A 57,671-nucleotide genomic window follows, 5' to 3' on the forward strand; every position below is an offset into this window, starting at 1 on the left:
GCGTGGCCCTGCGCGCCGCGAAGGAGCAGGCACGCGCGCGTGGGGACGCGGCCCAGCAGAAGAAGCAGGCCCGCAGGGGCGGGCTGCGTTCCGGCGCGCGGGCGGACGGACGCGATCCGATGGCGCTCGGGGCGGCGATCAACCGGCTCATCAACGAGCGCGGGTGGGAGACCCCGGCCGCGGTGGGCGGCGTCATGGGGCGCTGGCCGGAGATCGTCGGCGACGACCTGGCCAAGCACTGTGTGCCCGAGAGGTACGACGAGGACGAGCGGATCCTGACGGTCCGCTGCGATTCGACGGCGTGGGCGACGAACCTGCGTCTGCTGGCTCCGCAGCTGGTCGCGCGGCTGAACCAGGATCTCGGGCACGGCTCCGTGCGGGTGATCAAGGTGCAGGGTCCCGCCGGTCCCACCAGGCGTTTCGGCCCTCTGCGAGCCCCGGGGAGCACCGGTCCGGGTGACACCTACGGGTGAGGTGACTCCCCGGTAGCAACGGGTTGACACCTCGAAGCGCTGAGTGCCGCTGTGAGCCTCTTGGAGCCCCTTTCCGTATATGGGGAGTCGGGTGAGTCCGGTTCAGGGCGGCACATGCGGACTCAGGTACCGGCAAACCCCCATCACTGTCGGCGCTACCGGTAGACTGAGCGAGAATCCCGCCCCGTTCGCGGGGACCACCGGGAAAATGGTGTGCACCGCTGACTAAGGCTTACCTACGCAACACGCCGCAGCCGCTCCGGCCACAGCCTGGAGACCGGCTTGTGCTGTGCCAGAAAGGGCGCTTCGTGGCCGATTCCGGCAACCCCAACGAGAACATCCCGTCCACCGACGCAGGCGTCGACGCCGAGGCCCCTACCTCGAACGGCGAGGTCACGGGCACGGCATACGACGCCAGCGCCATCACAGTCCTCGAGGGTCTGGACGCGGTCCGCAAGCGACCCGGTATGTACATCGGCTCGACCGGTGAGCGCGGCCTGCACCACCTGGTGCAGGAGGTCGTCGACAACTCCGTCGACGAGGCGCTGGCCGGCCACGCCGACACGATCGACGTCACGATCCTCGCCGACGGCGGCGTACGGGTCGTGGACAACGGTCGCGGCATCCCGGTGGGCATCGTCCCCTCCGAGGGGAAGCCGGCCGTCGAGGTCGTGCTGACCGTGCTGCACGCGGGCGGCAAGTTCGGCGGCGGCGGCTACGCGGTCTCCGGAGGTCTGCACGGCGTGGGTGTCTCCGTCGTGAACGCGCTGTCCTCGAAGGTCTCGGTCGAGGTCAGGACCGACGGCCACCGCTGGACGCAGGACTACAAGCTGGGCGTTCCGACGGCCCCGCTCGCCCGGCACGAGGAGACCGAGGAGACCGGCACGTCGGTCACCTTCTGGGCCGACGGCGACATCTTCGAGACCACCGAGTACTCCTTCGAGACGCTGTCGCGGCGCTTCCAGGAGATGGCGTTCCTCAACAAGGGTTTGACGATCAGACTCACTGACGAGCGCGAGGTGGCGAAGGCCACCATCGGGGCCGACGAGGCGGGTGCGGACGAGAAGGACGAGGCCAGGACGGTCACGTACCACTACGAGGGCGGCATCCTCGACTACGTGCGCTACCTCAACTCCCGCAAGGGAGAGGTCGTCCACCCCACCGTGATCGACCTCGAGGCCGAGGACAAGGAGCGCATGCTCTCCCTCGAAGTCGCCATGCAGTGGAACAGCGGTTACAGCGAGGGCGTCTACTCCTTCGCCAACATCATCCACACGCACGAGGGCGGTACGCACGAGGAGGGCTTCCGTGCGGCGCTGACCTCGCTGATCAACAAGTACGCGCGCGACAAGAAGCTGCTGCGGGAGAAGGACGACAACCTCACGGGTGACGACATCCGCGAGGGTCTGACCGCGATCATCTCGATCAAGCTGAGCGAGCCGCAGTTCGAGGGGCAGACGAAGACCAAGCTGGGCAACACGGAGGCGAAGACCTTCGTGCAGAAGGCGGTCTACGAGCACCTCAACGACTGGCTGGACCGCAACCCGAACGAGGCCGCGGACATCATCCGCAAGTCGATCCAGGCGGCCACCGCGCGCGTGGCGGCCCGCAAGGCCCGCGACCTCACCCGCCGCAAGGGTCTGCTCGAATCGGCGTCCCTGCCGGGCAAGCTCTCCGACTGCCAGTCGAACGACCCCACCAAGTGCGAGATCTTCATCGTCGAGGGTGACTCCGCCGGCGGTTCGGCCAAGTCCGGCCGCAACCCGCAGTACCAGGCGATCCTCCCGATCCGAGGCAAGATCCTCAACGTCGAGAAGGCGCGGATCGACAAGATCCTGCAGAACCAGGAGATCCAGGCGCTGATCTCGGCCTTCGGCACCGGGGTCCACGAGGACTTCGACATCGAGAAGCTCCGCTATCACAAGATCATCCTGATGGCGGACGCCGACGTCGACGGCCAGCACATCAACACCCTGCTGCTGACGTTCCTGTTCCGCTTCATGCGGCCGCTCGTCGAGTCCGGTCACGTCTTCCTCTCCCGCCCCCCGCTGTACAAGATCAAGTGGGGCCGGGACGACTTCGAGTACGCCTACTCGGACCGTGAGCGGGACGCGCTGATCGAGCTCGGTCGGCAGAACGGCAAGCGGATCCGCGACGACTCGGTCCAGCGCTTCAAGGGCCTCGGCGAGATGAACGCCGAGGAGCTGCGCATCACCACCATGGACCAGGAGCACCGCGTCCTCGGCCAGGTCACCCTCGACGACGCCGCCCAGGCCGACGACCTCTTCTCGGTCCTGATGGGCGAGGACGTCGAGGCACGCCGCGCGTTCATCCAGCGCAACGCCAAGGACGTCCGCTTCCTCGACATCTGAGTCGGTCTCAGCTGACCGCACCGGAAAGGATCCTCACCAGCAATGGCCGACGACAACTCCACCAGCACACCTGAAGAAGAGGGCGGCATCAGCCTGCGCGTCGAGCCCGTCGGGCTCGAGACGGAGATGCAGCGCTCGTACCTCGACTACGCGATGTCCGTCATCGTGTCCCGCGCGCTGCCCGACGTCCGGGACGGTCTCAAGCCCGTCCACCGCCGCGTCCTGTACGCCATGTACGACGGCGGCTACCGGCCCGAGAAGGGCTTCTACAAGTGCGCCCGCGTCGTCGGCGATGTCATGGGCAACTACCACCCCCACGGCGACTCCTCGATCTACGACGCCCTGGTGCGCCTGGCGCAGTCGTGGTCGATGCGGATGCCGCTGGTCGACTCCAACGGCAACTTCGGCTCTCCCGGCAACGACCCGGCGGCCGCCATGCGGTACACCGAGTGCAAGATGATGCCGCTGTCCATGGAGATGGTCCGCGACATCGACGAGGAGACCGTCGACTTCCAGGACAACTACGACGGCCGCTCCCAGGAGCCGACCGTCCTGCCGGCCCGCTTCCCGAACCTGCTGATCAACGGTTCCGCCGGTATCGCGGTCGGTATGGCGACCAACATCCCGCCGCACAACCTCCGTGAGGTCGCGTCCGGCGCCCAGTGGTACCTGGAGAACCCGGAAGCCTCCCACGAGGAGCTCCTGGACGCCCTCATCGAGCGGATCAAGGGCCCCGACTTCCCGACGGGCGCCCTCGTGGTGGGCCGCAAGGGCATCGAGGAGGCGTACCGCACGGGCCGCGGCTCCATCACGATGCGCGCGGTCGTCGAGGTCGAGGAGATCCAGAACCGCCAGTGCCTGGTGGTCACCGAGCTGCCCTACCAGGTCAACCCGGACAACCTCGCGCAGAAGATCGCCGACCTGGTGAAGGACGGCAGGATCGGCGGCATCGCCGACGTCCGTGACGAGACCTCCTCCCGTACGGGCCAGCGGCTCGTGATCGTGCTCAAGAGGGACGCGGTCGCCAAGGTCGTCCTCAACAACCTCTACAAGCACACAGACCTCCAGACGAACTTCGGCGCCAACATGCTGGCGCTCGTCGACGGCGTGCCCCGCACCCTCTCGCTGGACGCCTTCATCCGGCACTGGGTGGCACACCAGATCGAGGTCATCGTCCGGCGGACGAAGTTCCGGCTGCGCAAGGCCGAGGAGCGCGCGCACATCCTGCGCGGCCTCCTGAAGGCCCTGGACGCCATCGACGAGGTCATCGCGCTGATCCGGCGCAGCGACACCGTCGACATCGCCCGTGAAGGCCTGATGGGCCTCCTGGAGATCGACGAGATCCAGGCCAACGCCATCCTCGAGATGCAGCTGCGCCGGCTCGCCGCTCTGGAGCGACAGAAGATCATCCAGGAGCACGACGAGCTCCAGGCGAAGATCACCGAGTACAACGCGATCCTCGCCTCGCCGGTGCGCCAGCGCGGCATCATCAGCGAGGAGCTCACCGCGATCGTCGAGAAGTACGGCGACGACCGGCGCTCCAAGCTGGTGCCCTTCGACGGGGACATGTCCATCGAGGACCTGATCGCCGAAGAGGACATCGTCGTCACCATCACGCGCGGCGGCTACATCAAGCGCACCAAGACCGAGGACTACCGCTCCCAGAAGCGCGGCGGCAAGGGCGTACGCGGCACCAAGCTGAAGCAGGACGACATCGTCGACCACTTCTTCGTGTCGACGACCCACCACTGGCTGCTGTTCTTCACCAACAAGGGCCGCGTCTACCGCGCCAAGGCGTACGAACTGCCGGACGCCGGCCGTGAGGCGCGTGGCCAGCACGTCGCCAACCTGCTGGCCTTCCAGCCCGACGAGGCGATCGCCCAGATCCTCGCGATCCGTGACTACGAGGCGGCGCCCTACCTGGTGCTGGGCACCAAGGGCGGTCTGGTCAAGAAGACGTCCCTCAAGGACTACGACTCCCCGCGTTCCGGCGGTGTCATCGCGATCAACCTCCGCGAGACGGAGGACGGCTCGGACGACGAGCTGATCGGTGCCGAGCTGGTGTCCGCCGAGGACGATCTGCTGCTCATCAGCAAGAAGGCGCAGTCGATCAGGTTCACCGCCACGGACGACGCGCTGCGCCCGATGGGGCGTGCGACGTCGGGTGTGAAGGGCATGAGTTTCCGTGGGGGAGACCAGCTGCTCTCGATGAATGTTGTTCGACCCGGTACGTTCGTGTTCACTGCCACAGACGGCGGGTACGCGAAGCGGACCGCTGTCGACGAGTACCGCGTCCAGGGCCGCGGCGGCCTCGGCATCAAGGCTGCCAAGATCGTCGAGGACCGCGGGGAACTCGTCGGCGCGCTGGTGGTCGAGGAGACCGACGAAATCCTCGCCATCACGCTGTCCGGCGGTGTGATTCGTACGCGAGTCAACGAGGTCAGGGAGACGGGCCGTGACACCATGGGCGTCCAACTGATCAATCTGGGCAAGCGCGATGCCGTGGTCGGTATCGCTCGTAACGCCGAGGCCGGCCGTGAGGCGGAGGAAGTCGACGGCGACGAGGCCGTCGACGAGACCGCCGAGGGCGTGGAGGCCGTCGGCACGGAAGAGGGCGAGCAGTCCTCGGCCGAGTAGCGCGAGGAGTGAGTCATCGTGAGTGGAGCCACGGGCGCCGGAGCGTCCGGTACCTCGAAAGGTACCGAGAAGGACGGCGGCCGTGGCCCCGCCATGGACAGAGCTGACTCCCATGACTCTCATGGATCCCAGGGGGGAACTGTGACCGACACCCGAGGCCCGCAGGCCCAGCAGTACGCGGGCGGACCGGGCCCGGCTGCCTCGGCCGGAGCCGCTCCGGCCGCACAGCCGGCCGGCTCCGCGCTGCCGGGGGAGCGGCAGCCGCAGCAGCCGGCCGGGCCGTACCACCCGCCGCAGGCCTACCAGGCCGCCCCGTCGGGCGGCATCCGCAGGCCGCGTACCGGGGCGCGTACGACACCGCGCACGCGCAAGGCGCGACTGCGGGTGGCCAAGGCCGACCCGTGGTCGGTCATGAAGGTCAGCTTCCTGCTGTCCATCGCGCTCGGCATCTGCACGATCGTGGCGGCGGCGGTGCTGTGGATGGTCATGGACGCGATGGGTGTCTTCTCCACGGTCGGCGGCACGATCTCCGAGGCCACCGGCTCGAACGAGTCCAACGGCTTCGACCTGCAGTCGTTCCTGTCGCTGCCGAACGTCCTGCTGTTCACCACGGTCATCGCGGTCATCGACGTCATCCTCGCCACGGCGCTCGCGACCCTCGGCGCGTTCATCTACAACCTCTCGGCGGGCTTCGTCGGCGGCGTCGAGCTGACGCTCGCTGAGGACGAGTAAACGTTGTGGGAGGCCCCGACGCGGGGCTTCTGACACGCATGCCGGTCCGGCCCGTTCCCCGTTCCAGGGGACCGGGCCCGCCACGCGGGCACCCCGGAACCATCGATTTTGGGACTGGCCGCGTCGTGCGCTAATCTTCAGGGGTCAGCGCGCGGGACACACACCGCAGAGCGCGGCGGGGCTATAGCTCAGTTGGTTAGAGCGCATCCCTGATAAGGATGAGGCCACAGGTTCAAATCCTGTTAGCCCCACATGCGAGAAGACCCCCGGACCATCGGTCCGGGGGTCTTTTGACACCACCAGGTGACACCAACGGCGGCGAACGACAGCGGTCAGCCGGTGAGCGGGTCCTCCAGCAACTCATCGCCCGTATGGACAGGGCTCAGAGCAGTAAGGGGGAGAGCCGTGCAGCGCGCGGTGCATTGGTGGGACCTATGGGTGCCCGCCTCGGTGATCATCCTGAGCGTCCCCCTCAGCCGGGTGACCCGTCGGCGGCACAGGCGGCAGACAGCCAGTGAGGCGGGGTTCACGGACTCACGGGGAATGGCTGCCCTTCATGTTCAGGCTGGCCGCAGCGCTCAGAGAACTCTCGTTCCTTCTTGACCTGCCCGATCCCTGGACCACGATCATTGATGTGAGTGCCCGTGCGCTCGCCCTCACCACGGTGCTCATGGCCGTCCGGACAGTCTTCATCCTGTTCATGCGCGGCGCTCGGCGGGTGTACCGACGCCGAGGAGCGGATGCCGGGCGGCAAGGGTGATCTAGGGTGTGGCGATGCAGCCCTCTCCCTCGCCGCATATACCGGCGAACGAGCTCAGGCCCGGTCGTCACTGGTATGCGACGGCGGCCGCGATCACCGTCGTGCTGATCGTGCTGGGTACAGCCATCGGCGTGTACCAGTTCAAAGAAGCGATCAACGCGGTGGACACGGACCACCAGTTCGCCAACGGTGACACCGTCACTCTGCGGCTCGCACCGGAACACGAGAGGGCGATCTGGATCAAGGAGCGAGGTCCGTCTCCAGCCCAGGCGTGCGACATCACCGGCCCGGGCGACCCCGGTCTCACCAGTCCGGGAATCGACGTGTTCCTCACCCGGCACGAGACCTGGAACCCGCTCTACACCATCGACGTGCCGCGGGCAGGCGACTACCAGGTCACCTGCACCTCCGAAGGGCCGTCCCGGTACGCGATCGGGGACCCCGGGGGCCTTGTCACGTTCGGAGGCTGGCTGTTGTCGGCCATCCTTCTCCCGGTGCTCGGAATCGTCGGCGGCGCCGTCATCGTCCTCGTCACCGCCTTCCGCCGGAGAAGCCATCGCAGGCGGCTGCTCGCCGAGCGCCACGGCACGGCTCCGGTGGCAGCCGTCGCCCACAGCGCGCGCTGAGCCCCGGTTCCTGTGCCGGCCGGCCTGTCTGATCATCGCCGCGGCACACGCGAAGACCCCCAGCCACTTGTGGCTGGGGGTCTTCGGCGTCTGCGCTCCTTCGAGCACCGGGTTTCTTCCTGGGTGGCTTCGTACGCAAGTTCGCCGCTACGTCAGGAGGGTTGGGCGGTCTGTCGGTGGTACGGGGTCAGCGCGTCCGGGGACGCGGCCGTCGCCGGCGGAGGGGCGGGCGGGGCGCGCGAGGGAGCGGCCGACGTCGAAGAGGCGCCGTGGGGACGACGAGGGTCTTCGACAGGTGCTGGAGGTGCTGGAGGTTCTGAGGGTGCCCATGGTGCGGTGGTGCCTCGCCGGTGGGCGGCCGTGTGGCGGCCTCGGCCGGGGTCGAGCCGGCTGGTACCGAGCGAGCCGGTATCGAGACAGGCCGGGCGGTGTCGAACGGGCCGGTGTCGAGCGGGCCGGGTGCGGTGCCGGGCGTCTTCGCCGGTGGCGCACCTGAGGGGGCGTATCGAGGCGGGAAGGCCTCTGGTGGTGGCGCTTCGGCCCCCGTCAGTGCCGGAGCGGGGCCTCGCAGCCGGGGCCGGTCTCCTGCGCGGCCCGGGCGGACGCTTCCTCGGCGGTGACCTGGTCGTCCGCGTCCGTGCCGTCCTCCCTCTGTGGCCGGAGGCGACAGCTGGGAGAGGAACCGTGTGCCTCGGCGTGGATCCGTTGCTTCATCGTGGGGGGCAGGGAATGGCTGTAGGCCACGGTCCAGTGGGCCATCGAAGGAACGGTCACCTGCGGCGCGCTGTTGCGCGACGGTCCGTCCTGCGGTACCGCGCCGGCCGCGGCGGTGGTGATGAGTCCGAGCGCCGTGCACAGCGCCAGGAAGGCGGTGACGACCGCTGTCCACAGCTTCATGACCTTGTTCTGGGTCATGGCCCCTCACTTTCGGGTCAGGCGATTTGCGTACTTTCCTCATGATGTGTATGCGGGCCGCGAAGTGGTGGACCAACGCCCGTGGCGCGTCGATGTTCAGATGAACACCACTCGGATGGACGCAGGAGGTCCCGATAGTTCCCAAAGGGAGGGGACAGCGGTGAAAAGTCACAGTGTGTGGAGGTGTGATCACCCAGCGATCGGAACGCCGTTGTCCACTTCTACTGCTGTCCCGGTCGCGGGAGTTGGGTACCGACGCAGGTCACTGATCGGTATCGGCCGGTGTGTATAGTCGGGCGCCAGAGGTCCCCTACGTCAACGAAGGACGAGGTCGCGCGGTGAAGAAGCTTCTCCTGGTCGCACTGGCCGCCATCGGCGGGCTCCTCGTGTACCGCCAGATCCAGGCGGATCGCGCCGAGCAGGATCTGTGGACGGAGGCGACTGACTCCGTGCCCACGGGTTCGTGAGTATCGACACCAGTCTCAGAGCAGACCCCGGTCGCTTCGGCGGCCGGGGTTCTGTGTTCTCCGGGGCCGCCGTTCCCGGCGCGGCGACGGGATTCCCCGGCTCGCTCGCCGCACCCCGGCACGGCAGACGGTTGCACTGGCAAACTCGCCGCTCCTGTGGGCGGTGTTTCGGACGCACGTTCCGATTGCGCGGATAGCGTGCCGCCCGACCGGGCAGGATGGGCCACGGTCCGGGACGATCAGCCCGGCAACGGCCAGGTTCGGGGGTGGCGCCTGATGGGGTGGCGCGGAGTGCGGCGCGGTGGGCAGGCGGTGCGCCGCCGGGGAACAGCGGTCGCGGGAGCGACGCTGGGCGCTCTGTACGTGGTGGCGGTGCTCCCCGGCCACGCGGCAGCGGCCGTCGCCCCAGGGGCGGTTGACGCTCCCGCGCCGGCGTTCGCGGCCGGTGCAGGGCCTGTTGCGGCTGCCCCGGCCCCATCCGGCGCTAGAACGCGGGCTGTCGGAGCGGCGCCGGGAGTCTCGCGGGCTTCCGCACGGTCCGCCGACGGTGCCACGCCTGCCGGTCCGCGCGCACGAGCGGTCGAGGGGGATGCGCCGACGCCGTACGCCTTCGCCGAGGACGCCAGGACCGTCGAGGGAGCGACGGGGACGTCGAGCGCGGTGCGTCTCGATCCCGGGAAGACCTACCGGAGTTCCATCGAGCCCGGGGCCAAGCTCTACTACCGCCTCGACCTCGACGAGACGGCGAGCGCGTACGTGTCCGCCACCGCCGTTCCCCCGCCGGGGGCGACGGTGTCCTCCTCGGACGGCGTCAAGGTGTCCGTACAGGACGCCAACGGCCATGTGTGCTCCGGCGAGGCCTCACACTTCGGCGCGACCCGCAGTCCGCACCCCATCGCCGCCTGGGCGGCGCGTGAGGCGGGCCGGGACGAGTTCCTGTGCCGGGACGCCGGGACGTACTACGCGGTCGTCGAGCGCACCAGTGCGCCCCCGTCCTCGCAGGACGACTGGGACCTGGAACTCGGCCACGTCTCGGAGCCGCCCGTCCGGAAGGCAGGATCGACGAGCCCGCCGGAGACGTGGGACTCCGCTTCCCCCGACCCGCTCCCCGGTGAGGCGAAGCCCCGGGAGGGCGGTACGGGTTTCAGCGCCGCGACGCCCCTGGGGCAGGGCGTCTGGCGGGACGGGATCCGCGCCGGGCAGACGCTCTTCTACGCGGTGCCGGTCGACTGGGGGCAGCAGGTCTACGCCTCGGCCGAGCTGGAGGGCTCCGACGGCGGCAGCGGCTATGTCGGGACCGCCTTCGCCATGGCCCTCTACAACCCCGCGCGCGGCTTCGTCGACGACATCGGCTCCGGCTACGACGGCAGGCAGCGCACGGCCGCCCTCAAGCCCCTGCCGCCCGTCGACTTCGACAACCGCTACGCGACCGGTGACCGCGTGAGCGGGATGCGGTTCGCCGGTTCCTACTACCTCGTGGTGCACCTCGCGTCCCAGGTCGCGGAGAAGTTCGGGGACGGCCCGCTCGGACTCACGCTGAGCGTGCGGGTCAGCGGCTCCGCGAAGCCAGGTCCCGGATACGTGGGCCAGGCCGCGCCCCGTGACGCGTTCGACGTCGGCTCCGCGACGCGCGAGGGAACCGACGACGGTCCGTCCGCCGAGGCGAGCACGGGCGCCGGCACACGCTCCCCCGGCAGCGGCCGTGAGGAGGGCGCCGAAAGGACGTGGGAGGGCGACGACACCGCGATGAAGGTCGTCGCTGCGAGCGGGATCGGCACGGGGAGCGCGCTGGTGCTGCTGCTCGTGGCGTGGACGGCGATCGCGCGAGGGCGGGCCCGGAAGCGGGCCCGGACGGCGCCGGAGAGCGCGGACACGGCCACCGCGGCCCCGGCGGCGGTCCCGGCCGAGCACGGCGGGACGCCGCGCGGCCGGTAGCCCGGCCGGGGCCGCGCGCGCAGGCGTCGGTCCCGGCACGCAAGCCTCCCGGTGCCCGGGCTCGCGCTCGGGCGGGGACCTCGGACCGGGCTCAGATCCGGGTCAGAGCCCAGAAGCCCACGGCGAAGCATCCCAGGGCCAGAAGAAGGACGGGGACGACCACCTTCGCCGGTGGACCGGGGCGCCGCCTCGCGCGCCGCCGGCCGCCCGGCTGCGAGCGGTCCTGCGGGGCACTGGGAGCGGACGCCGGCTGCCGGACCACGGGTACCGCCGGGGACGCCGCTTCGGGGACGGGGACGTACGTGGGCTCGAAGGGCGGGGCGTGGAAGGGAGCCGGCGGGAGCGCGACCGGTTTCGGGGGAGTGGCCGGCTGCACGGGCCGGTGCGGGGGAAAGCGGGGAGCGGGCAGCTGCCCGGACCCGCGCGGCGCGGAGGGCGGCGGGGACTGCGGCTGCCGCTCGGGCCGCGGGGTGGCGAGCTGCGGCGGCGGGAGATGGAAGCTGCCGGTGTCCGACATGGTGGAGGGCCCTGACGCCGCGCCGCCGGAGGCGCCGTGGAGGGCGCCGTGGGACGGCGTGGAGGCAGGGGCGGACGCGCTGAACATGTCACCGGTGGCGGGCATCCCGCTGGGCTTCGGAGGCACGTTGCCCACCAGCGGCACCGGGCGTACGTGACCGGCGGCGACCTCCTGCGAGAACGTACCCGGACCCGGCTGCCGTCGCGCCGGGCCGTGACCGGAGCCGGACGCGGAGTCGGCGTCAGCACTGGAGCCGGTGGCGTGGCCGGGTATCTCCCCGGAAGCCGGGTGCGACCCGGACCGTAAGGCGCCTGTGCTCAGCCCCGGTGCCGTCCTGAGCGGCCCCTTCGGTGCGAAACCGGGCGGCAGAGGCCCGATCTGGTCGAAGACCTCGACCAGTTCGTCGTCCGGGCCGGGCTCGGGCAGCAGTTCGGCGGCCGAGGCGAGCGCCTTGCGTGCCCCCGTGGCGGTGCGGAACCGCGCGTGCGGGTCCGGCTGCAGCAGCGTGGCCACCACCTGCCAGAGGGGCTCGGGTATGCCGCGTGGTGCTCCAGGGGTGCCGCTCGCGGCGAAGTGCTCGACCAGCGCCTTCGTGTCGGGCTTGGCGCCCTCCAGCAGATACAGGGCGACCAGCCCCACGGCGAACAGGTCGGCGGGGAAATCCGGATCGGATCCCATCATCTGCTCCGGTGCGAAGTAACCGGGCGTCCCCACCACGTAGTTGGTCTCGGTCAGCCGCGGCTCGCCCAGCCGCATCGCGATCCCGAAGTCGGACAGGCGCAGACGCGGCCGGGCCGTACCGGTCGCTTCGAGGAGCACGTTGGCGGGCTTGATGTCGCGGTGGACGACCCCCTCGGCGTGCACTGCGGCGAGCCCCGCGAGCAACTGGTCGAGGAGCGTGCAGACGAAGGCGGGCGGCAGCGGTCCGTAGTCCCCGACGAGGTGGACCAGCGAGCCACCGGTCACCAGGTCCATGGTGAACAGGACCTTGTCGTCGTCGGCGGCCCAGCTGGCCGGCGCGAGCACATGGGGGTGATCGATCCGCAGCGCCTGCTCACGCACGAAGCGCAGCAGCGAGTGCGCGTCGCTCTGCTGCAGGACCTTGGCGGCGACGTACCGGCGCCTGCGGTGGTCCCAGGCGCGCCAGACCGCGCCGACTCCCCCGCGTCCGATCGGGTCGGCCAGTTCGTACCGGCCTGCGAAGACCTCACCCATGGTCGTGCGTCGCTCCCCCTTCGGCGGTCGGTCCGGCGGTCGCTGCCGGGGCCCGGGTACCCGGACCCCTCTCTCCGAGGCCCTGGGCGGCGGACCGGGCCCCGGACCGCCGGCATGTCCCGGACCCGCCTACGGCGTCCGGCTGCCGGGGCCCGGTGTGCGGCGGCCCGACTGCCGGGTCCGGCGGCTGGAAGGGCGCGACCGTAACGGCCTTCCAGCGGCGGGATGTTCGACGGCCGGGCCTTCGGCGGATCAGCTCTGGTGCGCCTGGTAGTGCGTGACCGCGTCGGAGGTGCGGCCCGCGCCGTACACCCGGAGGAACTCTGCCAGCTCGGGGTGGGTGGGGGCGAGGGTGTCGGCGGCATCGATGATGTCACCGGCGGCCGAGACGGAACGCAGCAGCGACTGGATCTCGCGGACGACGCGCTTCACGGTGGGGGCGCCCGAACTGCTCGTGGCCTGGGAGGTGTTGCTGAGTACGGAGCCGCCCTGCGACTTCTTGATCTCGTCCATGCGCTCGGTCGCCTCGGCCGCGCTCACACTGCCGTCGGCGACCTGCCCCGCCAGGTCCTGCAGCAGCTGCACCCGCTGTACCACGGCCGGGTTGCCGATCTTCGCGCGCTGGCCGCTCATCAGCTGCGACAGCATCGGCGCGGAGAGCCCCAACACCCCGGCGAGACGGGCCTGGTTGAGGCCCAGGTCGTCTATGAGCTTACGGAAGAGCGTCCCCAGCGGCTCCCCGTACCAGTTCCGCTGCAGCTCCCGTGCTCTCGCGGTCGCTTCCTGCTGTGCGGCGTCCATTGCGTCTCCCCATCGCTTCCCCAGGTACCGCGGTTCGCTGTAGCGAACCACGTCCGAGCATCTTACGGAGAGTGGTCGCCCACGGGGACCCCCAATCTTTTTGCGAGATCCGGGGGGTGACCCGGTACTCTGGTCTGCGGCGGCCGCCGGTGAGGGTTCCTTCCGGTCAGGCATCCTTTTCCGGGGCCTTAGCTCAGTTGGTAGAGCGCTGTCTTTGCATGGCAGATGTCAGGGGTTCGACTCCCCTAGGCTCCACAGGGAAGCCCCTCCGGCCAGCGGAAACGCTGGTCTGAGGGGCTTTTGCGTGTCTTCACCAGGGCCGGTGCGCCGTGAGGGGTGCGTCCCGCCATCGTCACGGTCAGCGCGAGCCCGTCCACTTCTGGTGACTGTCCGCGGTCGGGTGTGCGGTGCCTTGGCGCCGGGGAGCTCACCCTCGTGCAGGGGAGCAGGCGGGGCGTTTCACGTGAAACATCGCTGTGGGGCGGAAGACGCTCAAGTCTTCCGCCCCACAGCGATGTTGTCGCAGAACCGTGCCGGTGGCGCGGGCCTCAGCGCCGGTCGTCGCGGTCGGCCGCCTGCTCCTCGGCCTCCTTCGCCTCCACCTCGGGGTCGAGGGTGGACTTCCCGCTGCCGTCGACCGATGTCAGGCGGCCGCTGTCGGGAACCTCGGTCGCGGCCGGGGGCTCGACCAGCCAGTCGGGATTGGCCTGCTTGTCCCACCACTTCCAGGCGGCGAACGCACCGCCCGCCAGGACACCCGCGAGGGCCAGCCCCTTCGCGAGGCGGCCGGCCCGGGCCCGCCGCTGCTTCTTGCGGACCAGCTTCTGGATGTCCTTGGCCGAGACCTGGCCCCGAAGGGCGGCCAGGGCCGCGACTCCGCGCGCCGCGGCCTCGTCCCGGACGGGCTGAGCCGCCGCCACCGCCTGCTCGAACCTCGGGCGGGAGTAGTCGGCGGCCTGGCGGGCAGCCTTGCGCGTGCGGATGGCGGCCTCCTGGGCAGCCTGGTCGACCTTCGGCGGCACATGGGTGCGGGCTTGTTCAAGGCGCGGCGCGAGATGAGCGTCGTACTGGACACGAGCCTGCTCGGTGGCCTGGGACACCTTGGGCGCGAGCCGTACGCGCGCCTCGTGCGCGTAGTGCACGGCCCTGTCCCTGGCCGTGTCGGCGTAGGGCGCCACCACTTCCGCGGCGTGCAGCACGCTGTCCTTCGCCGAACCGGTCGCGGAGCGCACGCTGTCGATGCGGGTCACGGTTTCCTCCTCCTCGGTGGCGTTCGGTATTTCACCTTTCCGCCCTTTTAGAGATCATGCCTGTCGATCGGCCGCGGGGCATGCGCGCGCGGGCATCCGGGTCATGGGTCGTGCGGGCGGGCCCGGAACCCGGACCGAAGGCACACGCGAGCGGGTGCGAGAGCGGATCATTGGGGCAACAGGAGCTTTCTTGCCGACAATGCCACGGATCGACGCGCCGCGCTCCGGTTCCGAGTGCGGTCGGGTCGCTTTCCGCAAGGGCGGCGCACGGTATTCGCCCGGAGGTGGTCGTCGGGCGACGGGCCGCGCGCACCGTGCGAGGATCGGGGCGTCAGGCAAAGGCAACGGAAGGCACATCGTGGCTGAGCAGCTTTACGCCACCCTGAAGACCAACCAAGGCGACGTCGAAGTCCGGCTCCTGCCGAACCACGCGCCCAAGACGGTCCGGAACTTCGTCGAGCTCGCCCAGGGTGAGCGTGAGTGGGTCAACCCGGCGACGGGTGAGAAGACCACGGACAGGCTGTACGACGGCACGGTCTTCCATCGGGTGATCAGCGGTTTCATGATCCAGGGCGGTGATCCGCTGGGGAACGGCACCGGGGGTCCCGGCTACCAGTTCGAGGACGAGTTCCACCCGGACCTCGCCTTCGACCGGCCGTACCTGCTGGCCATGGCCAACGCGGGCCCCGGGACCAACGGCTCGCAGTTCTTCATCACCGTCGGAGCGACGGCCTGGCTGACCCGCAAGCACACCATCTTCGGCGAGGTCGCGACCGAGGCCGGCCAGAAGGTCGTGGACGCCATCGCGAGCACCCAGACCAACCCCCGCACCGACCGCCCGGTCAACGAGGTCGTCATCGAGTCGGTCGTGGTGGAGACCCGGGAGAGCTGAGACCCGGCACCCGGCCCCGGCCGATCGCTCAAAGGGAACCAAACGCCCCGCTCATCCGTAAGGATGGGCGGGGCCGTCGCGTTCCGCGGACCCGTCCGCGCACTCGCGCGCGAGCCCGTCGGACCGAGAATGAGGGGACCCCATGGACCAGGTGCCAGGCAACCCGCAGGGCCCGCAGGACCAGAGGCCCCAGGGTTCCCAGGAGCCGCCCACCTGCTACCGCCACCCGGACCGGCAGACGGGCATCCGCTGCACCCGCTGCGAGCGGCCCATCTGCCCGGACTGCATGGTCAGCGCCTCCGTCGGCTTCCAGTGCCCCGACTGCGTCCGTGGCGGCTCCGGCACGGGCCACAGCCCCACCGCGACCCGGCCCCGCACCATCGCGGGCGGCAGTGTCACCGCGGACCCGCGGCTCGTCACCAAGGTGCTGATCGGACTCTGCCTCGCCGTCTACCTGGCGCAGATCTCGGTCGGCGACAGCTTCGACGCCCGTTTCGAACTCGTCGGCCGCGCCTACCTCCCCCCGCTGGGCGTGGTGGGAGGCGTCGCGGAGGGCCAGTGGTACCGGCTGCTGACGTCGATGTTCCTGCACGGCGGCTACATCCACATCCTCTTCAACATGCTCAGCCTCTGGTGGATCGGCGGCCCCCTGGAAGCGGCCCTCGGGCGTGCCCGCTACCTCGCCCTCTACTTCGTCTCGGGCCTCGCGGGCAGCGCGCTCACCTATCTCCTCGCCGCGCCCAACCAGGCGTCGCTCGGGGCCTCCGGCGCGATCTTCGGGCTCTTCGGCGCGACGGCGGTGCTCCTGCGCCGGCTCAACTACGACATGCGCCCGGTTCTCGCCCTGCTGGCGATCAACCTGGTCTTCACCTTCAACCCGGCGTTCAACATCGCCTGGCAGGCGCACATCGGCGGACTCGTGGGCGGCGTCGTGATCGGCTACGCGATGGTGCACGCACCCCGTGAGCGGCGGACGCTGATCCAGTACGGGACATGCGCCGTCGTCCTGGCCGCCGTGGTGGTCCTGACGCTGGTCAGAACCGCCCAGCTCGCCTGAGAGGGGATGTTGTCCACAGACCGTGCCGGATCTTGTGCATTCTGTGCGGGAACAGCTGTGCCCCCTGTCGCCGACCCGGGTTTTCCCAGGTGGAACAGGGGGCGAACACGTTTCCGGGTGCCGGTAGGTCAGTCATACCGGCGTCAACACTCGGAGGGTTATCCACAGATGGTCGTTCTTTCTCCCCATCGTGTGGATAACCTGTGGACAACTCCGCCGGGCTGGGGAAAAGCCGCTGCCCACCGGGGGTGCCGACCGCGGTCACGCAGGCGCGGAGGCTGTCACTTCCACTGCGTGGAGACGCCGAATCCCGCCGCGATGAATCCGAAGCCCACCACGATGTTCCAGTTGCCGAGCGAATCGATCGGCAGGGAGCCGTCCGTCACGTAGAAGACGACGATCCAGGCGAGGCCGATCAGGAACATGGCCAGCATGACGGGAGCGACCCAGCCGCGGCTGGTCAGCTTGAGGTTCGTCGCCTGCTTCGCCGGAGGCGGCGTGTAGTCGGCCTTCTTGCGGATACGTGACTTCGGCACGAGGGTCTCTCCTGTCGATGCGCTGCGTGGCCGCGCAGGGAACGGGGGCGGGCTCCGGGGCAGCGTACAAGGGGACACTGAATGCTCCCCCGGGCGTCCGTTAGCGTAGTGCTTCCGCGGCGCTGAAGGAGATAAGGGTACGTTGAGCAATTCTGCCGACTCCCCCGGGACGGGTACCACCCCTCCCCGTATGCGGCGCTTTCCGCCGGTGCGGGTGCTCACGGTCGCCGTCTTCGCGCTGGCCGGCCTGATTTTCTTCACCAGCTTCAACACGGCCAAGGGCACCAATATCCGTACGGACGCCTCTTTGCTGAAGCTTTCGGACCTCATTCAGGAACGCAGTCACAAGAACGGCGAGCTGGACGAGACGAACGGCGCGCTGCGCGACGACGTCGAATCACTCGCGGAGCGGGACGACGGCAGTACCAAGGCCGAGGACGCCAAGCTGTCGGCGCTGGAGAAGAACGCGGGCACCCAGAAACTCAAGGGCCAGGCCGTGTCGGTCACGCTCGACGACGCTCCGCCGAACGCCACCGCGAAGCTGCCCGGCTACCCCGAACCGCAGCCCGACTACCTGGTCATCCACCAGCAGGACCTGCAGGCGGTGGTGAACGCCCTGTGGGAGGGCGGCGCCCGGGGCATCAAGGTGATGGACCAGCGGCTGATCTCGACCAGTGCCGTGCGCTGCGTCGGCAACACGCTGATCCTTCAGGGCCGCGTCTACTCACCCCCGTACAAGATCACCGCCGTCGGTGCCCCGGAGAAGCTGCAGAAGGCGTTGGCCGCCTCCCCGGCGATCCAGAACTACATGGTCTACGTCAACGTCTACGGACTCGGCTGGAAGGTCGAGGAGGACGGGAAGGTGACGCTCCCCGGTTACTCGGGCACCGTCGACCTCCACTACGCGAAGCCCGTGGAGTAGCAGAGCCGCCGGTCGGAGCGCACGCGGCGGTCCGGGGCCGATGTTTCACGTGGAACCTTGACCCGACCCAGCCTTCGGAGGCCGGGAAACCGGAGGCGTCGCGCCGTTAGTCTGGTGCCGTACGGCGTGAGTCCGGTGTGCGACGCGTGGCTCGGGTGCCGTGGTGCGACGGAAGGGACGGCATGTACGGCTGGATCTGGCGGCATCTGCCGGGAAACGCATGGGTGCGGGCGTTGATCTCGCTCGTGCTCGCCCTCGCGGTGGTCTATGTGCTCTTCCAGTACGTCTTCCCGTGGGCCGAACCCCTGCTGCCCTTCAACGATGTGACGGTGGACGACCAGTGACCGCCCGGATTCTCGTCGTCGACAACTACGACAGCTTCGTGTTCAACCTGGTCCAGTACCTGTACCAGCTGGGCGCGGAGTGCGAGGTGCTGCGCAACGACGAGGTGTCGACAGCGCACGCCCAGGACGGCTTCGACGGCGTGCTGCTCTCCCCCGGGCCCGGAACCCCCGAGCAGGCGGGCGTCTGCGTCGACATGGTCCGGCACTGCGCGGGCACCGGCGTGCCCGTCTTCGGCGTCTGTCTCGGGATGCAGTCGATGCAGGTGGCGTACGGCGGCGTCGTCGACCGCGCCCCCGAGTTGCTGCACGGCAAGACCTCACTGGTCGAGCACGGGGGCGGAGGCGTCTTCGCGGGACTGCCGACACCGTTCACCGCGACGCGCTACCACTCGCTGGCCGCCGAGCCCGCGACCGTCCCGGCCGAGCTGGAGGTCACCGCACGGACGCGGGACGGCATCGTGATGGGACTGAGGCACCGTGAACTTCCGGTCGAGGGCGTGCAGTTCCATCCGGAGTCGGTGCTGACCGAGCACGGGCACCGGATGCTCGCCAACTGGCTGGTGGAGTGCGGCGACGAAGGTGCCGTGGCGAGGTCGGCGGGGCTCGCCCCGGTGGTGGGCAGGTCCACGGCGTGACCGCGCTGCGCCCCGAGCGCGAATCCGGCTCCGCCTTCGGAGACGCCGGAGAAGACGGGTCCTCGTACGGGCAGCAGCCGTACGGGGTTCCCGGCGCGTTCGAGGCCGCGGTGGACCGACTCGCGGACCCGCTGACCGACCCCCTGCCGGGCACGCGGCAGCCGGCGGCACCCGTCGCGGCGCCGGGCGATCAGGGCTGGTACACCCCGGAGGGCGACGCGCCGGACCGGCACGGGGCGACACCGGGCGCGGCAGGCCCCCCAGGGGCCCCGGGGCGGCCCGGGGCGGCCTCCTACGGCTCCGGGCGGCACCGGCAGGTCCACGAGACCGAGCAGCCGCCGTACGGGGCCCAGCAGCCCGCGTACGCCGAGCCCGCACCGCCCGCCGAGCCGCTGCCCGTGCCGGTGGACGACGAGACGGTGGCCCTCCGGATCGCCGAGGTCCGCGAGGCGGCCGGGGCGAAGGACGAGGAGGGGGCCGCCGGCGCGACCGGGCCGGCCGCGGGAGGCCGTGCGGCCCGCCGCAAGGCATCCCGGCGCCATGGACGGCACACCGGCGCGCAGGAGGCCGCCGGGGGGCCCGCGGACCAGCCGAACGGGTCTTCGCAGGCGCCGCTCTCGCGGGTCGAGGCACGGCGGGCCGCGCGGGCGCGCAAGCCGGGAGCCGCGGTCATCGTGAGCCGGGTGATCGGCGAGGTGTTCATCACCGCCGGTGTGCTGATGCTGCTGTTCGTGACGTACCAGCTGTGGTGGTCGAACATCCGGGCACACCAGCAGGCGGGCAGCGCGGCGCACCATCTGCAGGAGGACTGGGAGGCGGGGAAGCGGAAGCCGGACGCGTTCGCGCCGGGGCAGGGCTTCGCCATCCTGCACATTCCGAAGCTGGACGTGGTGACACCGATCGCCGAGGGCATCAGCAAGTCCAAGGTGCTCGACCGGGGCATGGTCGGCCACTACGACGAGGACAGCGTGAAGACGGCGATGCCCGACGCGAAGACGGGCAACTTCGGTCTCGCGGGTCACCGCAACACGCACGGCGAGCCGTTCCGGTACATCAACCGCCTCAAGCCCGGTGACCGGATCGTGGTCGAGACGCAGGACACGTACTACGTCTACGAGATGACCTCGATCCTTCCGGTGACGCCTCCGAGCAACACGAGTGTGCTGGACGCCGTGCCCAAGGGGTCGGGGTTCACGAAGCCGGGCCGCTACATCACGCTGACCACCTGCACCCCGGAATTCACCAGCAAGTACCGGATGATCGTGTGGGGCAAGATGGTCGAGGAACGGCCGCGCAGCAAGGGCAAACCGGATGCGCTCGTCCACTAGGCCGACAGGACCTGGGGCGAAGGGCCACCGAGAACAGTTGAAGACAGACGGGGCAGATGCAGTGGCAGCGACGACCGACCACGACGAGCGCACCGAACCGGAATCCGGGGCGCGTGCCCCGCGACGCCGCGCGCGGCGCAGGATCGCGACGGCGGTCAGCGTCCTGGGAGAACTCCTCATCACCGCGGGCCTGGTGCTCGGTCTGTTCGTCGTCTACTCGCTGTGGTGGACGAACGTCGTCGCGGACCGGGAGGCCCACAAGCAGGGCGACAAGGTCCGCGACCACTGGGCCCAAAGCGGCCCCGGCGCCCTGGACACCAAGGACGGCATCGGCTTCCTGCACGTGCCCGCCATGAAGAACGGCGAGGTGCTGGTCAGGAAGGGCACCTCCACGAAGATCCTCAACCACGGTGTCGCCGGCTACTACACGGACCCCGTGAAGGCCGCCCTCCCTCAGGACAAGTCGGGGAACTTCAGCCTGGCCGCGCACCGTGACGGACACGGTGCCAAGTTCCACAACATCGACAAGCTGGAGAAGGGCGACCCGATCGTCTTCGAGACGAAGGACGACTGGTACGTCTACAAGGTCTTCGCCACCCTTCCCGAGACCTCGAAGTTCAACGTCAAGGTCCTCCAGCCGGTGCCCGAGGGGTCCGGCAGGAAGAAGGCGGGCCGTTACATCACCCTGACGACGTGCACGCCGGTGTACACGTCCCGCTACCGGTACGTCGTGTGGGGCGAGCTGGAGCGGGTCGAGAAGGTCGACAGCGACCGGACTCCGCCGCCGGAACTGCGGTAGCGCTCCTTCAGAGGCGCTGAGGGGCCCCTGCAGGTAGGCCCCGGCCCCGCCCCGTGCCCCCCGCGCCCGGCCCCGCACCCGTGCCCCCGCGCCCCGGCCCCGCACCCGTGCCCGCCGCGTGACGAACGGCGGAACCCCGGCGCCCTGTGCGGGCGCCGGGGTTCCGGGGTGCTGCGGGAGGAGCCGGTGCTCAGTCGTCCGTGCGGGACGAGGTGCCCGTGACTCCTCCGAAGAAGGTTCCTCCGTCGCCACCGCCGTTGTTGCCGCCCTGGCCACCGACGGTGTTCAGGTCGACCGCGGAGCCCTTGTCGACAGAGCTTCCGGCGCCGGGGTTGGATCCGGTCACGATGGCGTTGTCGTCCTGTGAGCCGTTGATGTTGCCCACGGTCAGACCGGCCGCCTCCAGGGCCCTCCTGGCGTCCTTGAGGCGCTGGGGGGCCAGGTTGGGCACGGTGACCTTCTCCTGGGCCTTGGCCTTGCCGATCTGGATGGTCACCGTGGAGTTCGGCTCGGCCGGGGTGCCGGCGGCCGGGGTCGTCTGGATGACCTTGCCGACCTTGTTCGGGTCGTCGGTCTCGACCTCGGAGCAGACGCCGGTGAGGTCGTTGCTCTCCATCTGCGCCTTGGCCTCGTCACAGGTCTTGCCGGACACGTCCGGAACCGTGGTCTTCTCCTCGGCCTTGGCGATGGTGAGGGTGATCGTGGAGCCCTTTTCGACTTCCTTGCCGGCGGTCGGGTCCTGGTCGAGAACGGTGCCCGCGTCCTCGGGGGACTCCTTGGTCTCGGTCTCGACGTTGAACTCGTAGTCCTCGCCCTCGAGCTTCGACCTGGCCTTGTCGATGTCGTCGTTGATGACGTTCGGGACCGCGACCTTCGGCGCCCCCGTGGACACCACCAGGTTGATGGTGTCGCCCTTCTTGACGTCGCTCTTGGGCTTGGGGTCCTGCGAGCAGACGTTGCCCCGCTTCTGGTCCTCGCAGGGCTTCTTCGTGACCGTCAGTTTCAGCTCACGGTTGTCGGCGCGCTGCTGGGCGTCCGCCAGGGGCTGGCCCACGAAGTTCGGTGCGGCGAAGGTGTCGTCACCGGCGCCGCCGCCGCCGAAGGCCCACTTGCCGATGAGGACGGCGCCGACGAGCACCAGGAGGCCGGCCACGACGAGCAATATCGTCGAGGTGTTGTTCTTCTTCTGGCGGCGGCGGTCCGGGCGGTCGTCGTAGCCGTAGCCGCCGTCGTCCGGGTTCATCGGGGGCAGCATCGAGGTGGCCTGCGCGTCGGTGGGACGCATGGCCGTGGTGGGCTGGTCGTCGGGGTAGCCGCCGTAGCCGACCGCTCCCATGGCCGCGGTGGCCGCGACGGGCTGGCCGTCGAGGCAGGCCTCGATGTCGGCGCGCATCTCGTCGGCGGACTGGTAGCGGTAGTCGGGGTCCTTGGTCAGCGCCTTGAGGACGATGGCGTCCATCGCGGGCGTGATCTCGGGGTCGAAGACGCTCGGTGGCTGCGGCTCCTCGCGCACGTGCTGGTAGGCGACCGCGACCGGGGAGTCGCCCACGAACGGCGGCCGGACGGTCAGCAGCTCGTACAGGAGGCAGCCGGTCGAGTACAGGTCGGAACGCGCGTCGACCTGCTCGCCCTTGGCCTGCTCCGGTGACAGGTACTGGGCGGTGCCGATCACGGCGGCCGTCTGGGTCATCGTCATGCCGGAGTCGCCCATGGCGCGGGCGATGCCGAAGTCCATGACCTTGACCTGGCCGTTGCGGGTCAGCATCACGTTGGCCGGCTTGATGTCCCGGTGGACGATGCCGCTGCGGTGCGAGTACTCCAGGGCCTGGAGGATGCCGATGGTCATCTCCATCGACCGCTCGGGCAGCAGCTTCCGTCCGGAGTGCAGCAGCTCACGCAGCGTGGACCCGTCGACGTACTCCATCACGATGTACGGGATGGAGATGCCCTCGATGTAGTCCTCGCCGGTGTCGTACACGGCGACGATCGCGGGATGGTTGAGCGAGGCGGCCGACTGGGCCTCCCGGCGGAACCGGGCCTGGAAGGAAGGGTCGCGCGCGAGGTCGGCGCGCAGCGTCTTCACCGCCACGGTGCGGCCGAGCCGGGTGTCATGGGCGAGGTGTACCTCCGCCATGCCACCACGGCCGAGCACCTGGCCCAGCTCGTACCGGCCGCCGAGGCGACGCGGCTCTTCCATAGCTACCTACCAGCCCTCTCCGTCGGTCCCGACCGCACCGTGTGTGGTCCGTCGGTGTGCTGTCCGGGCATACCGTACCCGGCTCGCGTTCTGTGACCTGGCCAAGCCCGTCACCCGATACAGGACCGGTATCGCAACGTGCACCGATGTGAAGGGGGCGTGATGGGGGTCACTTCTTGCTGTCGATCACTGCCTTCATCACAGCCCTCGCGATGGGGGCCGCGAGGCCGCCGCCGGAGATGTCGTCACGGTTGGCGCCCTCGTCCTCCACGACCACGGCGACGGCGACCGGGGAGCTGCCGTCGGACGCCTTGGCGTAGGAGATGAACCAGGCGTACGGGTTCTCGCTGTTGGCGACGCCGTGCTGGGCGGTTCCGGTCTTGCCGCCGACGGTGACGCCGGGGATCTTGGCCTGGGTGCCCGTGCCCTTCTCGACGACCGTTTCCATGATCGACTGAATGATCTGGGCGTTGTCCTTGGAGAGCGGCTCGCTCATCTCCTCGGGGTCGGTCTGCTCGATGACGTCCAGGTTCGGGGCCTGCAGCTTGTCGACCATGTACGGCTTCATGAGCGTGCCGTCGTTGGCGACGGCCGAGGCGACCATGGCCATCTGCAGCGGGGTCGCGGCGGTCTCGAACTGGCCGATGGAGCTGAGCGCGGTCTGCGGCTTGTCCGCCTTCTCCGGGAAGACGGAGGCGTTGGAGCGCACCGGGACGAACTGCTCGGAGTTGAAGCCGAACTTCTCGGCCTCCTCCTGCATCTTCTCCTTGCCGAGGTCGGCGCCGATCTTGCCGAAGACCGTGTTGCAGGACACGCGCAGCGCCTCGCGGAGGGTGGCGTTCTTGCAGGGGATGTTGCCCTCGTTCTTCAGCTCGGTGCTGGTGCCCGGCAGCGTGTAGGGCAGCGGGGACTTGGTCTTCTCGTCGGCCGACGAGTACAGGTCGTTCTCGAGCGCGGCGGCGGCGGTGACGACCTTGAAGGTGGAGCCGGGCGGGTAGGTCTGGCGCAGCGCCCGGTTGAGCATCGGGTCGTCGGGGTTGTTCTTCTTCTGCAGCTTGTTCCAGGCCTTGCCGTCGGTGTTCGTCGAGTTCCCGGCGAACGTCGAGGGGTCGTACGAGGGCGTGGAGGCGAGGGCCAGGATCGCGCCGGTCTCGGGGTCGATGGCGGCGACGGCGCCCTTGCCCTGCTTCAGCAGACCTTCGTAGGCGGCCTTCTGGGCGTCGGCGTTGAGGGTGGTGACGACGTTGCCGCCCTGCTTCTTCTTGCCGGTGAGCATGTCGAGCGTGTTGCGGAAGAAGAGCCGGTCGTCGTTGCCGGTGAGGATGCCGTCGTCGATGGACTCGAGCTGGGAGGCGCCGAAGGCCTGCGAGACGTACCCGGTGACGGGCGACCACATGGCGCCGTCCTTGTAGGTGCGCTTGTACTTGAAGTCGTTGAAGCCGTCGCCCTTGGTCTCGGTGGACCCGGTGATCGACTTCCCGTCGACGATGATGTCGCCGCGCGGGGTGGCGTAGCGGGCGATGGAGACGCGGCGGTTCTTGGGGTCGGACTTGAGGGTGTCCGCCTGGACGTACTGGAGCCAGTTGTCGCGGATGAGCAGGGCGAGGACGAGCAGCCCGCAGAAGATCGCGATCCGGCGCAGGGGCTTGTTCACGGGCGGACCACCTGGGTCATCTCGGCGTCGGGGTTCGGGGCGGGTGCCGGCGCGGGGCGGCGTGCGGTGTCGCTGACTCTGATCAGGATGCCGATGAGGGCCCAGTTGGCGATGACGGACGAGCCGCCGGAGGCCAGGAACGGCATGGTCATACCGGTCAGCGGGATCAGGCCCATGACGCCGCCGGCGACCACGAAGACCTGGAGGCCGAAGGCGCCGGACAGACCCACGGCGAGGAGCTTGCCGAAGGGGTCGCGGGCGGCGAGCGCGGTGCGGATGCCGCGCTCGACGATCAGGCCGTAGAGCAGCAGGATCGCCATGACGCCTGCCAGGCCCAGCTCCTCGCCGAAGGTGGCGAGGATGAAGTCGGAGTTGGCGGCGAAGCGGATGAGGTCGGAGTGGCCCTGGCCGAGACCGGTGCCGAGGGTGCCGCCGGAGCCGAAGGCCCACAGGGCCTGCATGGCCTGCTCGGAGTGGACGACGCCGTCGCTGGCACCCTGCTGGCTGAGCACGTACTCGTGCATCGGGTCGAGCCACGCCTGCACACGGGTCTGGATGTGCGGTTCGAACGTGGCCACGCCTACCGCGCCGGCCGCGGACATCAGCAGACCGAAGACGATCCAGCTGGTCCGCTCGGTGGCGACGTACAGCATGATCACGAACATGCCGAAGAACAGCAGCGACGTACCGAGGTCGGTCTCGAAGACCAGGATCAGGATCGAGATGAACCAGACGACCAGGATCGGGCCGAGGTCGCGTCCGCGGGGCAGGTAGAGGCCCATGAAGCGGCGGCTGGCGAGGGCCAGCGCGTCCCGCTTCACCATCAGGTAGCCGGCGAAGAAGATCGCGAGCACGATCTTCGCGAACTCACCGGGCTGGATGGAGAATCCGGCGACCGAGATCCAGATCTTGGCACCGTAGAGGTTCGCGCCGAGACCGGGTACCAGCGGCAGCAGCAGGAGCACCAGGGCGCCGACCATGGAGATGTAGGTGTAGCGCTGCAGGACGCGGTGGTCCTTGAGGAAGATCAGCACCGCGACGAACAGGGCGATACCGAGCGCCGTGTACAGCAGCTGGCGGGGTGCGGCGCTGCCGGCCTGGTGGATCGACTGGAGCAGCTTCGACTGGTCGAGGCGCCAGATGATGACCAGGCCGAGTCCGTTGAGGAGGGTGGCCAGCGGCAGCAGCAGCGGGTCCGCGTAGGGCGCGAACTTGCGTACGACGAGGTGGCCGACGGCTGCGAGGAGCCCGAGGCCGAGGCCGTAGCTGAGGAGTCCTGGCGGGACGGTGTCGTTGATGGCGAGGCCCACGTTGGCGTAGGCGAACACCGGGATGACGACGGCGAACACCAGGAGCGCCAGCTCGGTGTTGCGGCGGCTCGGCGCTCCGATGGAGCCGATCGTGGACGTGTGGTGCGTCGACGTGTTCGTACTGCTCATGGTGTGGCGGGGCCCCTCACGGCTGCTTACTGCTTACCGCACAGCGAGACCAGCTTCTGCTCTTCCTCGGAGAGGCTGGGGCCGGGTGTGGGAGTGGGTGCGGTCTTGGACTTGGTCGGCGACGCCGATGGGGTCGGGCTCAGCGTCGATGTGGCCTTGGACGTCAGAGATGCCTTGGTGGTTCCCGTGGTCCCGCCGGCTTCTCCCTCGCCGGTCTTGGCGTTGTTCTTGCTCTCGGCCCGGCGGCGCTGGGCCTGCTTCTCGCACGCGGACGCCTGGACGGCGAGTTCGTCGATCTTCGACTTGGCCGCGTCGAGGCCGCCCTCCGTGATCGTCGCCTTGACCTGCTTCTGCTGGTAGGGCGGGAGGTACTTCAGTTCGATCTCGGGGTGGTCCTTCTCCACGTCGGACAGCGAGACCCAGGCGAGGTCCTGGCTGATGCCGCGGTAGAGGGCGACGTGCTCGCCGTTGGCGCCGACGTAGTACTGGGTCTGCGTCCAGCGGTAGCCGCCGTACAGGCCGCCGCCGATGACGGCGAGGGCCAGGGCGGTGTACAGCGACCGCTTGAGCCACTTGCGGCCGGGACGGGGCTTGTCGAAGTCCTCGTCGCTGTAGCCGTCGAAGCTTCCGGCGGGCGCGTACCCGGTGGTGCCGCCGCTGCCGGGCGGGCCGAACTCGCCGCCGCCCTGGCTCTGTCCGGGGACCTGGCGGCCGAGGCTGGAGGCGCGGCCGGCGGGGGTCTGCATGGCGCCGTTGTCGTGCAGCTGGTGCTGGTTCTCGGCGACGGCTCCGACGACGACGGGGGTGTCGGAGAGCTGCCCGGCGAGGGTGTCCCCGCTGTCGATGTCGAGGACGTCGGCGACGATGACGGTGATGTTGTCGGGGCCGCCGCCGCGCAGGGCGAGCTGGATCAGCTCCTGGACGGTCTCCTGGGGCCCCTGGTAGCTGGCGAGGGTGTCCTCCATGGTCTGGTGGGACACGACGCCGGACAGGCCGTCGGAACAGATCAGGTAGCGGTCACCGGCCCGGACCTCGCGGATCGACAGGTCGGGCTCGACGTGCTCGCCGCTGCCCAGCGCGCGCATCAGCAGGGAGCGCTGCGGGTGGGTGGTGGCCTCTTCCTCGGTGATGCGTCCCTCGTCGACGAGGCGCTGCACCCAGGTGTGGTCCTGGGTGATCTGTGTCAGGACGCCGTCCCGCAGCAGGTAGGCGCGCGAGTCGCCCACGTGTACGAGGCCGAGGCGCTGGCCGGTCCAGAGCAGGGCGGTGAGCGTGGTGCCCATGCCCTCCAGCTGCGGGTCCTCCTCGACCATCATGCGCAGCTGGTCGTTGGCGCGCTGCACGGCGGTGCCGAGGGAGGTGAGGATGTCGGAGCCGGGCACGTCGTCGTCGAGCGCGACGATCGTGGAGATCACCTCGGAGCTGGCGACCTCGCCGGCGGCCTGGCCGCCCATTCCGTCGGCGATCGCGAGGAGCCGCGGACCGGCGTAGCCCGAGTCCTCGTTGCCCTCGCGGATCATGCCTTTGTGCGATCCGGCGGCGAAGCGCAGTGACAGACTCATGCGCACCTCGCCCGTCGGCTCCGGGTACATCCGCACGGTGCCCACCCTCCGGTCGGGAGCGCGCCGGGGCCCGTCGTGTGGACCGCCGCTGCGTGCTCGCTCCGCTCGCGCTCATTCATGACGTAGCACTACTTCCGCAGCTCGATGACGGTCTTGCCGATGCGGATCGGCGCACCGAGGGGGATCGGCTGAGGAGTGGTGAGTCGGGTCCGGTCCAGGTACGTGCCGTTGGTGGACCCGAGATCCTCGACGATCCACTGGCCGTCACGGTCCGGGTAGATCCTGGCATGCCGGCTGGACGCGTAGTCGTCGTCCAGCACGATCGTGGAGTCGTGCGCCCGGCCCAGCGTGATCGTCTGCCCCTGCAGGGCGACGGTGGTGCCCGTGAGGGTGCCCTCGGAGACGACCAGCTTGGTGGGGGCGCCCCGGCGCTGACGGCCGCCGCCGCTCGGCTGCTGCCGCTGCTGCGGAGGCGCCGACTGCTGGCGGGCGGCCTGCTGCGGCCGTCCGCTCTCCCGGCGCGCGCCGCGCTGGGTGACACGCGTACCGAACAGGTCGCTGCGGATGACCTGCACGGCCACGATCACGAACAGCCACAGTACGGCCAGGAAACCCAGCCGCATGACCGTGAGGGTCAGCTCTGACATTGCCCCCGCTTCACCCTTCGGCTTGCCGGTAAATGATGGTGGTGCTGCCCACGACGATCCGCGAGCCGTCGCGGAGCGTAGCGTGAGTGGTGTGCTGCCCGTCCACCACGATGCCGTTGGTGGACCCGAGATCCTGGATCGTCGAGGGCGTTCCGGTCCGGATCTCGCAGTGCCGGCGGGATACGCCGGGGTCGTCGATCCGCACGTCGGCTTCTGTGCTGCGGCCCAGCACCAGCGTCGGGCGGGAGATCTGATGGCGGTTGCCGTTGATCTCGATCCAGTGGCGCGTGCGTCCGCCCGGCTGCGGGCCCGCCGCGGGCGGACGGGCCGCCGGCGAGTGGCCCGGCCGGCCGCCGGGAGGCGGCGTGGCAGGCATGGGAGGCGCGCCGGCTTGCTGGGCGGACGGGGGATAGCCGTACCCGCCCTGACCGCCCTGGCCGCGGATCGGTGAGGGGCCCGCCGGGGCGCGCTCGGGGGCCTGGCTGGTGGAGGAGGCGAGCGTACGGCTGCGCACCCGGTACAGACCGGTGTCGAGGTCGTCGGCCTTCTCCAGGTGGACCTTGATGGGGCCCATGAAGGTGTAGCGCTGCTGCTTGGCGTAGTCGCGGACCATCCCGGCCAGCTCGTCGCCGAGCTGTCCGGAGTAGGGGCTGAGGCGCTCGAAGTCGGGCGCGCTGAGCTCCACGATGAAGTCGTTGGGGACGACGGTCCGCTCGCGGTTCCAGATCGTCGCGTTGTTGTCGCACTCGCGCTGCAGGGCGCCAGCGATCTCGACGGGCTGCACCTCGGACTTGAACACCTTGGCGAAGGTGCCGTTGACCAGACCTTCGAGACGCTGCTCGAACTTCTTCAGGACTCCCATGGGGCACCTCCTCCTAAGTCGTCGTCCTGGTACTGCTTACTGATCGTATCCACGCGTCGGGAAATCGGCTGGTTCCCCCTGTCGGCCCGGTCGGCAGGTGTCGACGCCGCCCGAAGTCCCCTCCCGGGGTTCCCTCCGGAGCACCTCTTCGAACTCCTCCTGTCCAGGATCGTAGAGGCGGCCGGTGACCAGTGTCCCGCACCTGGCTGTGCACCTTGCCCTGCTCCTTGGGAGATGGCCTGGACCGGTACGAGGTTGATACGTGAACCGGTCGGCGTCGAGACGGTTGGAACACGGGTGGTGCTCCGCGACGCGAGGGGCGTGCGGGACGGGTGAGGCGTGGGGCGCGGTCCGCGGGTGGGGAGGGGGTGACGGGCGGACCGGGGGTGAGTGTGCGGGCGGCCGGGTGTGACGGACGGAACGGACCCCGGGGGCGCGGGGAGGCGGGGATCTCAGGGGCTGATGAGGGACGGCTGCCGAGGGCAGGGGCGAGGCGGCAGGGCAGGGCGGAGAAGGAGGCTGGGAGCACGGGGAGCGGGGGAGGCCGGCGCACGGACGGCCGAGGTCGGCGGTGGGGCGGTGACGGAGCGGGCCGCGGTCCGGCCCGCTTCCCAGCCCCGCTGGTGCCCGGCGAAAGGGATGTGAATCCACCCTCTCCACCGTGCTAATCTTCTGCATGTCGACAGGCGCTCGCACCACGCGGTGAGGGAGCCGGGGACACACCCAATGCGCGGGTGGCGGAATAGGCAGACGCGCTGGATTCAGGTTCCAGTGCCCGAAAGGGCGTGGGGGTTCAACTCCCCCCTCGCGCACCAGGGAGCACCGACGAAAGTGCTCTAGTTGCACCGACGGAACGGGCGGCATCGTGATCACGATGCCGCCCGTTCCTCTGTGTGTGGCCAGAAACACATGGACCGCCGACGGCTTGGGGCCGTCGGCGGTCCGATTTTTTCAGGTGTGGATCTTCGGTTGCTCTGCCGCGGGCAGGTTGTTTTGCCGCAGGCTACTGCTGGCTTGTGAGGAAGGTCTCAGGGCTGGGTGATGTAGCCCTTGGGAGTCCAGGTGCCCAGTGGCTTGGTCTTGCGGCGGCGGGTGGGTCGGCGGTGGGGCCGGTCACCGTGGAGGGCGATGGAGTTCGCCCAGGCGGTGAGCTTGCGGCGGTTGGCGTGGGCCAGTTGGAAGGCCAGCAGAAGGGTCTGGGCGGCGATGCCGCGGATGCGGCGGGTGCCGGCGTCTTCGAGGCGTTCGTAGAGGGGGTCCTTGGCGTAGCCGTTGATGCCTTCGACGCTGTTGCGGAGCCGGAAGTACACGCGTTGCCAGGCTTCGGAGCCGTACTGGAGGGGCTGCCAGAGCTTGGCGCCGGCTTCCGGCGGGACCGTGACCGTCTTCTGGACGCAGCACAGGGGTGAGCCCGTAGGGCTGGGGGCGGGGTCGACCAGGGGCAGGTGGATGCCGCGTCCGAGGGTGTGCTCCTTGAGTGGGCACTGGGTGCGGTTGGCTTCGGCCGGGCACATGACGCGGCGGTGGCCTTCGGCGTCGGGGCGCTGCTTGGGCATGAAGAGGTAGGCGGCTCGGGCTCGGATGCGGTCGATCCAGGTCTGCTTGTCGATCTTCTCGGCGATCAGGTCCTTGGTGGCGTCCTTGAGGGTCTGGGGCATGGAGGGGCAGTACCAGTTGCCCTCGACGAGTTCGGCGCCGGCGAAGTCGGTCTGGACGCCGAGTTGGTCCTTCGCGTAGTCGTAGACGGGCTCGTAGCCCATGGCGCGGATGGGGAGCTGGTAGTTCTCCTGTTTCTGGTCGTTGTAGGCGCGGTCACCGGCCAGGTAGCCACGCGGGAGGCTGTCGTCGACCTGCTGGAGGGCTTCGACGGCGACCTGGCCGGGACGGAGGCTGGGCTTGTCGACGGAGAAGGCGATGACCAGTGCGGGGACGACGTCGGGGTTCGCGGAGCCGTCGGGCAGCGGGACGCCGTCGTGGTCGGGGTCGCGGGCGATGACGAGCGAGGCGTCGTAGCCGAACAGCCGCTTCTTGATCCGGTCTGTTTTCTTCCGGAGTTTGGCGCCGTTCTTGTCCTGCTGGGCGGGGGCGAGGTCGTCGAGGGCGAGGGGGTCCTTGTGCTTGGCGGTGCGGACGTACCAGGCGGCGTCGGGGTCGGTGGAGGTGACGGGGCTGTTCGGGGCGAGGCCCTTGGCGTAGGTGCCGACGACGGTGGCGTCGACGCATGCCGAGCCGTCCCAGTGGCCTTCCAGGAGGGGCAGGGCCTCGCGCAGGGACATGGCGAGGATCATGTTGGCCACGCGGAGCATGAGCGTGCGCTTGCGGGCGAGCTCGGCGGGGTCGGCCTGGGCCAGGAGCTTCTCGGCGTGGCGGCGAGCCAGTCGGTGGTTCTTGGGCAGTGGGGACGGGTCGATCGCGTCGAGGACGCTGTGGATGCGTCGGCGGACGACGGCGTAGGCGGCCTCGAAGCCGCGGTCGTGATCGGGGTAGCGCCGCAGGCCGAGGCGCTGGCGCACCTTGTCGGAGAGCGCGAAGTACAGCAGGTCCGTGACAGCTGTGAAGAGGATGACGCCGCCGTTGCGTGCGGCGGTCAGACACATGCCGACCAGGAGGGCCTCGACCGGAAGCGTGCAAGGGCTGCCTGTTCCACGGGCGACGAGCGGTTGGATCTCCTCGACCAGGCCGGAGGCGGCCACCTCGTCGAGGATCTCCATGGCCTCATGGTCGGGGACGAGGGCACGCTGGGAGCGCAGGCGGGCGATGCGAGGGTGGCGTGCGAGACGGCTGTTCACCGGTTTACAGCTCCTTCAGTACGGCGGCGGCCTGGTCGGGTGCGAGGTTGCGGACGTGTGGCAGTACCCGGTCGATCGAGCGCAGAGTGGTCAGGCCGACGGCGGCCATCAGAGTGGGCAGGTGCATGCGGGCTTCGATGGCGTCGACGAGCCAGGTGGCGCGTGCCCGGCCTATGACCAGCGACGGCGTTCCGGGCGGCTTCTTGGCGCGGGCGAGGAAGTTGGTGACCGTGTTGGTGCCGCGGGCGTGGCTGCTCGGGCGGAAGAGAGAGCGGGCCTGGCCGGGACGGGAGGCCCAGGCGGTGGCCTCGGTGAGAACCGGGGCCCAGGCGCTGCGACACAGCACCACACGGGCACGCTGTCCGCGGACCGCTACGGCCACAGCGCCATTGGGTGCCTCGCGTACGTCGTGGGTACGCAGCGGGATGATCTCGGCTGAGTCCAAGGCGCAGCCGAAGCCGAGGGCAAGCAACGTCAGCAGGCCGTATCGCAGCTCGTCGGTGGGCTGGGCGCGGGCTGAGGCGTACAGCTGGGCCTGTTCCGGTTTCGTGTACGGGCGGGAGGCGTCCGAGCCGGAGTATGCGGCCGGGTTGCCGGTGATCAGGTCGGGGCCAAGCAGGGCGCGGCGAAGTTTGTTGAGGCGGCAGCGGCGATTGGAGCGGGAGGACTCCTCCAGATGCAGGCAGCCGGTGGCCAGGTACCACTCGATCGCCTCCGCGGTGAGCAGGTGCTCTGCCTTCGTGGGACGCCCGGAGGCGTCCGCGTGCGCGGCGGCGTGCGCCAAGGCGCCGAGCCAGTCCCGGGCCTCCTTCGGCGTGGCCGGCTTGGCCTTGGACACCGCACGGCGGCAGTCGGGGCCGACGCGGTCCCAGACGGGGCCGGAAAGCTGAGGCCGGTAGCGCTCGATCGCGTCCATCGTGACTCTCCACCAGGAAAAGACCCCGGGAGGGGTGCTATTCCAATAGCATGACGTAGAGGTGGCGGACACTGTCATGCCTGGAGGGCCGGATGGGCGACACTCTTCGACGTGCCCCAGGGAGACAAGCGACGACTCAAGCCCCTTACGTACGTGGTCGAGGGCATTTGGCCGCACGCCGTGCTCGATGACCACCACGGGGCCTGGGTGGCGCAGGAGGTGGCAGCTCGGCTGCGCCGGGCGGTCGACGCCAACGGCTGGTCGGTCGCCGAGGTGTCCCGGCGCAGCGGGGTGTCCCGGATGACGATCGTGCAGGTGCTGGACGGCGCGGTATGGTGCGACCTTCTGACGATCGCGAACCTGGAGAAGGCGCTGGAGGTGGACCTGTGGCCCGGCCGTGAGCCGGGCAATCCTCCGCAGTGAATTCGCATGGGCATTCGGCTCCTCGGGAAAGAGGCAGGGGAATATGGCCGAATGCCGGACACGCCCAGGCGGAGCCGGGTAGCGTCGAAAACGGCCGTAGCTGGTCACGACCGTCGCCGCGGACCCAGGGTGCAACCTGGGTCGCTGTATGCGGCGGCGGTCAATTAAGCGGCGGTGCTGCGTGGATGGTTGTCGCGGGCGGAATGGGTTTGGGCTAGTCGAACTTCCAGTTCATGCGCGGGCGGTAATAGACGTGCCGGTCGTCCTCACGCGTGATGCGTTCCACGGCGCCGACCAGCGTCAGAGCCCGCAGGCAGTTGCGCAGGCGCTTGCGTCCCCGGGGGTCCTCCTTGGGAATGCCCAGGATTTTGGCGATGTCCTCACTGCCCCAGGCAATGTCGTGGCGGGAGGCGATGATGTTCAGGATTTCCTGTTGCTTCTTGCTGCGGATGATGATCTCGGCTGATGGCGGTCCCGCATCCGTCGGCCATGGTGAGGATTCGGTAGGCGCGGACGGCTGCCTGTCCGATACGGATGGTTCCCGGAGTTGCGGGTCCGGGACGATGCGCAGCGTCACTGGAGGGGCTGGCTGGGCAGTGAAGATGCCGTGCTCTCTGGCGCGTTCGTGCATCGCCCACAAACGTGACTGCATACCCACCAGGCCTTGTGCCTCATTGCGGTGAGTGATCAGCGCCTCGCACTTCTCACTTTCCTCGCGCAGTGCCGCGTTCAGCGTTGCGATGGCCGCCTGGGATTTCTCGATCAGGGCGTCGTACTGACGGACCGCGTGCTCCGCTTCGTCCCCGAGGTCAGCCGGGGGACTTGGGAAGGTCTCCTGGTACGTCATGCGGACAACCGTAGGGGCAAAGCCAGTTGGCTGTCTGGCCTTTTGGGGACCAGTTGGCTTTTTGGTGGCTGCAAGCCTTGTAGCGCATCTCTTTATCGTCTACATGTTCGCTATTAGCTTTTGTGTATGGATATTTTGGGTCTCGGAAGAGGCTTTACCCGCGGCTGGGAAGATGCAGCTCGGAAAGCAGCGAAACTGTCAGCTGTTCAGTGCCTTCGCGAATGGCGCGGACGGCTCCGGCGCGCAGGAGGAGGGCCAGTTGGCCAACGTTGCCGCCGGTGCGCCGGTGGAGAAGACCCGCCTGGGCGGTCAGGGTGCCTGGCTCGTGTGCGTGTAGGCGCAGAGCGTGCTCGGCCCGGCTGATGACGTCCTGCCAGATATCGCCGTCAGGGACGAGGTCCAGGTGTACCGACAGAAGCCGACGGTGCGGAGTGTGCGTCACCGTTGTGGCGAGAGATGCGGGGCTGCCGATGCCGGCGAAGACGAACGTCGCCTGGATGCGGTCGCACAGGTAGTCCAGAGTCTCGGCCACGGCCGTGTCCGACCAGCCTGGACTGCGAAGTTGCTGGACTTCGTCGACGAGGACCAGGCCCGTGTGCGCGGCTGCCATTGCCTCGCTCACCCGGACCGCCAGGTCGGCGGTCGTGGGTGAGCCGCGCAGCGGGATGCCGAGACTCCGCGCCAGTTCGGCCAGAAGAAGCCGCGGCGAGGTGGCGGGCGGCAGCCGGACATAGATCACCGGCATGCTGGAGTCGCCTGGTTCCTCCGAGCGGCCCTCGGGCAGTTGGGCGGTGTAGCGGCGGGCTGCTTCCAGCAGGGCTGTGGTCTTGCCGGTACCGGACACCCCATGCAGCAGCACTCCGTGGCGGGCGCCTGCCCCGTACCGGTTGAGGTCCAACAACTCCTCGATCCGCTGAGCGGCGGACACGACGGCTGGCACGCGCAGCGGGAGCCTGGCGTGATAGGAGACGCGGACATCCTCCGGTGCCGTGCGTGAGCCGTCCGAGAGGTCCGAAGGGGGGGAGACCACCCAGTCACGACAGGACGACCCGGCCCACGAGACGGGGCCAGCCGCGCTCTCGTCGGCGGCCGTGTCCGGCTGCCGCCGGGCGATGGCGGCGTAGACCTCCGTGGGTTCGAGCGGCGCGTGATGCAGGACGGTCTGTACGGCGGACCGCGCAGCAGGAGATGCGGCGGGAACCGTGATCCACTCGTCGTTCCCGGAGCGCAGCCACACACGGCGGAGGTCGTACGGGTCCCAGCGCACCTCGAACGACCTGCGGCCGCCGCCGGGCAACACCGAGTAACGCAGGCGGTCCAGGGCCGTCGCGTTGTAAGTGTGCCCGCCGAGCCGCAACCCCTTGGGCCCGACCACTCTCCAGGACACGTTCAGAAGTGCTGGGAAAACCTGCGGGGGAAACGGCGTCGCTGTACATCCCGCTGCAGCTGTCAGCGTCTCGTGAAGGGTCCGTGGCGTATGCGCTCCGCCTGAGGGTGCGGTCGGCACGGGAGTATCCGGCCAGATACGGGCCACCCACGCGTCGAGCAGGTCCTGCACCATCTCGGGCGGCCATCCGGGCTCGTGCGCGGCCCGCCCGGCAGCGGACAGCAGATAGTCGGTGAACAGGGACCCGAAGCGGTCCAGCGTGCGCTCCACAGCTGAGCGGTCCGTCGGCCGCACACGCTGCGCGTACCGCACATGGATGCCCAGCTGGGCGCAGGCTTCGCGCAGTGCCCGCAGGCCGGGAGCATCGGCCCAGTCGACAACGAGGCTGCCCGGGCGGACGACCAGTGAGGACGCGTGTCGCCGCTCCGTGCCCTGGAGCCGTCCTGACAGGACGGCTCCCCAGTCGGTGTTCACTTCCAGGGGCGAGCACATCCGGGCAAGCAGCGTCGCGTGCAGCGGCGGCCGGTGCCCGGTGTAGACAACGGCGGCCAGTACGAGCCTGGTCGCCGCATCCAGAGCGACCAGCAGCCGAAGACGCTCCTTTGGGCCTGCCCAGCCGGATGGCAAGGGCAGCTCGACCGTGTCCAGATGAACGCGCTCGCCCACGGCCACATCGTTCACCCGGCCGAGCCGCGTCTTCCCTTCGCTGACAAGCATCTCGGCGGCGAGCCGCCGGACGACGGCCCGAGGCGGCCTGGGCAGCTCGCCCGCCGCGATGGGCCCGGCCAGCCGGGCCAGCACCTGATCGTGTAGATGCCTGGCCGCCGGGAGGTCTCCCGGCCGTTGCGTGGCGAGCACCTCCCGGACCGTCGTCCGTACCCGGGGATCCAGCTGGGCTTCGTCGGTCACGTGCCGCCGGGCCCGGCCGTCGGCGAGACCTGCCAGTCCCTGCTGCTGATACCGCTGCCGCTTGCGCTGTACCGTCCGCGACGAAACCCCGCGCACCCCCAGGGCGGCCAACTCCCTTGCTTTGGCCTCCTCCCGTTCGGCCAGTGTGTGGCGTGACGGGTCGTAGGCCGGGAGCGGCTCGGTGCCGGGCGGGGCGTCGTGCGGCACACCGGTCAGCACCTCGGTGACGTGCCGCCGCCACCACTTCGCCCGCTCCAGCGCCGCCTCCGGCAGGGGCGGCGCCGACTGCTCCGGATGTCCTGCGCCCCGCCCCAAGAACGCGAAGTCCTCCGAGGCCAGCAGTGAGATCACGTCGACGTGCTCGGTGGCGCCGAGGTTGTCCAGCAGCGCAACGCGCCCGCCGCACACGCCGGTCACCGTGCACACCTGCCCGTCGAACCGGACCTGGTCTCCCAGGCTCAGCCGGTCGGGCCACAGCGTGTCCATCCGCTCCTCGACATCCGCACAGGGCCGGGCCGAGCGGTCCCGGGCCGGCCCTGTGCGTTCACACCGCGCATGGGCCGGTCCGGCACCGCTCGGTCCGACCGGTCTCTACATCCAGTGAACTGGATGCGGAGGCGCTGCCGCACGCGCATCGCATCTAATCCACTGGATGGCACAGGGCGGATCCTGCCCCACGGCACCCGAATGGAACACTTCGAGGTGCTATTCCAATGGCATGAATGCAGGGTGACATACGTGCCCCGTTCCGTTCCTGCTCCCGCCGCAGTCATCCGTCCCGTCGTCATCGACCGGGCGGAACACCGCTTCCTGCTGTCGCCCGCCCAACTCCGCTGCGGGGACGCCTGGTCGGTGCCGGCTGTCCCCGTGCGTGCGGGCGAGCCCTACCGCCGGACCGCTGTGCGCTACCTGCTGTGGGAGACCGGCCTGCCCTGTCTGCGGATCGCACCAGTGGTCGGGGTCCTTCCGGCCGTCGGCGGGCGGCAACGCGTCGAGTACGTGGTTCTGGCCAGATCAGAGACCGGCGTTTGGCCATACGACGTGCGATCCCTGTGGTCACCCGGCGCACGCTGGTGGAATACGGCCGAACTGCGAGACACCGGCGTGCTGGTGGAGCCCGAGACGCTACCCCTGCTCATGGACGGCTACTGGGAGGGATGGCTGCCCGACGGGGAGGTCTCACTCGAGTGAGCCCCTGCGGCCATCGCAACGAAGGAGACCGAAAAAGTGACCCTGCACTCCATCGAGATCACCCTGACCCGCGCCCTCGGGGCCGTCGAGTTGAAGGCAGCGCAACAGGGAAGCCGCCTGCCTCTGGCGGCCTCCGAAGACCGCACGCGCCTGGTGGTCCTCGTCTCCGCGAAGAACGAAGGCAAGGCGATGCGGAAGATCTGGCGACGCCTGGAGAACGCGCTGCCCATCGACGTGCTCTGCAGCCTGTTCCCAGGGCCCGACGGGCGGTACCTCATGAGCATCCCGATGAACGAGCAGACATGGGAACGGATCCGCTCTCAGGCCGCCGCCACGGGGCAGACACCGGAGGAGCACCTGCAGGATGCCGTCGCGCAGGCTCTCGCCCGTGACCGGTCCACGCGCCGGGCGCGACTGGAGTGCTCGCTCAACGCCCTGCTCGGCACGTTCACTCCCGAGGAGGTCACGGCGGCGGCTGCACGGCGGATCCGACTGTCCGGCTGAGGCTTGGCTTGTCCCGTAAAGATGTTCACGTCGGCGCGGGGCCGTGATCAGCTACCGCTGCTCGCCTATCGGCTTGCGGCCTATGGCGGCCTTGGCTCCGGACAAGCCCACGCCTGTTCACGGAAGTTCTCGACGGTCCCACGGAACCTTGAGCGGCCCTCCCCGCTGGCCCTCTGGTGACCTGGGTCAGTCGAAGAGGGCAACGACTCCATTTACCCAGATCGCGAGGAACGCAAGGGCCCCCACCAGGCAGCCGACGCCCGCCAGCACACCCCGACCGTCCACGGCTCGAAGGGCGCTTCCTCGTCCTTCTCCTCCAGGCCGTCCCGGTAGGAGGCGGGGTCGTACCAGTCGACGGGGTGCCCCAGCTCCTCGGCGCAGGCGGTCCTCACTGCGACCAACTGCCCCTCCGCGAAGGAGGTGGCAGCCAGCGCCTCCGGGCCGCGCCAGGCGAGGGCCTTCATCCGCCATCCGGGAGACCCGTACCGCGCTTCGAAGGCGACGGTCTCGTCGGCGTGGCGGTCCTCTTCGAGGTACATCCAGCGTCCGGCCTCGGCGGCGTCGCCGTAGAGCCGGTACACCTCGGCCAGGCGCCGACGGAGAATCAGGTCGGACGGGAAGGATGAGACGAGACCGCGCAAGCGCTGGCGCGCGACGGGAACCCGGCCGGCGGCCAGGTCTGCATCGACTCGGGCAAGGGTCTCTCTCAGTGGCATGAACGCATGATCGGGTACCGCTGTGATCCACGTCGACCTGGTTTGTCGCTCAGTACTCGCTCGCTCTCAACGGCATCGACTGGATCTCATGTCGATCCACTGGATCCCGGAACGCTCACCTGACGCCATGGAGCGGCTTAAGGCACACAGGACCGTTGGGAGAACCCTGACGCATCCTTGACGCCTTGCTGACGACCTACTGACGTACTGTCGTATGCGGAGTGCCGGGAAGTCTGGTCGGCGAAGAGTCCTCAATGAATCCGTCCGTAAGGACGCCAAGGAAGGTCTTCGCGTGACCCTCTCGACACCGGCTGCCGCTGCTTCTGCTGCTGTGCGCGGCCCTGGACCGCGCCGCTCGGTCCTCTTCTTCGCCTTCGCGTTCGCGGTGATCGCCGACCCGGTCTCCTCGGTGGCGTACGCGATCGAGGCCGCACTGCGTGCCCTGCATGGTGACCTCGCGCTGCTGCTGCCCACGATGAGCCTGGTCATCGGGCTCGTCGTGGTCGTCACCGCGAACTACTGGCAACTCGTACGGCGCTTCCCCAAGGGCGGCGGTGCGGCAGCAGCTGCCGGGCGGGCCTTCGGTGCGCGCTGGACGTTCCTGCCCATCGGCGCGCTCGTCGTCGACTTCGTTCTGACCATCGGTATCTCGATCGCTGCCGCGGCCAGCGCGGTCATCGCCCTCTTCCCGGGCCTGGCCCCGCTGCGTATCCCGCTCGCGCTCGTGCTGCTGGTGGTCGTGGCAGGACTGACCTGGTTCGGGCACGGCGGCCGGCTGCTGTTCGCGGTGATGACCGTGGCCTTCGTCGTCATTTCCGTGGCCGTCCTCGTCCTGGGCTTCATCTCGCCCCACACCATCGGCCACGCCGCCACCACGACCGATCCGGGGCGCTCGGCGATGCTTGCGGTGGTGCTGGCCTTCCCGGTCGCGATGGCGCTGGCCACGGGTGTCGAGGCGCCGTCCACCGCGATCGCCCAGCTCGGTCAGCTCGACGACACCCACCGCCGCCGCTTCGGCCGCGGCACGCTCGCTCTGCTGGTCGTCATCGTCGGGGGCCTGACCCTCGCCCTGACCGCGTTGGCTGTCCGACTGCACGTAGGCATCCCCGGCACGGATTCGACCCAGATCGCCGACATCGCGCACGCGGCCGCCGGACCCGGCTGGCTGTACGGCGCGTTCCAGCTGACCAGCTCGCTGCTGCTGCTCGCCGCCGCCAGCTCCTCCTTCCAGGCCGGACCGGGTCTGCTGAAGGCGCTGTCCGGCACGGACGACCGGCCCGGCGTCCTGCCGCCCGTGCTCGGCCGCATTAACCGCCACCACACTCCCTACTGGTCCGTTGTCGTCTACCTGGCCGCGGCCGCACTGATCATCGTGGCCGCGGCGGGTCAGGAACAGGAACTCGTCCTGTTCTACGCCGTCGCCGTGTTCGTCAGCTTCCTGGTCGGACTGGTGGCCATGGCACGCTTCGCGCATCGAGAGGAAAAGGCGGCCCTGACATGGGTAAACGCCCTCGCCGCCGTGGCCGTCGCCTTCACCCTCGCCGTCAACCTGTTGCGTGGCTGGCCGATCCTCTCCCTGGCCGCGACCCTGCTCATCGCAGGCGGCCTGTACGCACGTTGGGCCCGGGCCGGACGCCCCACCGGCATCGAGAATGTCGAGGCACACGCCGAGGCGTCCTGACGCCAGGGTCCGCATCAGCCACTCGACGGCCATGGTGCGGGTTCCTCACCGGTGGTTCACGCACGCGCCTGGTCCACGCACGCGCCCGTCGCCGTCCACGAACCGACACCGGACGCCGACGCGGACGACGAGGTGATCCTCCTCGCGGACGGGCCGACCGCCCCCGGCATCCGCCTGACCAGGGCCGACATCCGCGACCAGGTACGCTCTACGCCCCCGACAGGGACGCAGCCGAAGCTGGCCGACCACCCACCCGCGGTGGAACCGCGGGGGGGCCGCGCGGCAGCGGGGCCTGGCGCGCACTGACGAGCAGGCGCGCACGGCACGGCTGGACGGCCGTCAGGGCGGTGAGACGGCCACGAGAACGAGCCCGGTCTACTGCACCTGCTCCACGAGTGCCTCAGTGAGGTCGCTGATCTGCTTCCGATCCAGGGACGTGGTTCCTGGCTGCCCGGCACCAACCAAGACGGCGGCGTCTCCGTCACCTTCAAGCTTCAGACGTACGGTGGCGACATTGCCGGTGTCGGTGATGACCACCTCCCCGGCCTTGGCTGCGTCGGCCTTCTCGACGTACCTGATCGCGTCGTCGGCGGATGTGGAAGCCAGTGACGAGACCACCGGTGCCAGTGGGTAGACCGCATGCCGCTCGCGGGTCGCGACGGTGTGCACCTGCACGTCCTCCTGGCCGATGTGGAACGTGCAGCTCACCAGGGCACCTGGGTTCACGGCCAGTGCTTCCCCGGCTTTGGCACGCTTCCCGCCCTCGGCTGTGGCGACGGGTGCGTCATCGTCCTGTACCGGCCCGGGGCCGGCTTTCGCGTCCAGCCCCGCGGTCTTCGCTGCCTCGGTCATGTCGTAGGGCAGCGGGCACGTTTTCGCCCCTGCCTTCGGCACACCGTCGGCGATCTCGGTCAGGCTGTTCAGGCTCAGTGGCGCCGCGCCGCTGTCGCTTTGGCAGCCGGTCATCAGGGCCGCCGCGGTCAGAGCGGCTGCGATCGTCAGCCGGGGCCGTGTGTGTGTCACGTGTCGTGTCCTCGGTGCGTGGGTGGCCCTGGTCAGAGGGTCGGCCAGGAGCAGCCGAACGCTTGCCGACGCCATCGGCGAAGCTGGCGAACAGGTCCTGTGGGCGTGGGGTGCCCTGGGCTCCGACGGTGGAGGCGTGGACCTCCTACCCCGTGTCAAGAGAGGTCTCGCGCAGTCTGGTGAAGGCCCAGCATGGAGATGTCACGGGCATTCTTGAGCAGCGATTTTTGAAGCTCGCCGTCAAGGGCCGCACCCTTGCCCCACACCTGGACCATGTCCGCGGTCTGTGTCCCGAAGCGGGCGAGCATGTTCTTCCGGCCTGCGGCACGCAATGTGTGCTGCCACGAGATCTCGACGTGTCCGGCAGGATCGTCCTGGTAGGAAGGCAGGGTGGACGAGGTCTTGGTCAGCTGGCTGAAGACGTCGGTGTTCCAGTCCTTCCAGCCGTCCTCTCCCAGATCCTTTTGAACATCCTCGGCGACTGCGTCCATCGCGCCCAGGACGTAGGCCGTTTCCCTGGTGGGCGATTCGAAACGCCACTCCTCGGCGTCACGCGGTACCGCCGTGAACGATCCGGCGGCGCGCTGGGACGCCGCGTCGCGCAGTTGCGCGTACGAGGCAGGGTGGTTCGCGAGGTGACGCATCACGTGGAGGAGGGTGACCCGGGACAGGGACATGTGTATGCCGTCGTCGTCCTTCCAGGGCGGCGCGGAGGCAACGCCCGCACGCACGTAGTCGATGTTTCCGGGAGACAGGATCTGGGAGACGTCCGGCATGTAGTCCGCCAGCGCCTTGGACACGGGAACGGCGAGAGCGGAGTCGAGCTCTTCCTCGGTCTTGTCGGTGATGTCCCCCAGAGCCAGCAGGACGTTCTTCATCGCCTGGGCCTGGGCAACGGAGTGCACACCGGCCTTTTCACCCGTGGTGGCTCGCTGAATGGCACTTCCGAGTCGGGAGCAGCTCTCAGCATCCGGACTGCCGGCCCCCAGCGCCGAGCGGACGCGCTTGTCCTTGCTCAACTCTTTGCACACGTCGGTGCCGTTGCTCGAACGGAGGTAGAGCCAGCCTCCGATTCCGCCCGCCAACGCGATGCACAGGGCGGCAGAGATCACGACGACGAGCCGTCCGGGGCGGCGGGATGGTGCGGTCACGGGATTCCTCGGGGTGGTCGAAGCCGTTGTGATGGGTGGGGTTCAGCTGTTCGTGTCGGTCATGTACTTGGCTGCCGTGCCGGCCCCTCGATCGTGGCCCTGGAGCATGTTGGTGGTGAACTTCTCGGCTGTGTCCTTGCCCTCTGGAGTGGTGGTGTCGATGTCCGAGCGGCCCTGCGCCCAGCCGTCGACCATGTAGGCGAGCTTCTCGTTGGAGCCGAGGTACTTGTCGGCGATCGCGGCATTCGCGGTGGCGTCGGCATCCGCCTTCATGGAATTGCCAAGATCCCAGGTCAGGGTGTCCACGCCGCGTTGCAGGGCATCGCCGTAGGCGATGGAGACCGGTCCCGTAGTGATGTAAAGCGGAGTCACCGCTCCACCGACCAGGTGGTAGGCGGCCTTCATCTTCCAGTCGACATCCGCGTATTTGTCCATGCGTTCATCGTTGAGGACGTCTTCCTTGATGGCGGTGTAGGCACCAAGGCCGCTGCCCATGTTTTCCAGCTTCTCGTCGATGTCGCCACGGGCCGCGCCTTCCGGCATCGTGCCGAGCTCGTTGCCGATGTGGCGGAGCTCGGCCTTTTCCAATGTGGCGTACGCCTCGGGATCGTCGGAAAGGCCCCGCAACACTTGAACAAGTTCCTTCCCGTTGGCGGCCAAGTGGGTGGAGCCGTCCTTGTCGAAGTACCCGTCCCCTCCGGCGGCGCGGATGTAGTCCATGTCCACCCCGGTGAGGATCTTGTGTGTGTCCGATCCGTACTCGCCCAGGGCATTGGCCAGGGGCTGGCGAAGGTTCGCGTGAATCTCGGTGTCCGTCCCCGAGGCCGGTGCCAGTTCCGTGATGATCGAGTGCATCACACGGGCCTGAGCCTCGCTGTGCTTCACGTCAGGCCATGGGTCCTGACCGGCTGCGAGCGGTGGATGTCCCGTCGCCGCAGCCTCCAGCGCAGCCCCCAGCCCGGTCCGGCTGAGCGGATCGTCCATCTCGATGACCGAGACCCCGGTGGTCACATGCTTGGGCCACTCCCGTGTCCCGTCCCCGCTGCCGGTCAGGTAGTGCAGGTGGTCGTTGCCGACGTGGTTGGCGCCGTCGCCGTTGCCGGCCGGGTCGAAGAAGGCGGTCGCGGCGTCCGGGTTGTTGCTCATCACGCCCAGGAGGCCGTCGATCGCGTCGGCGCGGATGCCGTCGTGGCCGGCCCCCCACTCGGTGAAGATGCCGGGATGCTTCTTCTCGGCCGTGATGAGGTCGTCGCCCATCTGGTACAGGAACTGGTCGTCGTACTTGGTGTCGCTGTGCTGCATCATGCTGACGAACGACTGGTAGCCGTACAGCGGGTTGGTGTTCGATCCGTAGTTCTTCGTGCCGGTCTTCTCCAGGCCCTGCGTCCACTGGCGGTAGAACGCGCCGTCGTCACTCGCGAGCCAGTCCTTGAACTTCTGCGAGCCGGGCGGCGCGTCGGCGACGGAACCGGGGACCTGTGTGGCCTTGGCGACGGTGTCGGCGAGACCTCCCTGGAGGTCCATGTAGACGCCTTTGTGGCTCTTGTCGGAGTCGTAGGCGAGGCCGTTCAGCTCGTTGGTGAACTTGATCGTCGCGTCGGGGCCCAGGCCGCTCAGGAAGGTCTGGCTGAACGCCTTGTCCTCGGAGTTGTCCCGGAAGGCGCGCCGCAGCTCGGCGAGGTCGGCGGCGGAGACCTTCTCGCCCTTGGCGACCCGGCCCGCGATCTCGTCCGCTTCCTCCGCCTCGTACTTCTCGATGTCGCCTTGGGCCTTGCCGTTGAAGCCGTTGAGGGTGCCGTCGTTGACGTCGGAGTCGATCACCACGGCCTTGAAGGCCACCTCGACGCCCTTGTCGGCGTCCGCCACGTCCTTCACCAACTGGTCGACGCGGGCCTGCCATGAGGCGACGCTCGTGCGGACGCTCTCCTGGTAGTCGGGGTCATGGTGGTAGGCGGTGCGTTCGCCCTCACTCAGTTGCTCGGTGTCGAAGGAGACCATGCCCTGGCCGGACACCCTCATACCCTTCGCCACGGCTTCGGCCCTGGCCGTCTCGAGCTTCTTGCGCAGGTCCACGAACTGCGTGTGCGCGTCCCGTAGCAGCGAGGCGATGGCCTTGGCCTCGGTCTGGGCGTTCTGGTACTCCTTGAGCGTCACGTCGAAACGCCGGTTGGCGGCGTCCGCGCTCAGGCCGATCCAGGTCTGGCCCATCGAGATGCCGTACACGTCGCGCTTGTACGCCTCCTCCTGTTTGAGGAGCTCCGCGGCCATGCCGTCCCACCGGTCGGCGGCCGTCGTGAGTGTGGACAGGTCGGTCGTCATGATCTCGTGGTACGTCGGCATGGGTCCCCGTTGTGCGTGGTCGCGTGTGACTGGCCGGGCCGGTCGGCGCTGAGGCCGGACCGTGGTGCGATCAGTAACCGTCAAGTGGCGAGATCTGACGCAGCCCTGAACCGACGCCCAGGTCTGTGCCCTGCAGCAGGATGTTGGTGCTGCGCAGAGCGGACTTCTCCGACGCGAGTCGGTTCATCAGGTTCTGGACCTGTTCACCCCACGTCGTGTGGGCCTTCTTGAGGGTCCCCGAAGTGACCCACCCGTCGCCGTCCTTCGGCTCGAACGCCTTGACGGCCGAGTTCGTCTCGACGTCCGCCCACTCGCCGGCCTTTTTCGTGTCCGGCTCGATGTGGTCCTCGATCGCCTTGGCCGCGGCTTTCTTCTCCGCGGGCGAGGACGCAAGGCCCGGCTGGCCGGCTCCCGGTGAGGAACTTCCCCCCGAATCAAGAGGCACCTGGTTCAGCCGCACACCAACGGGTCCCCCCTCGGCACCTATGTGCTGCTCTCCTGCTGGCTGCGTCATGAATGCCTTCCCCCGTGCGCTCAGTTGGCGTACGACGGTCAGGCTAGCAACGTGGGTGCGCACAAACGAGCGGGATGATTACGCATTCTGATGGCCTGGGCGTCCAGCGTTGATGGGGTGTGGAACTCATGACGTCCACGCGTGGACGCGCAGCGTGTGGCGGTGCTCCGCGGGGAGCCTGGCGAGAATCCGCTCCAACCGGGCTGAGCCAGGCATGGTCCTGGCAAGGCTCACCTTTCGATGCGTAGGTCGTTCACCCACAAATGCCTGTCTGCATAGGACAGTTCGCCGAGATGGCAAGGGCGAACTGATGTGCAGCCATGTGGGAGGTTTCAGAAACGTCACCTCGGTTGAGGTGGTATTTCTGAAACCATCGACACCTGGAGGACCAGACCTTGGCCCAGCCCGACCCCCAGCGGCACGCTCAGCAACTCGCCGAACTCGACGTATCGACAGACTTGTTCACCCTGGTGCTGAGCCTGGCACTGGAGGACGTGCGAGGATGCACGGACTTCGACGCCCCGGCCGCACGGGGGTTCCTGTTCTGGAGCCGGGCCAACCGCTACCTGGCGGAGCTGCTGGTTCCGGAGGGGTGGGGACGGACATCGCGGGACAGCATCCTGCGGGTGATCCACCCAGCCCGTACGCACGCCATCACGGCGATCAGCGCTGAGGGCGGCGTGGCCGACCTGGCGAAGCCGGTGCGGTCGAAGAACCCCAAAGGCCCCGCCATGGCGCGGATGGTCGACAGGAACGGCCAGCTGGCCTTCCTCTCCCGCGACGAGGTGGAGTACGGGGTGGAGCTGGACGAGCTCCCCACATGGTGCCTGCTGTACAAGCGGGAAGAAGGTCTCATCCGCGCTGAGCTGTCGCTGCCGGTGAAGATGAACGGCAAGTTCGTCGACGAGTGGCTGACCCGCATACCCATCAGCCTCCCGCCGATGGACGACCCAGGCTTCGACATCTCGCTCGATGATCCCGGGGACGACCAGGGCCCGGAGGTCGTCGTGGAGTTCCTGGGGGAGAATTAGCTGATCAAAGTACGACGTGGGAGTTGAGGCAACGTGTTCACGCCAGAGCGGCTGGTCCTCGCGCGCAAGCGTCGGCGCATGACCCAGGCCGCGCTGGCGGCGGCCGCCGGCCTGTCCGCGCAGAGCATCAACGCCTTCGAGAAGCACCGCAAGATCCCGTCCGCGGACACGCTCGCCTCCCTCGCCTGGATCCTGCGCTTTCCGGTCTCCTTTTTTCAGGCGGCGCCCGCGCCGGAGATGCAGCTGGACGCGGTCAGCTTCCGGGCGCCGACCAAGATGAGCGCGCTGGAGCGCGACGCCACGCTCAGCTCCGGCGCCATCGCCTCTGCCCTCAACGCGTGGATGGAGGAGCGCTTCCGCCTGCCGGCCTCCAACGTGCCCACCTACCCGCACCTGTCACCGGAACAGGCCGCCGAGCAGGCCCGGGCTGCCTGGGGACTGGGTGAGGCTCCCGTGCCCAACCTGGTCCACCTGCTGGAAGCCAATGGGGTACGGGTCTTCTCCCTGGCCCCCGACTGCCTGGACGCGGACGCATTCTCCACCACGCACGTCGGCACGCCGTACGTCTTTCTCAACACTCGCAAGACCGGCGAGCGCGGCCGGTTCGACGCCGCCCACGAACTCGGCCACCTGGTCCTGCACTCCGAGCACCGCATCCCCGGCGGTCGGGAGGGGGAGCCGGAGGCCAACGCCTTCGCCTCCGCCTTCCTCATGCCCCGGGCCGGCATCCTCGCCCAGCAACTGCACGACGCCTCTGTCGAGCGCATCCTCAGCGCCAAGCGCCGCTGGGGCGTCTCCGCCATGGCCCTGGCCTACCGGCTTCGCGACCTCGGCCTGCTCTCCGAATGGCGTTACACGCAGACCGTCAAGAAGCTCGCCCAGATGGGCTACCGCACCGGCGAGCCCGGCTCCCTACTCGCCCGCGAGAGCAGCCAGTTGCTGGCCAAGGTCTTCGACGCTCTGCGCACCAAGGGCATGACCGCCACCGACGTCGCGGTCGACATGGGCATCCACCCCGACGACCTCAACCACTACGTTTTCGGCCTCGTCCCGGTCCGCCTCGACGGAGGCGATCAGGGGCGGTCCCCCGACCCGGGACATCGGCCCGAGCTGCGACTCGTGCATGGCTGAGCTGTCGAAGCGGGACTACAGCCCGGATTCAAGGGGGCGTCGCAACGCTGCCTCGTCTGATCGAGAGCGGCTGCTCATTGAGGGCGGCCGGCGACGGGCCCGAACCGCAGGTACGGCCTGGTGTACACCCGCCGCACAGGTCCGCGATTCAAACAGGAGTCCCCAAACTTCCTCCTTGTGGTGAACCATCCGTGTGTCATCCGATCGGCCGCCCTCCGTCCTCGCAGGATGAGGCCCCGTACCTGCCCGCCGGGTCATTGTCCCGGTGCAGGAACGGCGTCTGCCAACTCCCCTCGCGTGCAAGGATCGCCCACGTTGACCAGAACCCTGTCCCCATCCGTCCGCCGCCTTGCTGCTGTGGCGGTCTGTGGCCTCCTCGTGGCCGGCCCTGCCATCGCGGGAGAGGCCACCGCCGCACCGGTCGCCGACATGTCGAAGGGCAGCGCCACCGCAGCGGCGTTCCGCGCCGCGCTGGACGTCTCCGGCGTCGGGCTGGACGGGACGGTGCCACTTCGAGCCTCGCTCAACGAGGTGCAGGCGCCCGCGACCGCCGAGGAGAAGACCCTCAACGTCGACCTCGACGGAGTCAACGGCGACCGCCCGGTCAATGTTCTGCAGGCCGACGTCGCCATGGCCAAAGCCGAAGTCGCGAGTGGTCGGGCAGTGGGGACCACTCACCTCGTGCGGGCCCGGGTCCATGTGCCGGGGCTGCCGGTGCTGCCCGTGATCGAGGTTGAGGAGGTGACCGCCACAGCCACCTGCTCCGTCGGACGGAAGCCGGCCGCGGAGTCCCAGGTACTTGGTGCCCTTACAGCGCTGGGCAAGCGGTTGCCGATGGTGGACGGCGGCACGGTGGAGGTCCCGAACGTGGGCAGGGTACGCCTCGCCCTCTCTCACAAGGAGACAACCAGCAGCACGGCCGCCGCCACTTCGGTCCAGTTGCAGGTCTCAGTGGACCCCTTGCAACTGGGCGTCGAGAAGGTGGAGGGCACCGTAACCCTGGCGCAGGCCACCTGTCGGTCCCCCCGACCCGCCTCCGAGCCGGCCATCCCGGCAGCGCCCCTCCCGCACAAGGCCATTCCAGCAGAGCCCCTCCCACACACGGCCAGCCACTCCGAGGAGACCAACCTGGCGGAGACTGGTGGCAACACGCTCACCCCGTACCTCCTGGCGGCAGGCGCGCTCCTCGTCACCGTAGGGGCAGGAGCCACGGCACTCGCCCACCGGCGAAGCCGTAGCCGCTACTGACGTCTCCGCGGACGGCGGCCCAGGCCAGAGCTGCACCACGGTCAGCCTCGGCCCGCCGGCCCCGCCCGTCAGACCGGCGGGTCGGCCAATGCTCGTGAGTGCGGCGACGACGAGGAGCGTTCCTTGCGAAACACTGGCTGTCCTGGCTCTGGTGGTGATCACGTTGGGTAGCTTCCGACGGAGCCACCGGATAATCGGTGATCTGCTGGGTCGGTCCCGGCTGCGAATCGCAGATCTTCCACGCCGTGGGGTCGTCCACCGGACGGTCCTGTCCGCTCGCGTCCTTGAAGGTTATGCCGAGTTGGGATCCCATCTGTTCGTATGCACCGCCGGCGTTGCCTCCGATGACATCCGGCATGGTGGCGGTGACCGGCTCGGGGTCTGCCGAGTGACGCGTCTCGACGGGCCCTGAGCCGGTCGCCGTGCTCGCCGAGACGTCCGGCACGGAGGACGTGCTGCATGCGGTGCCCAAGGCCGGGGCCGGGCACCAAGAGCCGGGGATCAGTCGAGTGGCTGCAGCGGATGGGACGGCCAGTTCAGCAGCCGGGCTCCCAGGGTGGCGGTCTGGAGGGTGTACCGCTCGTCGGGGAGCGCGGGGTCGTAACCGGTCAGAGTGCGGATCCGCGCGATGCGGTACGTCACGGCCCGGACGCTGAGGCCGAGGCGACGTGCGGTGACGGTGTGGGCACAGCCGCTGTCGAAGTAGGTGATGAGGGTGTGCAGGAGGGCGCCCGGTCCGCCGCGTGCCTGCTCCAGCCCGCCGAGCACGGTGGCCACCAGGTCGGTGATGGCTGCCTGGTCCCGGCCCAGGACCTGGAACACCAGCAGGTCGGACGCGTGGGTGACGCGACGGGGCAGGGTGAGCCGTTCTGCGAGTTCCAGGGTCTCGAGGGTTTCGCGATAGGAGCGGACGACGCCGTTCGCACCCGGGCGTGGCCGGCTGACGGCGATCCGGGGATGCCGGGCAGCCGACCTTGTGACCTCTTCGGCGAAGTGCTCGCAGGCGGCCGGGCTGCTTCCCCCGGCCACGCAGACCAGCAGCCCGTCCTTCGCCGTGATCAGGCATACGGGCTCGTGCCGGTGGGCGGCCATGGCCTCGTCCACATAGTGCGTGGCCGGGTCCATCGCGGTGAAGGGCGTCTTGGCCCGGGCCACGGCGACGCGGTGCGGTCCGGCCAGCCGGAAGCCGATGCGGTGGGCCTGTTCCGCCATCCGGCCGAGGTCGCCCGGGCCGCGTAGCAGTTCGTCGATGAAGGCGTGGCGTATCTCCTCCTCGCGGCGGATCGCTGCGCGGTGGGCGGATTCGTAGCCCTCGGTGAGAGCGACGGCCATGTCGCGCATGAGCCGCACCACGTACGTGGGTGTGACCGGAGCCGTCGCCCCCGCTGCCGGAGCAGAGGTGCGGCACTCTGCGCCGAGATGGGTGTCGATGAGGTCGCGCAGCGGGGTGCCGGACTCGGCCGCACGCACTCCGGTCGCGCGCAGCCGGGCGCGGTCGTCGTCATCGAGACCGATCCCTCGCGACAGGGCCCGAACCAGCACCTGCTCGTGCGGCGGCCCGTCCGTCGCATCGGGCGGGGTGAGTTCGCTGCTGCCAGTCATCGCGAGCCGTCCCTGCTGTCGACTCCGGGAAAGGCGATTTTACCGTCACTTTGCCGTCCGTCGGCAAGGAGTGACTTCCCCAGCTGTCCGCTGATGACCATCTGCGTCCCGGGTTTGCGCAGGTCATCCGGGTATGAACCCTCCAGTAAATCTTCCTGGGCAGTTCAGGGACGGCACATGCGCTGACGCGCTCGCCGATGCTGCCGAGGATCAGCCTGCTCGCCGCGAGCGACGACAACCCACCGGGAGTTCCTGTGCGCGCACGCGACCTCGCCCAGCCCTGCGCTTCCATCAGTACCCGCGATCCCCTTGCGCTGGCCGCCGACCGGTTGGTGGAGCAGCGGCTGTCCGCACTGTTGGTCGTCGACGCCCAGGGGCGTCCGATCGCCGTCGTGCGTGCGGAGCAGCTGATCGGCGCCTGCCTGCCGGGCTACCTCGCACAGGACCCGTTGCTGGTCCGGGTGATCGACGAGCCTCACGCCGACCGCTTGTGTGTGGCCCCGGCCGACCGGCTGGTCGCCGACTGCCTCCCGCCGGGCCGTCCGCGCCAGTTCTCCGTCGCGCACGACAGCACCGTCCTGGAGGTCGCCGAGCTGATGGCCCGGACCGGCTGCCCCGTGGTCGCCGTGCAGGAACGGGACGCCCACGGCGCTTCCCGCTACGCCGGGGCGGTCACCGCCTTCCGGCTGCTGGCGCACCTCCGTCAGGGCACGCACGCGTGAGGAGCCCGCAGCCCGCGAAGCGAGAGACCGTGACGAGCCCCGCACCCGGTCGCGGCCGTACCGTTCTCGAACGGCTCTCCCTGCCCGAACGCAGGGCCGTCGCGGACGCCCTGCGCACCGAGACCGTCGGCGGCATGCTGCTCCTGGCCGCCGCCACCACCGCCCTCATCTGGGCCAACTCCCCGCTGCGGAACTCGTACCAGGAGGTGCGCGACAGCCATTTCGGCATTCCCGCATGGGGGCTGGACCTGTCCGTCGCCCACTGGACGGCCGACGGCCTGCTGGCCCTGTTCTTCTTCGTCGCCGGCGCCGAACTGAAACGCGAACTCGTCGCAGGGGACCTACGCACCCGGTCCACCGCCGCACTGCCCGTGGTCGCAGCCTTCTGCGGAATGGCCGTTCCCGCTCTCGTCTACGGGGTCGTCGCGAGCTCGGGCGGCGGCAGCTGGAACGGCTGGGCCGTTCCCATGGCCACCGACATAGCCTTCGCTCTCGGCGTCCTGGCGGTGATCAACACCCATCTGCCGTCCGGGCTGCGTGCGTTCCTGCTCACCCTGGCCGTCGTGGACGACCTCGGCGCGATCCTGGTCATCGCGTTGTTCTACACCGCCGACCTCAACCTCATCGCCCTGGCAGGGGCCGCCCTGGGGCTGGGTGCCTTCTACTGGCTCCATCAGCGCAGGCGCATCCATGGCTGGTACTGGTACCTGCCTCTCGCGCTGGCCACCTGGGCGCTTGCCTACGTCGGTGGCGTGCACGCCACCGTCACCGGTGTCGCGATGGGTCTCATGCTCCGCACCAGTCGGCATCATCGGCTGGAGAAGGGGACCCTCGAACACATCGTCCATGTCGCCCGCCCCCTCTCCGCCGGGCTGGCCGTCCCCCTCTTCGCCCTGTTCGCCGCCGGCGTCACCGTCTCCGCCGACAGCCTGCGCGCCGTCCTCGACCGTCCCGAGCCTCTCGGTATCGCCCTGGGACTACTTCTCGGCAAGACCCTGGGCATCTTCTGCGGCACCTACCTGGCCGTACGCCTCACCCGCGCCCGCCTCAATCCAGCCCTCGCCTGGGCCGACATCCTCGCTCTGTCCGTCCTGGCCGGTATCGGCTTCACCGTCTCCTTGCTGCTGAGCGAGCTCGCCTACCCGTACCCCGCTCAGACGGATTCCATCAAGGCCGCCGTGCTTCTCGGCTCCCTTGCCGCATCCGTCCTCGCCACCGTGCTGCTCAAGATCCGCAATGCGAGATACCGGGCCCTCCACGAGCAGGAGCGCCTTGGCCTGCCGGGCGACGAATCCGAACAGGCCCGACTCAGCAGTTCGTCGGCCGGTGCCGCGACCCCAGGACACCGCAGAACCTGAGGACGCGTGCCTCCCTCCTGTGATCAGCACAGACCGGCACCCAATGACCATCGGGAACTCACCTGTAACCCGCGGATGCCGACCGCACCACCGTGACGCCGGCCGTCCGGAGGAGTGGAGGGACCGGAGGTGCGGTTTCGGACGGCCGCGGCAGCGTGCAACGGGTCCTTCACATGCTGCACCAGGGCCTCGCGGATTCTCGCCCGCGCCACCTGGGGGACGTTCCGCCGAGCCCGCGGGTAAGGTGTGCGGCCGGGATCTTGACGAGCCCTTGACACACGGCCAGGCGGGACGGGGGCATCACAACGGAGGGGCGACAGCGGTGACAGGGCGGGGGATGCGGATGCGGTCACAGTCGTCGCTGCTGACCGCGCACCCGGCTCGCTCGGTCGTCGTGGCCTTCGCCCTCGTGACCCTCGTCGGCGCGGTGCTGCTGGCCCTGCCGATCGCCACCGAGGAACGCGTCGGCGCCGGTTTCGTGACCGCGCTGTTCACCTCCACGTCGGCGGTCTGCGTCACCGGTCTGGCCGTGGTGGACACGGGCACGTACTGGAGCGGATTCGGTGAGAGCGTGATCCTCGCGCTGATCCAGGTCGGCGGCTTCGGGATCATGACGATGGCCTCGCTGCTGGCGTTGCTCGTCTCGGGGCGGCTGCGCCTTCGGATGCAGCTGACCGTGCAGGCTGAGACCAAGAGCCTCGGGATCGGCGACGTGCGCCGGGTTTTGCTCGGTGTCGCCGGCACCACGCTGATCGTCGAGTTGGCGACTGGTGCGATTCTCGCGCTGCGCTTCCGCTACGGGTACGGAGAGAGCATCGGCACAGCCGTGTACCTTGGCTACTTCCATGCCGTGTCGGCGTTCAACAACGCCGGGTTCGGCCTGCACGCCGACAGCATCACCCGCTACGCCCAGGACGCCTGGGTGACTCTCCCGATCGCCGCCGCCGTGATCCTGGGCGGCATCGGCTTCCCCGTCCTGCTGGAACTGCTGCGCCACCGGCACCGGCGGCGCACCACCGGACGGCGCAACTGGACCTTGCACACCAAGCTGACGCTGATCACCACCGCCGTTCTGCTGGCTGCCGGAACCGTGCTGACTTGTCTGCTGGAGTGGACCAACCCCGGCACCCTCGGCCCGCACGCTACGGAGGGCAAGATCCTCGACGGCTTCTTCTATTCGGCCATGTCCCGCACCGCCGGCTTCAACTCGATCGACATCGGCGCCCTGCACGCCTCCACGCTGCTGATGACCTGCGTACTGATGTTCATCGGCGGCGGCAGCGCCGGAACCGCGGGCGGCATCAAGGTCACCACGTTCGCCGTGCTGGCCGCCGCGATACTCGCCGAGGTCCGCGGTGAGCCCACCTCCTCGGTGCTGGGCCGCCGCCTGGCCCCGCACGTGCTGCGCCAGGCCCTGACCGTGGCGTTGCTGGGCATCGGTCTGGTCATCGGCTCCACGCTCGCCCTGCTCGCGCTCACCGAAGAGAGCCTGGAGGCGGTGCTGTTCGAGGTGGTCTCCGCATTCGGCACGGTGGGCCTGTCCACCGGCATCACCCCCGACCTCCCGGCGGCCGGTCACCTCCTGCTGGTCGGCCTGATGCTCGTCGGCCGCCTGGGACCGATCACGCTGGTCTCGGCGCTCGCCCTGCGCGAGCGCACCCGCCGTTACGAACTGCCCGAGGAGCGACCCGTCATTGGTTAACCACCTCACCTTCCTGCGCCGACGGCGCCGTAAGCGGCACACCGAGACGCAAGCCCAGAGCGGCGGTGACCAGCGTGTCGCGGTCATCGGTCTCGGCCGCTTCGGCTACTCCCTCGCCGGTGAGCTGATGCGACGCGGCTGGGACGTGCTCGGCCTCGACACCGACAGCCGGCTGGTCCAGAAGTACAGCGACGGCCTCACCCACGCAGCCGTCGCCGACTGCACCGACCCCGAGACACTCCGCCAACTCGGCGTCCACGAGTTCACCAGCGCCGTCGTCGCCATCGGCAGCGACATCGAGGCCAGCATCCTGGTCAGCTCCAACCTGCTGGAAGCCGGGGTGCCCAACATCTGGGCCAAGGCCGTCAGCCGCCAGCACGGCCAGATCCTCGAGCGCCTCGGCGTCCACCACGTGGTCCTGCCCGAGCACGAGATGGGCGAGCGCGTCGCCCACCTGGTCACCGGCCGCATGCTGGACTTCATCGAGTTCGACGACGACTACGCCCTGGTGAAGACCGTCGCCCCGGACATCGCCACCGGCGTCCCGCTCGGCCAGAGCCAGGTCCGCAGCAGGTACGGCGTCACGGTCGTCGGCATCAAGCGCCCGGGCGAGGACTTCACGTACGCCACCGCCGAGACGGTCGTCCAGAAGGGCGACGTCCTCGTCGTCACCGGCAAGACCCGCGCCGTGGAGACCTTCGCCGAAATGAGCTGAGAGAGCTGGGTGCGGTACGGCCCGCCCGGCCTCGGAAGTGGTCGCGGTGTTCAGCCAAGCCTCGCCACTCAGTTGCCGGACTCCGGCAACACGGGTGCCTCTCCGATGCCCGTGGGTGATCTGTCAAAGGCGTATCAAGGGCAGGTAGGGTTCCCCGTGGTGTGCCGGGAAGCCTGGTCGGCGAGTAGGGGACAGATCTCTCTTCCGATCGGGGGTGGCCGCCATGGTGCTCGTGGTGGTGTTCGGTGCCGCGCTGTTGGTCGCGGTGCTGTTGTCGGGCCTGGCGGCCCGGACGGTGCTCTCCACCTCCTTCCTCTTCCTGGTGGGTGGGGCGCTCGTCAGCGACGGCTTCCTCGGCCTGATCCACATCACCCCGGACAGCGAGATCGTGTCGGTGACGGCCGATCTGGCGCTGTTCGCGGTGCTGTTCACCGACGGCATGCACGTCTCCCTGCCCAAGCTGCGCGCCGGCTGGAGGAACCCGGCGCGTGCCCTGGGCCTGGGTATGCCGCTCGCGTTCGTCTTCATGGCGCTGGTCACGCACTACCTGGTGGGCCTGGACTGGACGACGTCGTTCCTGGTCGGAGCCGTGCTGGCGCCGACCGACCCGGTGTTCGCCTCGGCGATCGTCGGACGTGCCGAAGTCCCGGCGAAGCTGCGGCAGTTGCTGAACGTGGAGAGCGGCATCAACGACGGGCTCGCCCTGCCCGTGGTGCTGATGCTGATCGCCGCCGCCGGCCCGACCGCGGACAGCGCGGAAGCCTCCGGCTCCACCATCGCGTTGGAACTGCTGCTCGGCCTGGTCTTCGGCGTCGTACTGCCCCTGCTGGTCAACGGTCTCGTACGTTTCCGGCTGCTGGGCGCTGAGCCGAAGCTGCAGCCGCTGCTGCCGCTGGCCACCGGGATCATCCTGTACGCGACCTGCCACCTGACCCACGCCAACCCCTATCTCGCCGCCTTCTCGGCGGGCGCGGCGCTGGCGCACGTCTCGCCGGAGGCGAAGACGTCTTTCGAACCGCTCGGCGAGGCGCTCGCGGAGCTGGCCAAGTTCGCCGCGCTGCTGGTGTTCGGCGCGCTGCTGACCCCGCAGCTGTTCGGCGACCTCTCCTTCGGCGGGTACGTGGCGGTGGTCCTCGCGATCGTGCTGATCCGCCCGGCCTCGCTGCTCATCTCGCTGCTCGGCACGAGCGTCATTTCGCGCAAGGAGAAGCTGGTGGCGGCCTGGTTCGGGCCGAAGGGCTTCGCCTCGGTCGTCTACGGCCTGCTCGTGCTGCAGTCCGGCATCCCACAGGCAGAGGAGGCGTTCACGCTCATCGCGGTGTGCATCGCCTTCTCGATCATCGCCCACAGTTCCACGGACGTCCCGATCGCCCGCGCCTTCGACGTCGACGAACTCATCGGCATCCCGGACAAGGACCAGCCCGCCACCGTCCCGTCGGAGGAGAACCCCCTTGACGCTCGCGCGTGATCTGGTGCGCCCCTATGCGACGGTGCGGGTCGACGACGACGCGCGGGCGGCGGCACGACTGCTGGTGCGTGAACGGCTGCCCGCCCTGCTGGTCCTGGACCAGGTGGGATTTCCGTACGCGATCGTCCCCGCCACCCAGATGCTGACCGCGATGATGCAGGAGTCCGGCGAGCCGGAGCTTTTCCCGGCCGTGAAGACTGCCTATCGCTTCGAGGACGCCCGGGGGGCCCTCTCCGGGCTTTCGGTGGGCGACTGGCTGCCCCGGTACCGGGCTACGCCCGGCCTGGTGGGTCCGGAGAGCTCGCCGTTGGAGGTGGCGGCCCTCATGACACGCAAGGACTGCCCCGTCGTGGCGGTGATCGAGCGCGAAGGTGCCGCGGTCTCGCTGCTCGGCGCGATCACCGCCGATGTCCTGTTGGAGCACTTCATCGGAGGACCGTGAACGACTGGCACAGCTGGGCGGCGGTCGTCGTCTTCGTCGGCGCGTACGCCCTGATCATCAGCGAGAAGATCCACCGCGTCGCCGTCGCTCTTGGCGGCGCCGGCCTGATGCTGGCAATCGGGGCGACCGACGACAAGTCGGCGTTCTACTCCGAGCACAGCGGTGTGGACTGGAACGTCATCTTCCTGCTCATGGGCATGATGATGATCGTCGGCGTGCTGAAGCAGACCGGCGTGTTCGAGTTCCTGGCGATCTGGTCGGTGAAGAAGGCCAAGGCCAAGCCCTTC

49 protein-coding genes, 3 tRNA genes and 1 pseudogene (2 of these 53 cut by a window edge) are annotated in these 57,671 nt (G+C 69.2%); 32 read left to right on the forward strand and 21 right to left on the reverse strand.

Annotated features, from left to right (window positions below; genetic code table 11):
- The 7 genes from ACFY93_RS13915 to ACFY93_RS13945 all read left to right on the forward strand — a co-directional run.
- Window positions 1-473, forward strand: partial view of a DciA family protein gene (locus ACFY93_RS13915; protein WP_391357511.1) — the 3' portion only. It extends 121 nt beyond the left edge of the window; 473 of the gene's 594 nt are visible here — the last part of the coding sequence; its start codon lies beyond the left edge, outside the window; the stop codon is at window positions 471-473.
- Between the two features lie 284 nt (window positions 474-757).
- On the forward strand, window positions 758-2,845 hold the full coding sequence (gene gyrB / locus ACFY93_RS13920) for a DNA topoisomerase (ATP-hydrolyzing) subunit B (RefSeq protein ID WP_391357513.1): 2,088 nt from the start codon (window positions 758-760) through the stop codon (window positions 2,843-2,845).
- 42 nt (window positions 2,846-2,887) lie between these two features.
- Window positions 2,888-5,482, forward strand: coding sequence for a DNA gyrase subunit A (gyrA, locus tag ACFY93_RS13925; RefSeq protein WP_391357516.1), 2,595 nt, complete (start codon window positions 2,888-2,890; stop codon window positions 5,480-5,482).
- Window positions 5,483-5,500: 18 nt separating this feature from the next.
- Window positions 5,501-6,214 (forward strand): DUF3566 domain-containing protein, encoded by a 714-nt coding sequence (locus ACFY93_RS13930; protein WP_391357518.1) that lies wholly within the window; start codon window positions 5,501-5,503, stop codon window positions 6,212-6,214.
- 177 nt (window positions 6,215-6,391) lie between these two features.
- A tRNA-Ile gene (locus ACFY93_RS13935) sits at window positions 6,392-6,465 on the forward strand.
- A gap of 305 nt (window positions 6,466-6,770) precedes the next feature.
- Complete coding sequence (locus ACFY93_RS13940) at window positions 6,771-6,974, forward strand: hypothetical protein (protein ID WP_391357521.1); 204 nt, start codon at window positions 6,771-6,773, stop codon at window positions 6,972-6,974.
- A 14-nt stretch (window positions 6,975-6,988) separates the two neighbouring features.
- Window positions 6,989-7,600 carry a hypothetical protein gene (locus ACFY93_RS13945; RefSeq protein WP_391357524.1) on the forward strand — a complete coding sequence of 204 codons (612 nt, stop codon included), beginning with the start codon at window positions 6,989-6,991 and terminating at the stop codon, window positions 7,598-7,600.
- 546 nt (window positions 7,601-8,146) lie between these two features.
- Here ACFY93_RS13945 and ACFY93_RS13950 read toward each other — a convergent pair.
- On the reverse strand, window positions 8,147-8,515 hold the full coding sequence (locus tag ACFY93_RS13950; RefSeq protein ID WP_391357527.1) for a DUF6344 domain-containing protein: 369 nt from the start codon (window positions 8,513-8,515) through the stop codon (window positions 8,147-8,149).
- Between the two features lie 338 nt (window positions 8,516-8,853).
- Here ACFY93_RS13950 and ACFY93_RS13955 point away from each other — a divergent pair, with 338 nt between their 5' ends.
- Window positions 8,854-8,982, forward strand: coding sequence for a DLW-39 family protein (locus ACFY93_RS13955; protein ID WP_003999697.1), 129 nt, complete (start codon window positions 8,854-8,856; stop codon window positions 8,980-8,982).
- A 660-nt stretch (window positions 8,983-9,642) separates the two neighbouring features.
- The gene (locus ACFY93_RS13960) at window positions 9,643-10,917 is read left to right on the forward strand and encodes a hypothetical protein (RefSeq protein WP_391357530.1); all 1,275 of its coding nucleotides are present in this window, start codon (window positions 9,643-9,645) and stop codon (window positions 10,915-10,917) included.
- Window positions 10,918-11,008: 91 nt separating this feature from the next.
- Here ACFY93_RS13960 and ACFY93_RS13965 read toward each other — a convergent pair whose 3' ends face one another.
- Complete coding sequence (locus ACFY93_RS13965) at window positions 11,009-12,649, reverse strand: protein kinase (protein ID WP_391357533.1); 1,641 nt, start codon at window positions 12,647-12,649, stop codon at window positions 11,009-11,011.
- Between the two features lie 252 nt (window positions 12,650-12,901).
- The gene (locus ACFY93_RS13970) at window positions 12,902-13,450 is read right to left on the reverse strand and encodes a DNA-binding protein (RefSeq protein ID WP_391357534.1); all 549 of its coding nucleotides are present in this window, start codon (window positions 13,448-13,450) and stop codon (window positions 12,902-12,904) included.
- A 182-nt stretch (window positions 13,451-13,632) separates the two neighbouring features.
- On the opposite strand from ACFY93_RS13970, the gene ACFY93_RS13975 reads away from it, so the two are divergent.
- A tRNA-Ala gene (locus tag ACFY93_RS13975) sits at window positions 13,633-13,705 on the forward strand.
- Window positions 13,706-13,998: 293 nt separating this feature from the next.
- Here ACFY93_RS13975 and ACFY93_RS13980 read toward each other — a convergent pair.
- Entirely contained in the window at window positions 13,999-14,700 is a 702-nt protein-coding gene (locus ACFY93_RS13980) for a DUF5324 family protein (protein ID WP_391357537.1), read from the reverse strand.
- Window positions 14,701-15,058: 358 nt separating this feature from the next.
- On the opposite strand from ACFY93_RS13980, the gene ACFY93_RS13985 reads away from it, so the two are divergent.
- Together ACFY93_RS13985 and ACFY93_RS13990 are read left to right on the forward strand one after the other, a co-directional pair.
- On the forward strand, window positions 15,059-15,592 hold the full coding sequence (locus ACFY93_RS13985; protein ID WP_391357540.1) for a peptidylprolyl isomerase: 534 nt from the start codon (window positions 15,059-15,061) through the stop codon (window positions 15,590-15,592).
- A 142-nt stretch (window positions 15,593-15,734) separates the two neighbouring features.
- Complete coding sequence (locus ACFY93_RS13990; RefSeq protein WP_391357543.1) at window positions 15,735-16,649, forward strand: rhomboid family intramembrane serine protease; 915 nt, start codon at window positions 15,735-15,737, stop codon at window positions 16,647-16,649.
- Window positions 16,650-16,930: 281 nt separating this feature from the next.
- Here ACFY93_RS13990 and crgA read toward each other — a convergent pair whose 3' ends face one another.
- Window positions 16,931-17,185 carry a cell division protein CrgA gene (gene crgA, locus ACFY93_RS13995; protein WP_391357546.1) on the reverse strand — a complete coding sequence of 85 codons (255 nt, stop codon included), beginning with the start codon at window positions 17,183-17,185 and terminating at the stop codon, window positions 16,931-16,933.
- 142 nt (window positions 17,186-17,327) lie between these two features.
- Here crgA and ACFY93_RS14000 point away from each other — a divergent pair, with 142 nt between their 5' ends.
- The 5 genes from ACFY93_RS14000 to ACFY93_RS14020 all read left to right on the forward strand — a co-directional run bounded on the left by ACFY93_RS14000 (window position 17,328) and on the right by ACFY93_RS14020 (window position 21,213).
- Complete coding sequence (locus tag ACFY93_RS14000; protein ID WP_391357548.1) at window positions 17,328-18,107, forward strand: DUF881 domain-containing protein; 780 nt, start codon at window positions 17,328-17,330, stop codon at window positions 18,105-18,107.
- 182 nt (window positions 18,108-18,289) lie between these two features.
- Window positions 18,290-18,451 (forward strand): hypothetical protein, encoded by a 162-nt coding sequence (locus tag ACFY93_RS14005; RefSeq protein WP_391357551.1) that lies wholly within the window; start codon window positions 18,290-18,292, stop codon window positions 18,449-18,451.
- Window positions 18,448-19,086 carry an aminodeoxychorismate/anthranilate synthase component II gene (locus ACFY93_RS14010; RefSeq protein ID WP_391357553.1) on the forward strand — a complete coding sequence of 213 codons (639 nt, stop codon included), beginning with the start codon at window positions 18,448-18,450 and terminating at the stop codon, window positions 19,084-19,086. Before ACFY93_RS14005 ends, ACFY93_RS14010 begins: the two co-directional genes overlap by 4 nt.
- Window positions 19,083-20,414: a class E sortase gene (locus ACFY93_RS14015; RefSeq protein WP_391357556.1), complete on the forward strand. Its 1,332-nt coding sequence runs from the start codon at window positions 19,083-19,085 to the stop codon at window positions 20,412-20,414. Before ACFY93_RS14010 ends, ACFY93_RS14015 begins: the two co-directional genes overlap by 4 nt.
- Window positions 20,415-20,475: 61 nt before the next feature.
- Window positions 20,476-21,213 carry a class E sortase gene (locus ACFY93_RS14020; protein ID WP_391357559.1) on the forward strand — a complete coding sequence of 246 codons (738 nt, stop codon included), beginning with the start codon at window positions 20,476-20,478 and terminating at the stop codon, window positions 21,211-21,213.
- A gap of 190 nt (window positions 21,214-21,403) precedes the next feature.
- Here ACFY93_RS14020 and pknB read toward each other — a convergent pair whose 3' ends face one another.
- The 6 genes from pknB to ACFY93_RS14050 form a co-directional block, all read right to left on the reverse strand.
- A complete protein-coding gene (pknB, locus tag ACFY93_RS14025) occupies window positions 21,404-23,410 on the reverse strand; it encodes a Stk1 family PASTA domain-containing Ser/Thr kinase (protein ID WP_391357562.1) in 2,007 nt (668 codons plus the stop codon).
- 169 nt (window positions 23,411-23,579) lie between these two features.
- Window positions 23,580-25,064 (reverse strand): penicillin-binding transpeptidase domain-containing protein, encoded by a 1,485-nt coding sequence (locus tag ACFY93_RS14030; RefSeq protein ID WP_391357564.1) that lies wholly within the window; start codon window positions 25,062-25,064, stop codon window positions 23,580-23,582.
- Window positions 25,061-26,503 (reverse strand): FtsW/RodA/SpoVE family cell cycle protein, encoded by a 1,443-nt coding sequence (locus ACFY93_RS14035; protein ID WP_391357567.1) that lies wholly within the window; start codon window positions 26,501-26,503, stop codon window positions 25,061-25,063. Before ACFY93_RS14035 ends, ACFY93_RS14030 begins: the two co-directional genes overlap by 4 nt.
- Window positions 26,504-26,529: 26 nt before the next feature.
- Complete coding sequence (locus ACFY93_RS14040) at window positions 26,530-28,065, reverse strand: Stp1/IreP family PP2C-type Ser/Thr phosphatase (RefSeq protein WP_391357569.1); 1,536 nt, start codon at window positions 28,063-28,065, stop codon at window positions 26,530-26,532.
- A 128-nt stretch (window positions 28,066-28,193) separates the two neighbouring features.
- Entirely contained in the window at window positions 28,194-28,712 is a 519-nt protein-coding gene (locus tag ACFY93_RS14045) for an FHA domain-containing protein (RefSeq protein WP_391357572.1), read from the reverse strand.
- A 10-nt stretch (window positions 28,713-28,722) separates the two neighbouring features.
- Window positions 28,723-29,574, reverse strand: coding sequence for an FhaA domain-containing protein (locus ACFY93_RS14050; RefSeq protein WP_391357575.1), 852 nt, complete (start codon window positions 29,572-29,574; stop codon window positions 28,723-28,725).
- 728 nt (window positions 29,575-30,302) lie between these two features.
- Between ACFY93_RS14050 and ACFY93_RS14055 the strand changes: the two genes are divergently transcribed.
- Window positions 30,303-30,389: transfer RNA gene (locus tag ACFY93_RS14055), tRNA-Leu, on the forward strand.
- Window positions 30,390-30,602: 213 nt separating this feature from the next.
- Here ACFY93_RS14055 and ACFY93_RS14060 read toward each other — a convergent pair.
- Both ACFY93_RS14060 and ACFY93_RS14065 read right to left on the reverse strand, forming a co-directional pair.
- Complete coding sequence (locus tag ACFY93_RS14060; RefSeq protein WP_391357578.1) at window positions 30,603-32,363, reverse strand: hypothetical protein; 1,761 nt, start codon at window positions 32,361-32,363, stop codon at window positions 30,603-30,605.
- A gap of 4 nt (window positions 32,364-32,367) precedes the next feature.
- On the reverse strand, window positions 32,368-33,279 hold the full coding sequence (locus ACFY93_RS14065; protein ID WP_391357581.1) for a hypothetical protein: 912 nt from the start codon (window positions 33,277-33,279) through the stop codon (window positions 32,368-32,370).
- A gap of 111 nt (window positions 33,280-33,390) precedes the next feature.
- On the opposite strand from ACFY93_RS14065, the gene ACFY93_RS14070 reads away from it, so the two are divergent.
- Window positions 33,391-33,702 carry a helix-turn-helix domain-containing protein gene (locus ACFY93_RS14070; protein WP_391357583.1) on the forward strand — a complete coding sequence of 104 codons (312 nt, stop codon included), beginning with the start codon at window positions 33,391-33,393 and terminating at the stop codon, window positions 33,700-33,702.
- A 214-nt stretch (window positions 33,703-33,916) separates the two neighbouring features.
- Here the strand turns inward: ACFY93_RS14070 and ACFY93_RS14075 are convergent, their stop codons facing one another.
- Together ACFY93_RS14075 and ACFY93_RS14080 are read right to left on the reverse strand one after the other, a co-directional pair.
- Window positions 33,917-34,549 carry a hypothetical protein gene (locus ACFY93_RS14075; protein ID WP_391357584.1) on the reverse strand — a complete coding sequence of 211 codons (633 nt, stop codon included), beginning with the start codon at window positions 34,547-34,549 and terminating at the stop codon, window positions 33,917-33,919.
- A 154-nt stretch (window positions 34,550-34,703) separates the two neighbouring features.
- Window positions 34,704-37,331: an AAA family ATPase gene (locus ACFY93_RS14080; protein WP_391357587.1), complete on the reverse strand. Its 2,628-nt coding sequence runs from the start codon at window positions 37,329-37,331 to the stop codon at window positions 34,704-34,706.
- 252 nt (window positions 37,332-37,583) lie between these two features.
- Between ACFY93_RS14080 and ACFY93_RS14085 the strand changes: the two genes are divergently transcribed.
- Both ACFY93_RS14085 and ACFY93_RS14090 read left to right on the forward strand, forming a co-directional pair.
- Window positions 37,584-38,036: a hypothetical protein gene (locus tag ACFY93_RS14085; protein ID WP_391357589.1), complete on the forward strand. Its 453-nt coding sequence runs from the start codon at window positions 37,584-37,586 to the stop codon at window positions 38,034-38,036.
- A gap of 36 nt (window positions 38,037-38,072) precedes the next feature.
- On the forward strand, window positions 38,073-38,540 hold the full coding sequence (locus ACFY93_RS14090; RefSeq protein WP_391357591.1) for a hypothetical protein: 468 nt from the start codon (window positions 38,073-38,075) through the stop codon (window positions 38,538-38,540).
- Window positions 38,541-38,726: 186 nt separating this feature from the next.
- Here ACFY93_RS14090 and ACFY93_RS14095 read toward each other — a convergent pair.
- Window positions 38,727-39,256: pseudogene (locus tag ACFY93_RS14095) on the reverse strand (DUF6584 family protein).
- Window positions 39,257-39,548: 292 nt separating this feature from the next.
- Between ACFY93_RS14095 and ACFY93_RS14100 the strand changes: the two are divergent.
- A complete protein-coding gene (locus ACFY93_RS14100) occupies window positions 39,549-40,937 on the forward strand; it encodes an amino acid permease (protein WP_391357594.1) in 1,389 nt (462 codons plus the stop codon).
- Between the two features lie 375 nt (window positions 40,938-41,312).
- Here ACFY93_RS14100 and ACFY93_RS14105 read toward each other — a convergent pair whose 3' ends face one another.
- From ACFY93_RS14105 to ACFY93_RS14120, 4 genes are all read right to left on the reverse strand, one after another.
- Window positions 41,313-41,960 (reverse strand): hypothetical protein, encoded by a 648-nt coding sequence (locus ACFY93_RS14105; RefSeq protein ID WP_391357596.1) that lies wholly within the window; start codon window positions 41,958-41,960, stop codon window positions 41,313-41,315.
- A gap of 155 nt (window positions 41,961-42,115) precedes the next feature.
- The gene (locus ACFY93_RS14110) at window positions 42,116-43,111 is read right to left on the reverse strand and encodes a hypothetical protein (RefSeq protein ID WP_391357599.1); all 996 of its coding nucleotides are present in this window, start codon (window positions 43,109-43,111) and stop codon (window positions 42,116-42,118) included.
- Between the two features lie 42 nt (window positions 43,112-43,153).
- A complete protein-coding gene (locus ACFY93_RS14115) occupies window positions 43,154-45,430 on the reverse strand; it encodes a hypothetical protein (RefSeq protein ID WP_391357601.1) in 2,277 nt (758 codons plus the stop codon).
- Between the two features lie 91 nt (window positions 45,431-45,521).
- Window positions 45,522-45,911, reverse strand: coding sequence for a hypothetical protein (locus ACFY93_RS14120; protein ID WP_391357603.1), 390 nt, complete (start codon window positions 45,909-45,911; stop codon window positions 45,522-45,524).
- A gap of 449 nt (window positions 45,912-46,360) precedes the next feature.
- Here ACFY93_RS14120 and ACFY93_RS14125 point away from each other — a divergent pair, with 449 nt between their 5' ends.
- From ACFY93_RS14125 to ACFY93_RS14135, 3 genes are all read left to right on the forward strand, one after another.
- Entirely contained in the window at window positions 46,361-46,996 is a 636-nt protein-coding gene (locus ACFY93_RS14125; protein ID WP_391357606.1) for a hypothetical protein, read from the forward strand.
- Window positions 46,997-47,029: 33 nt separating this feature from the next.
- Window positions 47,030-48,127, forward strand: a complete 1,098-nt coding sequence (locus ACFY93_RS14130) for an ImmA/IrrE family metallo-endopeptidase (RefSeq protein WP_391357608.1) — start codon at window positions 47,030-47,032, stop codon at window positions 48,125-48,127.
- A 315-nt stretch (window positions 48,128-48,442) separates the two neighbouring features.
- Window positions 48,443-49,375 (forward strand): SCO1860 family LAETG-anchored protein, encoded by a 933-nt coding sequence (locus ACFY93_RS14135; RefSeq protein WP_391357611.1) that lies wholly within the window; start codon window positions 48,443-48,445, stop codon window positions 49,373-49,375.
- Window positions 49,376-49,876: 501 nt separating this feature from the next.
- Here the strand turns inward: ACFY93_RS14135 and ACFY93_RS14140 are convergent.
- Window positions 49,877-50,977 (reverse strand): helix-turn-helix domain-containing protein, encoded by a 1,101-nt coding sequence (locus ACFY93_RS14140; protein ID WP_391357614.1) that lies wholly within the window; start codon window positions 50,975-50,977, stop codon window positions 49,877-49,879.
- Window positions 50,978-51,174: 197 nt separating this feature from the next.
- Between ACFY93_RS14140 and ACFY93_RS14145 the strand changes: the two genes are divergently transcribed.
- The 7 genes from ACFY93_RS14145 to ACFY93_RS14175 form a co-directional block, all read left to right on the forward strand.
- Window positions 51,175-51,699 (forward strand): CBS domain-containing protein, encoded by a 525-nt coding sequence (locus tag ACFY93_RS14145; RefSeq protein WP_391357617.1) that lies wholly within the window; start codon window positions 51,175-51,177, stop codon window positions 51,697-51,699.
- Between the two features lie 29 nt (window positions 51,700-51,728).
- Complete coding sequence (nhaA, locus tag ACFY93_RS14150; protein WP_391357620.1) at window positions 51,729-53,057, forward strand: Na+/H+ antiporter NhaA; 1,329 nt, start codon at window positions 51,729-51,731, stop codon at window positions 53,055-53,057.
- Between the two features lie 343 nt (window positions 53,058-53,400).
- Window positions 53,401-54,759 (forward strand): potassium transporter TrkG, encoded by a 1,359-nt coding sequence (locus ACFY93_RS14155; protein WP_391357622.1) that lies wholly within the window; start codon window positions 53,401-53,403, stop codon window positions 54,757-54,759.
- A complete protein-coding gene (locus ACFY93_RS14160) occupies window positions 54,752-55,474 on the forward strand; it encodes an NAD-binding protein (protein ID WP_391357624.1) in 723 nt (240 codons plus the stop codon). Before ACFY93_RS14155 ends, ACFY93_RS14160 begins: the two co-directional genes overlap by 8 nt.
- Window positions 55,475-55,697: 223 nt before the next feature.
- Complete coding sequence (locus tag ACFY93_RS14165) at window positions 55,698-56,942, forward strand: cation:proton antiporter (protein ID WP_391357627.1); 1,245 nt, start codon at window positions 55,698-55,700, stop codon at window positions 56,940-56,942.
- Window positions 56,926-57,384: a hypothetical protein gene (locus tag ACFY93_RS14170; protein ID WP_391357630.1), complete on the forward strand. Its 459-nt coding sequence runs from the start codon at window positions 56,926-56,928 to the stop codon at window positions 57,382-57,384. The genes ACFY93_RS14165 and ACFY93_RS14170 overlap by 17 nt, the downstream gene beginning before the upstream one ends.
- A protein-coding gene (locus tag ACFY93_RS14175; RefSeq protein ID WP_391357632.1) for an SLC13 family permease crosses the window boundary here: on the forward strand, window positions 57,381-57,671 show its 5' end (the start). Its footprint extends 1,008 nt past the window's final position; 291 of the gene's 1,299 nt are visible here — the first part of the coding sequence; the start codon lies at window positions 57,381-57,383; its stop codon lies beyond the right edge, outside the window. Before ACFY93_RS14170 ends, ACFY93_RS14175 begins: the two co-directional genes overlap by 4 nt.

The sequence above is a fragment of the Streptomyces sp. NPDC008313 genome (assembly GCF_042956125.1).
In the GTDB taxonomy this organism is placed as follows: domain Bacteria; phylum Actinomycetota; class Actinomycetes; order Streptomycetales; family Streptomycetaceae; genus Streptomyces.

Excerpts from the sequence above, each read along its gene's own strand:
- ACFY93_RS14080 (WP_391357587.1), bottom strand. The coding sequence starts at position 37,331 with ATGGACACGCTGTGGCCCGACCGGCTGAGCCTGGGAGACCAGGTCCGG.
- ACFY93_RS13970 (WP_391357534.1), bottom strand. The coding sequence starts at position 13,450 with ATGGACGCCGCACAGCAGGAAGCGACCGCGAGAGCACGGGAGCTGCAG.
- ACFY93_RS13950 (WP_391357527.1), bottom strand. The coding sequence starts at position 8,515 with ATGACCCAGAACAAGGTCATGAAGCTGTGGACAGCGGTCGTCACCGCC.
- ACFY93_RS14115 (WP_391357601.1), bottom strand. The coding sequence starts at position 45,430 with ATGACGACCGACCTGTCCACACTCACGACGGCCGCCGACCGGTGGGAC.
- ACFY93_RS14155 (WP_391357622.1), top strand. The coding sequence starts at position 53,401 with ATGCGGTCACAGTCGTCGCTGCTGACCGCGCACCCGGCTCGCTCGGTC.
- ACFY93_RS14140 (WP_391357614.1), bottom strand. The coding sequence starts at position 50,977 with ATGACTGGCAGCAGCGAACTCACCCCGCCCGATGCGACGGACGGGCCG.
- ACFY93_RS14040 (WP_391357569.1), bottom strand. The coding sequence starts at position 28,065 with ATGAGTCTGTCACTGCGCTTCGCCGCCGGATCGCACAAAGGCATGATC.
- ACFY93_RS14050 (WP_391357575.1), bottom strand. The coding sequence starts at position 29,574 with ATGGGAGTCCTGAAGAAGTTCGAGCAGCGTCTCGAAGGTCTGGTCAAC.
- ACFY93_RS14035 (WP_391357567.1), bottom strand. The coding sequence starts at position 26,503 with ATGAGCAGTACGAACACGTCGACGCACCACACGTCCACGATCGGCTCC.
- ACFY93_RS14145 (WP_391357617.1), top strand. The coding sequence starts at position 51,175 with ATGCTGCCGAGGATCAGCCTGCTCGCCGCGAGCGACGACAACCCACCG.
- ACFY93_RS13945 (WP_391357524.1), top strand. The coding sequence starts at position 6,989 with ATGCAGCCCTCTCCCTCGCCGCATATACCGGCGAACGAGCTCAGGCCC.
- ACFY93_RS14065 (WP_391357581.1), bottom strand. The coding sequence starts at position 33,279 with ATGGACGCGATCGAGCGCTACCGGCCTCAGCTTTCCGGCCCCGTCTGG.
- ACFY93_RS14045 (WP_391357572.1), bottom strand. The coding sequence starts at position 28,712 with ATGTCAGAGCTGACCCTCACGGTCATGCGGCTGGGTTTCCTGGCCGTA.
- gyrA (WP_391357516.1), top strand. The coding sequence starts at position 2,888 with ATGGCCGACGACAACTCCACCAGCACACCTGAAGAAGAGGGCGGCATC.
- ACFY93_RS13965 (WP_391357533.1), bottom strand. The coding sequence starts at position 12,649 with ATGGGTGAGGTCTTCGCAGGCCGGTACGAACTGGCCGACCCGATCGGA.
- ACFY93_RS13940 (WP_391357521.1), top strand. The coding sequence starts at position 6,771 with ATGTTCAGGCTGGCCGCAGCGCTCAGAGAACTCTCGTTCCTTCTTGAC.
- ACFY93_RS14005 (WP_391357551.1), top strand. The coding sequence starts at position 18,290 with ATGTACGGCTGGATCTGGCGGCATCTGCCGGGAAACGCATGGGTGCGG.
- ACFY93_RS14165 (WP_391357627.1), top strand. The coding sequence starts at position 55,698 with ATGGTGCTCGTGGTGGTGTTCGGTGCCGCGCTGTTGGTCGCGGTGCTG.
- ACFY93_RS14075 (WP_391357584.1), bottom strand. The coding sequence starts at position 34,549 with ATGACGTACCAGGAGACCTTCCCAAGTCCCCCGGCTGACCTCGGGGAC.
- pknB (WP_391357562.1), bottom strand. The coding sequence starts at position 23,410 with ATGGAAGAGCCGCGTCGCCTCGGCGGCCGGTACGAGCTGGGCCAGGTG.
- ACFY93_RS13990 (WP_391357543.1), top strand. The coding sequence starts at position 15,735 with ATGGACCAGGTGCCAGGCAACCCGCAGGGCCCGCAGGACCAGAGGCCC.